This is a genomic window from Pseudoalteromonas sp. C12FD-1, from assembly GCF_037414265.1.
GTDB lineage: Bacteria > Pseudomonadota > Gammaproteobacteria > Enterobacterales > Alteromonadaceae > Pseudoalteromonas.
Genome location: NZ_JBBEVD010000049.1, coordinates 1 through 57,671, shown reverse-complemented (window position 1 = coordinate 57,671; position 57,671 = coordinate 1). Strand labels below are relative to the sequence as shown.

The following is a 57,671-nucleotide window of genomic DNA, read 5'->3' as shown; positions in this document are numbered from 1 at the left end:
TGGATGAAGGGCTTGATACAGGCGATATGCTGCACATTAGCCGCTGCCCTATTGCTGCGGATGAAACCAGTGCCAGTTTATACACTAAACTGGCTGAACTAGGCCCTGAAGCACTTGTTCAAACCATTAATAAGTTAGCCAATGGCGAGCTTATAGCTGAGCCACAAAACGACGAGCTGGCAAATTACGCTAAAAAGCTTTCAAAAGAGGAAGCGAATATTGATTGGACGATGGATGCTGAACAAATTGAGCGTAATATTCGTGCGTTTAATCCATGGCCTGTGTGCTTTACTCAAATGGGTGAGCAAAGCGTAAAAATTTACCAAGCTTCAGTCGTTGAGCAAAAAGGCAATGCCGGCGAAGTTTTATCAAGCGATAAAAACGGCATTGTAGTGGCGTGTGGTACACATGCATTGTGTATTACACAGCTGCAACCACAAGGTAAAAAACCAATGGCAATTAGCGACTTTTTAAATGGTCGTAGTGACTGGGTAACTCCTGGCACCGTATTAGGCGAAAACAATGAGTAATGTTCAAAACGTACGTGCGCTTGCCGCAGAAACTTTATATAACGTGGTTGATAAAGGCGCGTCGCTAAATCAAGAACTGCCATTTGCCAGCCAAGGGCTGCCCCCTAAAGACAAAGCGCTGCTACAGCAAATTTGTTACGGTGTATTGCGCTACCTACCTAGCCTTGAAAACTACTGCCAACATTTAGTAGAGCAGCCACTTAAGGGTAAACGTCGTATTTTTCAGTTTTTGTTGTATGTAGGTATTTATCAGCTGCAGCATATGCGCGTGCCACCGCATGCCGCCATTTCTGAAACCGTTAATGCCTTAGGTCAAATGCGTGCATTAGGTTTAAAAGGCTTAATCAACGCTATTTTGCGTAGTTTTCAGCGCCAACAAAGCGAGCTGGAAGAAAAAGCCAAGCAAATACCGGTGTGTTTATATAACCACCCAAATTGGTTTATCAAGCAAGTGCAAGCTGCCTACCCAGATAACTGGGAAGCGCTTCTTGAAGAAAACCAACAACAAGCTCCTATGTGGTTACGTGTCAATCAAGCTCAATACAGCACGCAAGAATACAGCGAAATGTTAACGGCAAACGATATTGAACACACGTTAAACCCTCAGTTTGTTGATGGTATTAAACTAGCTAAGCCCCGTGATGTTTTCTCACTGCCAGAGTTTGATGTGGGCGCCTGCTCGGTGCAAGATGCCGCAGCGCAACTAGCTGCACGCTTTTTAGCACCGCAAGCTGATGAATACATTTTAGATGCTTGTGCCGCACCTGGCGGAAAAACCTGTCATATACTTGAACTTGCTGATGCAGAAGTATTAGCCCTTGATAGCGATGCCACTCGCCTAGAACGGGTTAAGCAAAATTTAACCCGTATCGGTTTAGGCGCAGACCTCCAATGTGCTGACGCCTCGCAGCCTCATACATGGTGGGATGAGCAGCAGTTTGATCGTATTTTGTTAGATGTGCCGTGTTCAGCAACGGGTGTTATACGTCGCCACCCTGATATCAAATGGCTTCGCCGCGCATCAGACATTGAAGATTTAGCCACACTACAAAGCGATATACTCAATAGTATTTGGCCGCTACTTAAACCTGGCGGCACTATGATATACGCAACCTGTTCGGTACTGCCGCAAGAAAACCAACAGCAAGTCGCTAAATTTTTAGCTAATAATAGTGACGTTGAGCATATACCACTGCACGACAACGACACAGTTACCAACCCTGGTTTACAATTACTACCAGGGGAAAGCGACGGATTTTATTACGCTAAGCTAGTTAAAAAAGCCTAATAGCCGTACACTCAATAGCCATTTATTAAACAGTAAATGGCTATTTTTTTAATTAAACAGTAATTCGGGTAAATAATGAAAATAATCATACTCGGTGCCGGACAAGTCGGTGGTACGCTTGCTGAAAACTTAGTTGGCGAACAAAACGAAATAACCGTTGTTGATATAGACGGCAACCGCTTACGAGAGCTACAAGATAAGTACGACTTACAAGGGGTTGCAGGGCACAGTGCACACCCAGATGTACTGCGACGTGCAGGTGCTGAAGATGCCGACATGATTATTGCGGTAACCAGCTCAGATGAAGTAAATATGGTGGCATGTCAAGTCGCGTATAGTATTTTTAATACGCCAACTAAAATTGCCCGCATCCGATCAGAGCAATATTTAAAATACCGCGAAAAACTATTTCATAACGATGACCTTCCGGTTGATCATTATATTGCCCCCGAAGCACTCGTTACCAAATATATTCGCCGTTTAATAGATTACCCAGGCGCGTTGCAAGTGCTGCAATTTGCCGATGGCATGCTCTCTCTTGTAGCTGTAAAAGCTTATTACGGAGGCTTATTAGTAGGCTATGCGCTTTCTGCTTTAAAAGAGCACATTCCGAATGTAGAAACCCGTGTAGCAGCAATTTATCGCCAAGGTAAAGCTATAAAGCCACTGGGCACCACGGTAATAGAAGCGGACGATGAAGTATTTTTCATTGCTGCCACTAAGCATATACGCGCGGTTATGAACGAGCTACAAAAGCTTGAACGTTCTTACAAAAAAATTATGATCGCTGGTGGGGGTAACATTGGTGCAGGCCTTGCTCGTTCATTGGAAAAAAACCACAGCGTTAAGTTACTAGAGCGCAGTAAAGAGCGCGCTGAGCAACTCTCTGAAATGTTAGATAACACCGTGGTATTTTGTGGTGACGCCTCAGACCAAGAGCTGCTATCTGAAGAACACATAGAGCAAGTTGATGTGTTTATTGCAGTAACTAATGATGATGAAGCAAATATAATGTCGGCCATGCTTGCAAAACGCATGGGCGCACAAAAAACCATGGTGCTTATTCAGCGTGGTGCGTATGTAGATTTAGTACAAGGGGGTGAAATAGATATTGCTATATCACCACAACAAGCAACTATCTCTGCGCTGCTAACACACGTGCGCCGCGGTGATATTGTTAATGTGTACTCGTTACGTAAAGGCGCGGCTGAGGCTATTGAAGCCGTTGCTCATGGCGATGAAAACACATCAAAAGTAGTTGGCCGTGCTATTGCCGATATAAAACTACCTGCAGGTACGACTATTGGCGCTATTGTGCGTAATGATGACGTACTGATTGCCCACGACGATACCGTTATTATGTCTGGTGACCACGTTATTATGTTTTTAATCGATAAAAAGCATATCAACGTAGTAGAAAAGCTATTCCAAGTGAGTGCTATATTTTTATAGCTAAACGCAAAAAAGCCGCTGACTAAGGCGGCTTTAGTGGAGTATGTTTTTACGTTGCTAAGCTTCCTTGCTATGCAAATCAGACCTACTGTACTTTTGAAAACTCTTGCTCAGAAATCTCACCATTACCGTCAGTATCTAACTGGTCAAAAATCTTCACTAGCTGTGAATTTACTTGCGCTTCTTGCTTTGAAATTGCACCATCACCATCGGCATCAAACGAGGCAAAGTCGACTGCTGCGTATGCTGCTGATGAAGAGGCTAATACGATAACGGCAAGTGCTGTATTTAATGTTTTCATAGTTGTATCCTAATTAAGAGGAAGTCCTTTTCTAAGATCCATGGGTTTAAAAAATTATCTAAAAAGTGCTTTTTACTAATGTGCATTATTAAATTTTAATGCACATCAGATTAGAGAAAATAACTCTTTGCTAAGCGAACATGCATAGCTTAGCGCGCTCAATTGGCAAAGATCATCACGTCCTAGTATTTAGAGAACTCTTGCTTTGAAAGCTCACCATTTCCATCAGTATCAAGCTCTACAAACTCAGCCATTAAGTCCGCATCAACCGATGCTTCAGCTTGGCTAATAGCGCCATTGCCATCTACATCTAGCGTGTCAAAATCAGTCCCTGCAAATGCAGTAGAAGAAGAGGCAATAGCCATAAATGCGAGTGCTTTATTTAAATGCTTCATAATTTAATCCTTCAATATAAACAAATTAGTTAAGTTCACTAAGTGGTATACACAATCCTTGTTATCCTTTTTCGTAAGCTCCCTTGCCTACTTAGGTTGTCATTGGCAACTCAGGATAGTTACCACATATTAAGCTTCTGAAAATTCTGCTTTTGATAGCTCACCATCTTGGTCAGCATCTAATTCTGAGAACATACTCATCAGTTTTGCATCAATTGATGCTTCTGATTTGCTAATAGTGCCACTGCCATCTACATCTAACGTATCAAAATCGGTTGCTGCAAATGCAGCTGATGATGAAGCAAGGGCGATAAGTGCTAAAGTTTTATTAATGCTTTTCATAATATAATTCCTTCAAGTATATGTGTGCGATTAAGTGTTTTACTTTAAATCACGTTATTGTTCAGTACAGCCAGACTATTACAACTTGGATGCCAAGTTTTAAAAGTTCAATAATTTCATATGGTTAGAAGAGCGCTTGGCTATTTTTGATAATTTTAAGAGGATGTTTTGTTGCAAACTAGCAACAAGGAAAAATATGAAGTTTATAAATCTAATTAAAACAGTTACTTATATATGGTAAAAAAGCTACAATTTTTAGCGTAAATTGAAAGGGTAAATATTTATCGAAAAAAGAGACTAAATTTTAGCAGTGAGAGGAGCTAACGAATTAAAATAACTCACTTATAAAATAAATCTATACCGCTGATTTTTATAGAAAATAAAAATTATTTTTTAAAGTTATAAAAAATATTACCGCCATTAAAGTAAAAATGGCCATTTGTTGCTATTAAGCGAAAATACTTATTCTAATGGCAACTCAAGCATAGCGGGATCAATAAAGTGCTCTTTCATAAATGCCTTCATTTCATCTTCACTGGCTAAAAGTTTAATGCCACAATTAACCCCCGCTGCGTGTTCTTTCACACTGCATATTTCGCCAGTAAATGCTTTTTTGTTGGTATCAACCGTCACCGTACATTGCATATCTTTAATATTGTCATCGTTTTGATCGCCACGTACATCAAACATCACACCAGTAAGCGAGATGTCTTTAATTACCCCTTCAAGTACTCTATCGTCACTGAGCGTTAACTTTGCAGGTAATAAGGTAGGTATGCGTGTTTGCGCACGCAGTGCAAATAACTGCACTTGCTTAGGGTAGTTAATAAAAATGAGCCTAGTCGGGTGTGAGGCAACCGACATTACCTGCTGCCTAAACGCTATTACTTGCCCACCACTGCCCTCTATCACTGCCCTTACCACAACCATTACACCATCACGCAGGTAATCACTTGCTGCAGGTAAACGCTTTGAATTTGGATAATTTAAGATAATAAACTTATTTTCTAACAAACCAATAAACTCTGTTTTAACGCGTTTGCTACTAGTAGGGGTAACTATTTCTAGGTCAACTAATCGCCCTGTTGTTAGCTGATGTAATTTATCTAAATTAGAATGTGGCATGCCTGTTCCTAAGCATCATTTTTATCTTATTATCCACGCCAAAAGGTCGGCGTAAATAACACGAGTAAGGTAAATATTTCTAAGCGGCCAAATACCATGGCAATAGTTAAAAGCCATTTGGCACCATCGCTCACCGCCCCATAATGTGAGGCAACATCACCTAAGCCTGGGCCTAAGTTATTTAAACACGCCGCCGTAGCAGAGAATGCGGTAATGTTGTCCATACCTGTTCCCATTAGCGCCAGCATTATAATAATAAACACCAGTGCATACGCTGAGAAAAACCCCCAAACAGCTTCAACTACTTTATCTGGCAGAGCTTTACGACCAAGCTTAATTGAGTATATAGCACGTGGGTGCACTAAGCGATTAAGCTCACGTATGCCTTGTAAATAAAGTAAAAACACCCGTACGACTTTCATACCGCCACCGGTTGAACCCGCACAGCCACCAATAAAGCTCGAAAAAATAAGTAATATAGGTAAAAACAGCGGCCAAGCCGAAAAGTTATCAGTAGCAAAACCAGCGGTGGTACTCATAGACACGGCCTGAAATAAAGCCTGATCAAGGGTTTCATCGCCATCAGCAAATATTTCGTTAGATGAAAGCACCGTAAAACAAATAACCACCAGCGCTAACTGAATAAGCAAAAATACTTTAAATTCTGGGTCGCGTATATACACCTGAATATTACGACTCGCTACCGCCGCGTAATGCAAAGAAAAGTTAACCGCCGCAATAATTAAAAAGAATACACATATAAAGTTAATGACAGGGCTATCAAAGTGCCCTATTGAGGCATCGTATGTAGAAAAACCGCCAATCGCTACTGTAGAAAACGCATGACATATAGCATCAAACCACTCCATACCTGCCGCCCAATAGGCCAGCATACATGTCACCGTTAACGATACATATATATACCAAAGGTGTTTTGCGGTATCGGCTATGCGGGGGGTCATTTTAGAATCTTTTACTGGACCTGGGATCTCAGCTCGGTATAACTGCATGCCACCGACCCCAAGCATGGGCAGTATAGCAACGGCAAGTACAATGATACCCATACCGCCAAACCACTGTAATTGCTGGCGATAAAATAAAACTGACTTGGGCAGGTATTCAATTCCGGTAAGTACAGTGGCCCCAGTGGTTGTAAGGCCCGAAAAGGCCTCAAACACTGCATCGGCCATAGACAAATTAGGTTCTTGTAAAAAAATCAGCGGTAACGATGCAAACGCCCCTAGTACCAACCAAAACAGTACAACAATTAAAAAGCCTTCGCGTGCTTTTAAATCCCCGTTTTCATGCCTGTTTGGGTAGTAAGCTGTTAAACCAATTACCACACTAAATATAAACGCTAATACAAAAGGAACACCACCACCATCTTTATAAATTAAAGACACCACCGCAGGTGGCACCATGGTAATACTAAACAGCGCAACAAGTTGGCCAAGGATTTTTATGATGGTACGAAATTGCATGTAGCTTATCGCTTTTATTATTAGTAAATATAAGTGTGTAATACCAATCAGCAATAATATTTAATCATTTTCAGGGGCTAAACGTGTCGCTATCTGCGTTAAAAAATTCTCATTTAGAATAACTAAATAGCGAATTTTTTGCCTTGCTATCAACACGTTTATCCATCCTCAAAATAGATCACTTAATTATGCGGATTGGTATAAGTTATTGTCTTACTCTTTGATCGTTAACTCAACTGCGCCATGGCTTAAATCAAAAATATCTTTAATGGCCTGTTTTGCTTGGCGGCTATCAATAGTAATAACCCATTCAATATTAGCAGTAAATTGTTTTTCTATTTTAAGTACTTGATAATTGGTTTTTAACAACTGCTCTATAGCGCCCTGCATGCTGTATTCACTTTGACCAACTATCTCGATACTCGGTACTTTAGTCACCGTTTTTAGCTGCGCTAGCGCATTATTAAGCGACCCTCCATAAGCCCTTACTAAGCCACCGGTGCCTAGTTTTATACCGCCAAAGTAACGAGTAACAACCGCAGTAATTTCGCCAAGCCCAGAGCCCACCAGCACATTAAGCATGGGTTTTCCTGCGGTACCATTTGGCTCACCATCATCAGAAAAGCCATAAACATGGCTTCCGCCAGGGTTACCCGCTACGTGCGCCCAACAATTATGACGTGCATCGGGGTACTTTTCTTCAATACTTTTAATAAAGGCTTTAGCAGCCTGTAAGTCTGGCGTATGCGCGATATGAACAATAAAGGTGCTTTTTTTAATTTCTTCTTGATGAAATACATCATCGGCAGGGTATTTATATTCAGACATAGTAAACGCTTAATTAAAAATGGGGCCAAAAGGCCCCTTTGCATTCGCGTATTTTAGCGCGGATTGGCGAGCTAGTCTTTATTAGCTTAGTCGAGCGCTAAATCACGAGTCATATTTTCTAGGCTGTCTTCGTGAACAATAATATTATCTTCAATACGAATACCGCCGTATGGTTTTAACGACTCGATTTTTTCCCAGTTAATAAACTGCTTACTGTCGGTTTGCGCTAAATCACCTAATAATGAGTCTATAAAGTAAAGCCCAGGCTCAATAGTAAACACTTGGTTTTTCTCTATTTTACGAGTACAACGCAAGAATGGGTGCCCTTCTGGCGATGGCTGGTGGGTGCCTGTATCATCACGCATAAAGCCGCCCATATCGTGTACTTGTAAACCAAGGTGATGGCCCAAACCATGAGGGAAAAATGTGGAGGTAATTTTACGTTCAACAATTTCTGTTGCGGGTAAGTTTACAATATTGAAGTCGCTAAGAATTTGCGCAATACGGTTATGACAATCAACGTGTAAATCACCATACAACATACCTGGCTTTAATGCGTTGCCTAGCTCAATTTGTATTTGCGTCATTGTTTGTATTAGCTCAGCAAATTCACCCTGCTTTTTAAAATCGTAGGTACGGGTTATGTCTGCGGCATACCCATTAAAGTTTGCGCCAGCATCGATTAAAAACGAATTATGAGTAAGTGGTGCCTTTGGCTCAAAATGCGTGTAATGCAAAATAGCGCAGTTTTCGTTAAGCGCGACTATGTTGCCATACGGCATTTCGTTTTCGCTTTGGCGTGTAGCCATAAGGTAGGCTTGCTGAATATCAAATTCGCTACCACCGTTGTAAAACGTATCGCGCGCAGCTTTGTGGCCATCTACTGCAATACGGTTAGCTTGGCGTAAACATTCAAGCTCGTACTGCGTTTTATAAGCGCGGTTATAATGAAAGTAATTAAGTACTGGCTCTGGGTTCATAATACTAAAGCCAAGCGCTTGTGCTACCTCTAAGTATTCGCCCATGTAAGCGTATTTAGCTTTATCGTACGGTAATAGTTTTTCTACTTGATCAGGCTGTAGCAATAGTTCTATATCAAAATACTCAGCCCAAAAATCGCGTGGCTCGTCGGGTACTTTGTGCCAAAAATCAACTGGGCGGTAAAAAATAAGCTTAGGTTTATCACTACCATTTACCACAATCCAACAATGCGAATTATCAATAACAGGAAGCCATGCTTTAAAGTGCGGATTAACTTTAAATGGGTAATACATGTCGTCTAAAAACTGGCGCTTAGCTTGGCCTGAGTGAATAACTAAACCCTCGAGCCCTTCACGGTCACAAATTGTACGCGTACGTTGTTGTAATGTGGCAATATGCTCTGCATATAAAACGGCTAATTTATCCATTGTTAATCCATCTGTTAAATTTAACTTGCTTTGAGTCTACCACTTAAACGTAAAGCGCTCAAAAAAGGGGGATATTTAACATGTAAATATCCCCCTATGCTAATACCCGTTGTGCTAAGTTATTAGCCCTTTATTTAGCATGCTAAGATAACTAAATATTTAAGCCGATTGATATTATCCGCCCATTTTCATTTTGAGTAACGGCGCAAGTACATTTCCTTCTCGGCCCATTCGGGTGTGGTAAACCTGCCTGTAAGCAAACACATTTTTTACGTAATCTCGCGTTTCTCTATAGGGGATCAGCTCAACCCAAAGCTCTGCGGGTATCGCTTCATCTGGTAACCAACGCTTAATACGATGATACCCTGCGTTATAAGATGCCGTAGCGAGTATTTCGTTACCTTTGTTTTTCTTTTTTAAGTACTGTAAGTAGCTAGTACCTAAGCGTATATTGGTTTTAGGTTGATACAAACGCGTACTCGATACTGATGCTTTGTTAACGTATTCTGCCGTGCTAGGTAGCAGCTGCATCAAGCCACGCGCATTTGCATGCGAACGCGCATCGGGTGCAAACGAGCTTTCACGCCGTGCAATGGCAATACTCCACGCGGGATCTATTTTGCTACGCTTACTGTAGCGCTCAAATATATCCTGAAATGCAAACGGAAAACGCAGCTCAACATAATCCCACGCTTTTATTTTAGCTAGCGTGAAAATAACGTTATCGTGCCAATTGTTTTGCGCTGCCACTTTTGAGGCGGCTAGTTTCTCTTCATCGGTAGAGGTGTTCGTTAAGTAATTCCATTCTCGCCGTGCAGAGGTAAAACGCTCGAGTTCGTAAAGTGCTTTTGCCCGTTTAAAGCCCGGCGCATTTATTACTTTATCTACCAATTTTTGATCAACCTCCAAAGGCTGATTATTTAAATCAACCGGCAGCCCTAATCGTGCCGCCGCTAAAAAACCATAGTAGTCGCGGTTAGCGGCCACTTTAGCCCAAATTTCGTCTGCTTTTTGTTGCTCGCCTCGCTTAGCATAGCTATAAGCAAGCCAATATTGCTGCCCTAAACTTAAATCGTCTTTACCCGTAAAAAAGGCCGCTATACCTTCCCAATCTTGGGTTTTGAGCATATTACCAAGTTGCCATTGAATTAACTTTTTATCTTGGCGTGCTTTAGGCACTTTATTGAGCCAAAAACTGGCCTGTTTATGCCCACTTGAGGCAAGCGATAAAGCAAACGAGTAATATAAATCTGCTTTTTCTTCATCGCTGTAATTAAACATTTTTTCAAGCTTTTGCCAGGCTCTTAAAGCCAGCTCTTTATCGCGCCAAATCAAACGCTTAACGCCATAAATAGCTATTTCACTCTCTTTAGCCGATTTATTTTTATAACGGTATAAACCAGCCGCTGCACTTGGGTCGCGTCGTACTTTTAAATATAAGTCAGCTAAGTAACGCTCATTTTTAGGTAGCAGCGTTTTTAAATACGGTAATAGGTTTTGTGTGCCACCTTGCGCTGCAAGCGTTATGCGCTTCCATACCAGCTCGCTGTTTAAATAACCTTTTTTACGCCAAAGCGAAAATAGCGAGTCGCACTCATTCGGTTGCGATTTCCCCACCGCCCATAAGTCGGTAACCTGATTAAAAATGGCTTTTTCTGGCGCCCCTAAATCAAGCTGAAAGTCTAAATAAGTACAGGTAAGCTCAGCATTTGAGGTTTCGCGATAATTACGAATATAGGCCGCTTTTTTATTGTTTTTTTCAAGATACTCTAGCCATGCTCTACGAACCGGCCACTCCAGCGGAGTATGTTCATAAATGGTTAGGTAATCTTCTATCTCGCTTTGGTATTTAAAATTGGGATGGCGTTGCCAGTATGTTTTTTCGACATAGGGCTTTAGCGGATGCTCTAACCCGTTTATTGCTTCTTTAAAGTCTTGGTAGCTTCCATAGCGTACTTTTTTTTCAGCATCTAAAAACGCGTCATTATCTATACTCGCTTGGGCAGAACTAAAAGGAAGAATAAAGGCAGCTGCCAAAGCGCTTAATAAAATTTTTTTCATAATATCCTTTAGGTTTAACGACCTGTCAGGGTTAATAATTTCCAGTTTGAGACACTAAAACAATAATGAGAGTGCCTTTAATAAAGTATGAACAACATTTACTTTACGCACTCATAATAATTAATGAGTACCTTTAGTACATTCCAGTACACCTTAGCACCAAACCAGCTATATTTTAACCAACCGTTTGTAACCGAGTTAAATTTTTCGTTGCATTTTAATTTTAAAGCAAGCACACTGGTCGAAATGCAAACTCATCGTACCAGTCTTAGTTCGTCAACTAGGGAGAATAATAATGTTATATAAAAGCGATTCCTTTGAAGTTAGCTTCCTAAAGGAAAACATCGCCGAGTTTAAGTTTTGTGTTGCAGGCTCTGTAAACACACTATCTCAGCAAACTCTTTCAGATTGTGCAGCCGCATTAAAAGAATTAGCGTCTAATTCTGATATTAAAGGCATGATTTTTACCAGTGATAAAGATCACTTTATTATTGGTGCAGATATCTTCGAATTTTTACCAACATTTACTAAACCAGAAGAAGAATTAGTAACGTGGATTAAAAACGCAACCGACGTTTTTGACGCAATCGAAGATTTACCATTCCCAACCCTTAGCGCTATAAATGGCTTGGCCCTTGGTGGTGGATGTGAGTGGGCACTTGCTACCGATTATCGTGTTGCAAGCGAAACAGCTAAAATGGGCTTACCAGAAGTTAAACTAGGCATTATGCCTGGTTTTGGTGGCACAGTGCGTTTACCACGCATTATCGGCGCAGATAACGCCATGCTTTGGATTACCTCAGGCGCTGAAAACCGCGCAGCCGATGCCCTTAAAGTAGGCGCGTTTGACGCGGTAGTTAGTGCTGACAAACTTTTAGAGTCAAGCCTAGCAACACTTGAATTAGCTATTGCTGGCAAGCTAGATTGGCAAGCAAAACGCAACGTAAAACTACAGCCACTGAAATTAAACCGTGTTGAGCAAGGTATGAGCTTTGCTATGGCTGAAGGTATGGTAATGGGTAAAACCAAAGGCCACTATCCTGCTCCGGTTATGGCAGTACGTACTATTAAAGCAGCGGCAAACTGTGATCGTACCGAAGCAATGGCAATCGAAAATGCTAACTTTGCAAAACTTGCACGCACTAACGAAGCTGCAGCACAAACCGGTATTTTCTTAAATGACCAGTTCATTAAAGGCAAAGCACGTAAACTTGCTAAGCACAGCGATGTTGAAATTAAACAAGCTGCTGTATTAGGCGCAGGTATCATGGGTGGCGGTATTGCATACCAGTCGGCTTATAAAGGTACCCCTATTGTAATGAAAGACATCCAACAGGATGCGCTAGATTTAGGTATGGGTGAAGCGTCTAAACTACTTGGTGCTAAAGTTAAACGCGGCCACATGCCAATGGAAAAAATGTTGGCAACGCTTAGCAAAATTAAGCCAACACTTAACGATGCCGACCTACAAAACGCCAACATTATTGTTGAAGCCGTAGTAGAAAACCCTAAAGTTAAGCAATCAGTATTAGCCGACCTTGAAAAGAACATGCCTGAAGGCACTGTACTTACATCAAACACATCGACTATTTGTATTGATTTGCTTGCAGAAGCACTCGATAAGCCAGAAAATTTCTGTGGTATGCACTTTTTCAACCCAGTGCCAAAAATGCCATTAGTAGAAATTATCCGTGGTGCAAAAACCTCTGATAAAACAATTAACGCAGTCGTTGATTACGCCCTTAAACTTGGCAAGTCACCTATTGTTGTTAACGATTGCCCAGGCTTTTTTGTAAACCGTGTTTTATTCCCTTACTTTGCAGGCTTTAGCAAATTAGTGGTTGAAGGCGCTGATTTTACAAAAGTAGATAAAGTAATGGAAAACGTATTTGGCTGGCCAATGGGCCCAGCTTACCTACTTGATGTTGTAGGTATTGATACGGCTTATCATTGTACTGGCGTAATGGCAGACGGTTTCCCTGAGCGTATGGCACGTGCAGAAAAAGATCCGGTTACTGTTTTTGCTAACGAAAAACGTTTTGGTCAAAAGAACAAAGCAGGCTTTTACAAGTACGAAACAGACCGTCGTGGTCGCCTTAAAAAATCAACCGATGCAACAGCAGTTGAGCTACTAGCGCCAATTACTGATGCACCTAAAGAATTTGATAAACAAGAAATCATTGACCGTTGTATGATCCCAATGATCAACGAAGTACTACTTTGTTTACAAGAAGGCATTGTTGCTTCTCCTCAAGAAGCAGATATGGCCCTTGTATACGGCGTTGGTTTCCCTCCATTTAGAGGCGGCGCGTTCCGTTACTTAGATCAAACGGGTTTAGCTAACTTTGTTGCAGCAGCAGACAAATATGCTCACCTAGGTGCGATTTACCAAGTATCAGAGCAAACTCGCAAATGGGCCGAAGAAGGTCATGTTTTCTATAAGGTGGAAGGTTAATATCATGAATAATCCAGTAATTGTAGATTGTATCCGCACACCAATGGGTCGCTCAAAGGGTGGCGTATTTAAAAACAAGCGTGCGGAAGATTTAAGTGCTCACCTTATGAAAGGGTTATTAGAGCGCAACCCAGCAGTTGATCCTGCATCAATTGACGATATTTATTGGGGCTGTGTACAGCAAACATTAGAGCAAGGCTTTAACGTTGCACGTAACGCATCACTGCTTGCAGGTATTCCACACTCTGTTCCTGCTACAACTGTTAACCGTTTATGTGGCTCGTCAATGCAAGCATTGCATGACGCTGCTCGCGCAATTATGACAGGCGCTGGCGACACTTACCTAATTGGTGGTGTTGAGCACATGGGCCACGTACCTATGACCCACGGTAACGACTTTCACCCAGGCTTAGCTACATCAATTGCACAAGCATCTGGCTCTATGGGTTTAACAGCAGAATACCTTGCTACTATTCACGGAATTAGCCGTCAACAGCAAGACGAGTTTGCTTATCGCTCACATCAACGTGCACATGCTGCAACAGTTGAAGGACGCTTCCGCCGCGAAATTTTAGCAATGGAAGGTCATGCAGCAGATGGTTCACTTATTCTAGTTGAAGATGATGAAGTAATTCGTCCTGAAACAACCGTTGAAGGTTTATCTCAGCTTCGCCCTGTATTTAATCCAGCTTCTGGCTCGGTTACTGCGGGTACATCTTCTGCACTTTCTGATGGCGCATCAGCGATGTTAGTAATGAGCGAAGAAAAAGCAAAAGAGCTAGGTTTACCAATTCGTGCACGTGTTAAAGCAATGGCGGTTGCCGGTTGCGATCCATCAATCATGGGTTACGGCCCAGTACCAGCAAGTAAAAAAGCATTAGCGCAAGCTGGCCTTACTATTGATGACATTGACGTAGCAGAGCTTAACGAAGCCTTTGCAGCACAGTCACTGCCTGTACTTAAAGACTTAGGTTTAGCAGACGTGGTAGACGAAAAAGTGAATTTAAACGGCGGCGCAATCGCACTTGGTCACCCTCTGGGTTGTTCGGGTTCGCGCATTAGCACCTCGCTTATTCACTTAATGGAAGACAAAAACGCAAAATACGGTTTAGCAACTATGTGTATTGGTTTAGGCCAAGGTATAGCGACTGTATTTGAACGTGTTCAAGACTAACTATTAGCTTAAACATGTAAACCATCTTGGTGATTAAAAAGGCGAACTGATGCAAATCAGCTCGCCTTTTTTATTACGCCACCAACTAAATGAATAATGTGATCGGGTGTATTAAATTTAAGCCAGATTGCTTTTTACTTTATTGAGCTGATTCGTTATATGCAAAATAGTTAACCCACAGGTTTATTTGCGCTAAACTACCCGACCTAACCAAGCCGCGACTATTTTTACAGGTAACTTTTTATGAGCTTTGATAACCCCGATCACCAATTAGACGCCATGGGCCTGCGCTGCCCAGAACCTGTAATGATGATTCGCGCAGCTATTCGCAAAATTAATGACGGCGAAACACTGCTTATTATTGCCGACGACCCATCAACCACTCGCGATATTCCGAGCTTTTGTACGTTTATGGATCACACGCTGGTGGCTAAAGATGTTGAAGAAGCACCGTATAGGTATGTGGTGAAGAAAGGGCTTTAAGGTTTGAAAGTTGGTTTTTTTAATATTTAACGCATCGTTAAGAACATAACCCAACTTGTTTTATACCACCGAAATATTATTCATCATACAAAGTGCATGAATCACTATTGCAATGCCAATATTGGCTTAGTTTAGAATTTTTAACGTATTGATGAAAGCTTGAAAATGGCCAATCACTCACTTTAATAACATGGTTATGTTTCACCGGGTTGTAGTGAATATAATTAATATGGTTGTTTAAGTCTTCTTCATCCCTAATTTTATGTTCCCAATAGCGACGCTGCCAAATCCCGCGCTCACCTTTGGCTATTCGACTTTTATTACAAAACTCCGTTGATGGCAGCTCTCGAGAAAAGCCTGATTTAATAAGTCGCCAACGCATTGCGTAATTACTATCTCCTTTAGGTAATTGCCAAATAGCATGAAGGTGATCGGGCATGATAACAATTGCAATCGTCTTTATTGGATGCTTTTTTGCCACCTTTAAATATACACGGCGTAATAACTCTATATTTTCCACAAGCAAAGGCTGAGATCTATCTTCTAAATTTACCGTAAAAAAATAACATGCACCCGCCTCTAACATACGCTTATAACGCATATTTTTATCCATAAAATAAACAAGTAAATAAGAGTATAGATTAGTTTTGTTAATTGTAATCAAGACAAGTTTACGTAACTCAACGAATTTGATAACCACTAGCACAGTTCTATTCGCCGCATATGTTGGGTTTCGTTTCACTCTACCCAACCTACTTTAAATCTACTTATCCTTTATCACGCTTTTGATTTACGACTGTAATTAGACTAACTAAGCTCATAAATTTGATTGATTGCTTATAGTAATCAATCAAAATTATTCTTGATGTAGGTTGGGTTGAGTTTTACGAAACCCAACGTATTTGATAACCATCGAACAGCTTTATTCGCCGCACATGTTGGGTTTCGTTTCACTCTACCCAACCTACAACATCCTTGTCACAAATCTATAAACCCACTCGGGCAGCTAAAAGCTGACAGCTCTCAACTAACAGCTATTTCTTAGTAATCGTCACTTTCGGCTCATCATAATCACTGTAATCAATGCTTACTATGTACGTGCCTTTTATTGCTGGCGAGTAGCTAAAATAATTATAAATGGTATTACAGTCGGCAAGCACTGCTTGGCCAAGTGTTAGTTTTTGCCCTGCAGGTTGTGCATCGCTGTAGCCACAGTTGTAGCCTTCGCTAAAATCGGCGTCGGCTATTTTAAATTCGTACACTTTACCTGGCGTACTAAATTTAACTTCGGCTTGGTAAAGTGCGCCGCCCACTGGCATAAACTGATACTGAGGCTCGGCATCCCACAGTGTAAAGTCGCCTCTTAGGTAAATTGTTTTATCTAGCTCTTGTTGTGGTAATACATCGTTAATCGACACTTGGCTAGTACACGCGGTAAGTAGGCCGGCAATAGCCAGAGTTAAAATTCGTTTCATTGGCATCATTAATGGGTGTCCTTGGTTCTGTTAAAACTAAAAAGCCAGCAGTACGCTGGCTTTTTATTGGCTTAAGCTATGTTATTTTTGTAGTACAGATATATCTGCAATATCTAAAAATAAGCGGCTTAACTGGCTTAATAGCGCAAGACGATTTTGCTTTACAGCTTCATCGTCGGCCATAACCATAACGTTGTCAAAAAAGTTATCAACACTTTGGCGAATACCTGCCAATTGGCTTAATGCTTCTTGGTAGTTTCCATCTGCGTAAAGTGGTGCAAGTTCAGTGGCAAACTTAGCAACTTGTGAGGCAAGTGCTATTTCAGCGTCATCACTTAATAAGCTCTCATTCACATCACCTGCGGTGGTAATGTTATTTTTAGCTAATATATTACCTACACGCTTATTAGCTGCTGCAAGTGCCTCTGCGGCTTCTAACGTACGGAAGTGACTTACCGCTTTAACTCGGCGATCAAAATCAACAGGTTTAGTAGGACGACGTGCAAGCACAGCTTGAATTACGTCTACTTCAATGCCTTCGTCTTGATACCATGCGCGGAAACGCCCTAGCATAAAGTCAAATACGTCGGTTGATACATTTAGGTTAGTTAGTTTTTCGCCAAACAGTGTTTGTGCTTTTGCTACTAGGTCTAAAATATCCAGCGGAAGTTCTTTTTCTACCATGATGCGCAGTGCACCAATAGCGGCACGACGAAGTGCAAATGGGTCTTTGTCGCCTTTTGGTGCTTGGCCTATACCAAAAATACCCACCAGCGTATCAAACTTATCAGCAATGGCTACTGCACAGCTGATTAGATTTGTAGGTAAATTGTCGCCCGCAAAACGCGGCATATATTGCTCGTTTTGTGCAATAGCTACGTCTTCTGCTTCACCGTCAAAGCGCGCGTAATGCATACCCATTACACCTTGTACGTCGGTAAATTCCATTACCATTTCGGTCATTAAGTCTGTTTTACTTAATAGGCCAGCACGTTTTGCTAGATCTTTATCCGCACCTAGTTGCTCAGCAATGTATCCGGCAAGTTCGCTAATACGTACAGATTTATCTTTAAGCGTACCTAACTGCTTTTGGAATAAAACGGTATCTAGCGACTCTAAGCGGCTTTCTAGAGTTTTCTTTTTATCAGTCTCAAAGAAGAACTGCGCATCAGCTAAACGTGGGCGCACTACTTTTTCGTTACCTGAAATTACCACGCTTGGATCTTTACTTTCGATGTTAGATACAAACAAAAACTTATTTAAAAGTTTGCCGTTTTGATCTAATAACGGGAAGTATTTTTGATCGTCCTTCATGGTGTAAATTAGCGCTTCGGCTGGTACATCTAAAAATGCTTCTTCAAATGTTGCCGTTAACGTTACTGGCCACTCTACCAGTGAAGTAACTTCTTCTAATAAGTCTTCATCCATTGCAACAACCGCATTCACTGCGCTTGCAGCGTCTTCTATTTGTGCACGGATTTGCGCTTTACGCTGTTCGTAATCAGCAATAACGTAGGCAGATTTTAATACGTCAAAAACGTCGTCTGCATGGTTAATGGCGACTTTTTCTGGATGATGAAAACGGTGCCCTTGTAACTGATTAGTTACTTGCTTACCTAATATTTCACCTTCAATTAGTTCATCGCCAAATAAAATAGTTACGGTATGAACAGGACGAATAAATTGTGTTTTATTCGCACCCCAACGCATTGGCTTTGGTATTGGCAGCTTTGCTAACGACTTTGCAATGGCATCGCTCATTAGCGTTTTGGTTTCTTGTCCTGCTACTTTAGCAATATGTAGTAACCAAGCACCTTTATCGGTTTCAAGTGTTTGTGCTTCACTTACGTCAATACCACAACCACGTGCCCAACCCATAGCTGCTTTAGTTGGGTTACCTTCGCTATCGAATGCTGCTTTTGTTGCAGGGCCTCGTTTTTCAACTTCTTTATCTTGCTGCTTTGCTTCTAATGCTTTTACTTGCAAGCCTAAACGACGAGGCGATGCATACCAGCTTACGCCTTCATGCCCAAGTTCTAGTGTTTCAAGCTCTGCTGTTAAGTTAGCGGCAAAGGCCTCTGCTAATTTGCGCAGTGCTTTTGGTGGCAGCTCTTCGGTGCCAATTTCTACTAATAAATTTTGTGCTGTCATGCTTACTTATCCTTACACAGCGGGAAACCAAGCGCTTCACGTGCATCGTAATAACTTTGTGCACATGCTTTTGATAACGCTCTTACACGTAAAATATAACGTTGACGCTCAGTAACCGAAATTGCATGGCGCGCATCGAGTAAGTTAAATGCATGCGATGCTTTCATTACTTGCTCGTACGCAGGTAGTGGTAAGTTAGCTTCAATTAGCTTTTGGCTCTCAGCTTCACACTTATCAAACTGTGCAAATAAGTCATCTACGTTTGCGTGTTCAAAGTTGTAAGTAGATTGCTCTACTTCATTTTGATGGAATACATCACCGTATGTAACACGCCCTAATGGACCGTCTGCCCATACTAGGTCGTAAATACTGTCTACGCCTTGAATGTACATTGCTAAACGTTCTAGGCCGTAGGTAATTTCACCGGTTACAGGAGAGCACTCTAAGCCCCCTACTTGCTGAAAGTAAGTAAACTGCGTTACTTCCATGCCGTTTAACCAAATTTCCCAACCTAAGCCCCATGCACCTAATGTTGGCGATTCCCAGTTATCTTCTACAAAGCGCACTTCGTGCGTTAGGGTATCAATGCCCATCGCTTCTAAAGAGCCTAAGTAAAGCTCTTGAATGTTATCTGGTGATGGCTTTAGTACCACCTGAAATTGGTAGTAATGTTGTAAGCGGTTTGGGTTTTCACCATAGCGGCCATCGGTAGGACGGCGACACGGTTGTACGTATGCGCTCGACATTGGCTCTGGGCCAATAGATTTTAAGAATGTTTGCGGGTGAAATGTCCCTGCGCCCACTTCCATATCAAGTGGTTGAATAATGACACAGCCTTGCTGCGCCCAATAATCCTGTAAAGCCAGGATCAAACCTTGAAAGGTTTTAACGTCATATTTTTGCATATTTGGCTTTTTACTATCTGAAAGTAGCGTGAAAATTACCCTCAGTATACCTTGTGCACACGCAGGTTTTAAGCAGTTTGTGCGGTTGTTAAAATAAAAAAGGAGCCTTTAGGCTCCTTTTAAGATGTAAGTATAATTTTTTACACGTCTAAGTTAACTACGCGAAGAGCGTTCGTTTCGATAAAGTCTCGACGAGGCTCAACTTGATCGCCCATTAACGTTGCAAACAATTGATCTGCCGCTACAGCATCTTCAATTGTTACTTGTAACATACGACGAGCGCTAGGATCCATTGTGGTTTCCCACAGTTGGCTAGGGTTCATTTCACCTAATCCTTTATAGCGCTGAATATAGATCCCGCGCTTAGATTCTGCGATCAACCATTCCAAAGCATCCACAAAGTTATCAACAGGTTTTGTTTTCTCACCACGTTGAACATATGCGCCTTCTTTTAAGATGTTAGCGATCTTCGTACCAGTAACGGCAATGCGTTGGTAGTCGCGCGAGGCGATAAAGTCGTAATGTAATACGTGTGCTTTATCCACACCGTGCTGACGAATATTCACAACCGGGAAGTACAAGTTACGCTCTGCATCATGCTCTGTTCCAGCGTGGAAAATTGTTGCATCTTCATCACGTGCTACTAAGTCGTCAACTAACTCTTTAGTCCACTCAATTACTTTAGCTTCGTTAGATAAGTCTTCAACTTTTAACTCGCTTTGGTAAATTAAACGCTCCATTACCGTATTAGGATATTTACGTTTTAAGCGCTCAATTACTTTAACTGTGTTTTGGTAATCTTGTACTATTTGCTCAAGCGCTTCACCTTCAATTGCACTTGCATATTCGCTTGTGTAAAGCGCTGCATTGTTTAGTGCAAGTGATGTTAGGTAATCTACAAGTGCAGGATCATCTTTAATATAACGCTCTTGCTTACCTTTTTTCACTTTGTAAAGTGGTGGCTGTGCAATGTAAATGTAACCACGCTCAACAATTTCTGGCATTTGACGGTAGAAGAATGTTAGTAGCAATGTACGAATGTGAGAACCATCCACGTCCGCATCGGTCATGATAATGATGCTGTGGTAACGTAGTTTTTCTGGATCATATTCATCACGGCCAATACCACAACCTAGTGCTGTAATTAGCGTTGCTACTTCTTGTGAAGAAAGCATTTTATCAAAGCGTGCTTTCTCTACGTTTAAGATTTTACCTTTAAGTGGCAAAATTGCTTGGTTTTTACGATTACGACCCTGCTTGGCTGAACCGCCAGCTGAGTCACCCTCCACTATGTATAGTTCAGATAATGATGGGTCTTTTTCTTGGCAGTCTGCTAATTTACCAGGTAAACCAGCTAAATCCATAGCGCCTTTACGACGAGTCATTTCACGGGCTTTACGCGCCGCTTCACGAGCTCGTGCTGCATCAATAATTTTACCAACTACAATTTTGGCATCCATTGGGTTCTCTAGTAAGAAATCAGAGAACTTTTCAGCCATTGCTTGCTCAACCGCAGACTTAACTTCGCTTGATACTAGCTTGTCTTTAGTTTGTGATGAGAACTTAGGATCAGGTACTTTAACACTAACAACTGCAGTTAAGCCTTCACGTGCATCATCGCCCGTTGCGTTACTGGTTGTTTTAGCTTTTTTGTTAAAGCCTTCTTTTTCCATGTAGTTATTAAGCGTACGTGTTAGCGCAGATCTAAAGCCGGCTAAGTGAGTACCACCATCACGTTGTGGAATGTTGTTTGTAAAACAGTAAATGTTTTCTTGGAAACCATCGTTCCACTGCATTGAAACTTCAACGCTAATACCATCTTCCTCACGCTCGTGAGTAAAGTGGAATACACCTTTATGTACAGGTGTTTTATTGCGGTTTAAGTACTCAACAAACGCTTGAATACCGCCATCATACTTAAAGTGGTCGGTTTTATTTTCTTCGCGTTCATCAGTTAAGATGATACTTACACCAGAGTTCAAGAACGATAGCTCACGTAAACGCTTAGCTAAAATATCATAATGAAAATCTAGGTTTGTGAATGTTTCGCCACTTGGCCAAAAACGTAGTTCAGTACCCGTTGTGTCAGCGTCGCCAATAATAGCTAATGGAGCGTTTGGTACGCCCATACTGTAAGTTTGTTCGTGTAATTTGCCTTCACGACGAATAGTAAGTGTTAGTTTTTCTGATAATGCATTTACTACCGATACACCAACACCGTGTAAGCCACCTGATACTTTATAAGAGTTATCATCAAACTTACCACCAGCATGCAGTACCGTCATAATAACTTCGGCAGCAGACACACCTTCTTCTTCATGAATAGAAGTTGGAATACCACGACCGTTATCTCTTACAGAGACTGAACCGTCTAAGTGAATCGTTACATAAATATCATCACAATGACCTGCTAAGGCTTCATCGATAGAGTTATCAACGACCTCAAACACCATGTGGTGTAAGCCTGTGCCATCATCGGTGTCCCCTATATACATTCCAGGACGCTTTCTTACTGCGTCTAATCCTTTAAGTACTTTAATACTCGACGAATCGTAATTCTCAGACATGGTTAATCCCACTTATCTTGTTATTAGGTTGCCATGTTTCACGTGGAACATTTGTAGTTCTCGTTGCATGGGTTCCACCACAGCAGAAATACTTTCAGACAAAATTGAAGAAATAAAAATTTGAGAACTGCAATGAGCCAATAATTGTCCCACTTTCTCTTTTGTATCTTCGCCTAACTCTGAAGGTAAATCATCTATTAGCAATATAGATTGCTTATCTGTCTCTGACTCAATTAAACTATTTTGCGTTACTTTTAACGCATAAAGCAATAACTTCAATTGACCGCGCGAGAGCGTATTCTCTACACTATTGCCAGCGACACTAAAACTAAAGTCAGCCTTATGAGGGCCTTTACTTGTAAAACCTTGGCGAGCGTCTCGCTCAAAGTTTTGCTCTAATGCATCACTTAAAGACTCACTGTCTTTCCAGCCTGCATTAAAGTTGATTTCTAAATCGCGTATAAGCGTTAATTCTGCACACATTTTATCAAAAAACTGCTGCTTAAACCTACTTATATACGCCATTCTTAATTTATTTATTTGTTCTGCCAGTCTAACAAATTCTTTGTCCCAAAACCTAATTTGGTCAAAATAATTCTTTGGCTTGCTTTTTAATAATGCATTGCGTTGTTTAAGCACTTTATTAAACGATTGCCATAAATAAAAAAACTCATGTTCCACGTGGAACAAACCCAAATCTAAAAACTTACGTCGCTCTTTTGGGCCACCAAAAAACAATGAATAGCTTTCAGGTGTAATAATCTGCACAGGCATTAACTGTGCAAGTTCAGAGATTTTTCTACTGGCCTTGCCTTGTATTTTTAAATTAGTTTCACCACTTTGGGTTTTACTAATTCCAATAGGGATAGACAAGTCGTGTAGCGCTTTGCGGCCATGTATTACAAACTGATCTTGCTGATGTTGAATAATACTTTTATGTTTAGGTGTTCGAAAAGATTTGCCGTGAGAAAGGTAATAAATAGCCTCTAAAAGGCTGGTTTTTCCGCTGCCGTTTTCACCATAAATTATATTAACGCCGTTGACTGGTTCTAGCGTCAGTGCCTCAATATTACGAAAATACTTGAGGCTCAAGTGACTTAAACTCATTTATAATGGGTATCTTATAATCGCATAGGCATAACCACGTACATTGCTTCTTCATCACCCGCACCTTCAATAAGTGCGCTGCTATTTGAATCTGCTAATGTAAATAGTACATCTTCTGTTTTTAATGTATTTAGTACATCTAATACATACGATACGTTAAAACCAATTTCTAACTCATCACCCTCATACATTACTTCTACTATTTCCTCAGCCTCTTCTTGCTCAGGGTTATTAGCCGTAATTTTAAGTAAGCCATTGGCAAGGTTTAAACGCACACCTCTAAATTTTTCGTTAGATAAAATAGACACACGTTGAAACGCATTACGTAACCATTCACGGTTAGCGGTAATTACTTTATCTCCACCACGCGGTAATACTCGGCGGTAATCCGGGAAACGGCCATCCACTAGCTTGCTGGTAAAAGTAAATTCCACATCAATAATACGAATATGATTAGCGCCAAATTGAATAGTAACTAATTCTTCATCGGCAACCATAAGGCGCATAATTTCTTGCACACCTTTACGCGGTATTATTAGTTGGCGCTGCGTATTTAACGATTGGCTTAATTCTTTTTGTGCGATTGCTAAACGGTGACCATCAGTGGCGACTGTTTTAATATCCGCGTTATCAACTTCAAACGACATACCATTTAAGTAGTAACGTACATCTTGGTTAGCCATTGAAAAATGCGTGCTTTCGAGCAACTTACGTAACTCTAAACGCGTTAGTTGAAACTCAACCTCGCCATCCCACTGCTCTAAATTAGGAAAATCTTCCGCGGCAAGTGTAGTCAGTGAAAAGCGGCTTTTACCACTTGTTAATAGCAGTTGATGCTCTTGCAAGCTCAACGTAAGCTCAGAGCCATCTGGTAGGCTTTTACAAATATCGAGTAATTTTTTAGCAGGTAGTGTTAACTTTGTATCGGCAATATCATCACCAACAAAAACACCTGCAACGAGTTCAATTTCAAGGTCTGTGCCTGTCATTGAAAGTTGCCCATTTTCTACCACTAACAGTACATTAGATAATATAGGTAACGTATGTTTACGCTCAATGGCACCCGATACTTGCACTAATGGCTTTAAAAATTGTTCTCTTGAAATGGTTATTTGCATAATAAAGTCAGCCCTAAGATGACAACGTTCTTATTAAATTTTGATAATCTTCTTTTATTTCGTGGCTCTCATCACGGAGTGATTTAACCTTACGACACGCATGTAATACAGTGGTGTGGTCACGTCCACCAAATGCGTCACCAATCTCAGGTAAACTGTGATTAGTTAATTCTTTAGATAATGCCATAGCTACTTGCCGCGGCCTTGCGATAGAGCGGCTACGACGCTTTGATAACAGATCTGACACACGAATTCTGTAATACTCGGCCACGGTGCGCTGTATGTTGTCTATAGTGACAAGTTTATCTTGTAGTGCCAATAAATCGCGCAGCGCTTCTTTTACAAAGTCGATAGAAATTGGACGCCCGGTAAAATTAGCATTGGCTATTACACGGTTAAGCGCGCCTTCTAATTCACGTACGTTTGAGCGCAGTTTTTTAGCGATAAAAAAGGCAACTTCGTGCGGTAAATTAATTTTACTTTGCTGCGCTTTTTTCATCAAAATAGCTACGCGCGTTTCAAGCTCTGGCGGCTCTATAGCAATTGTTAAACCCCAACCAAAACGTGACTTAAGTCTGTCTTCTACACCTTCTATTTCTTTTGGGTAGCGGTCAGAGGTTAAAATAATTTGCTGATTACCTTCTAATAATGCATTAAAAGTATGAAAAAATTCTTCTTGTGAGCGCTCTTTATTAGCAAAAAATTGAATATCATCAATCATTAGCGCATCTACACTACGGTAATAACGTTTGAATTCTTCAATGGCATTATTTTGTAGTGCTTTTACCATGTCTTGCACAAAGCGCTCAGAATGCATGTAAACAATTTTAGCATCGGGCTTGTTAGCCATAATGCCATTACCTACTGCATGTAATAAGTGAGTTTTACCTAAGCCTGTGCCACCGTAAATAAATACCGGGTTAAAGGCAGAGCCAGGGTTATCTGCAACTTGTGTTGCAGCCGCTTTTGCTAGCTGGTTAGATTTACCCTCAACAAAGCTGTCAAAGGTATAGTTATCTTTTATATTAGATTTATACCCTGATTTAGGCGCAGGTTCTACTGCTGCTTTTTGTTCTACAGGTTGCTGTTTAGCAGGAGCCTGTGAACTAGGTGATGCAGGGGCTTCAACACTTGGCGCCGCCGCTTGAGTATTTAGTAGTGGTTTACTACCAACATCAAAACGTAACTCGGGCGCTTCATCACCACAAATTTCTACCAGTAACTCATTAATACGGTTTAAATACTTTTCTCTTACCCAATCAAGAACAAAGCGATTAGGTGCGTAAATCGTTAAGGTATCTTCGGTACTTTCTGCTTGTAGTGGTCTTACCCACATACTGAATTGTTGCGAAGGCAACTCATCTTGCAATACATATAAACAACTTTGCCAAACCGACAGATACACAGTTAAACTCCCAGAGGTATAATTTTTATTCCCGCACATCAATAATGATTAAAAATCATGCATTTATTGCGTTCAATTGGCCAGCTACCCGACCCAAGACCGGGTATTATGAAGGCACTTTATCCACAAGTAAAAGATTGATTTTTATAAAATTGTTGATATCAGTGTATAAATATCTTAACAGACTGATTTATAGCGACTTTTATTTTAAAGCCTGATAACAGATCATAACAAAAACACACTGAGATCGCGAACCAATTTTACGATCTAAATGAGTTTTCCCATGCTTTTATTCACTTTTTAAACATCAGCTGTGGAAAACTTCTTAATTTTGATGATCCTAGTTGATCACCCTACTTTATTACGATCCACATTCTTTTGGTCGCTCTCGGCCATTAATTCGCCTTTTTGCGCAAAAGCAGACCATTTTGCATTAAATTTAATCTATAAATATCAAGCCAGCGTACAAAATATGTAATAAACACGGTGTTTACAGCGCAATTATGATTGACTTTAAAGTGCTTAATCTATAATATCTCGCGCTCGCAATGGCACCTGTGCCAGGATCGCGACCTGCATAGGATGTTTTAACTTTAACCGATCGGATGAGATTGTTATGAAAAGAACTTTTCAACCTAGCGTTTTAAAACGCAAACGTGCACACGGCTTCCGTGCTCGCATGGCAACTGTAAATGGCCGTAAAGTATTAGCACGTCGCCGCGCTAAAGGCCGCAAAGTTCTTTCTGCTTAATATATAAGTGGAAGACTTTAGCTTTGGCAGGGAGTTACGTCTGTTAACTCCCTCGCATTACTCTCGCATATTTAATGAACCCGCTCGGGCTGCAACTCCTTTATTTACTCTTTTAGCAAAACCCAATGACCAAGATAAACCTAGGTTAGGACTCACTGTTGCTAAAAAACGTGTAAAAAAGGCATGCCAACGTAACCGTATTAAACGACTCGCTCGCGAAAGTTTTCGTTTAAATCAACACACCATCGATAATATTGATATTGTGCTTATGGTAAAAAGTGGCATTGATGAGCAGTCTAATGAAGAAATAACCAAACAACTTACAAAATTGTGGCGCAAAATTAATGAACGCTGCAAACCGGGTGCACCTAAGCCACCACCCTTTAAAAAACGCCCAAACAAATCAGCTAAATCTAATAAACAAACCCGATAGCAATAGAATTGCAGGGTTAATTAGGGTATCTTTAGCTCACCTTTTAATCATGCGTTTAAAATCTTTAATTGAGCTTTTAAATACATGGTATCTATTCACTAAATATTCGCAGGGGCATAAACACCATGAGGTTACTTAAACCACTTGTTGCTATTCCAAAGCGTTGTTTAGTGTTATTTATCCGCGGTTATCAAATGTGGATAAGCCCATTACTAGGCCCGCATTGTCGTTTTAATCCAAGCTGCTCTCATTACGCTATTCAGGCAATTAATTTGCATGGATTTGTAAAAGGGAGTTGGTTAGCACTTAAACGCATATTAAAATGCCATCCTTTACATTCAGGCGGAGAAGACCCCGTTCCTGAAAAATTAACCCGTATTAACCACCAACACGAGAAATAAGAGCTGTTATGGAATCGCAACGCACGTTTTTATTAATCGGTTTAATGTTAGTGTCGTTTTTATTATTTCAAGAATGGAATAATGACTACAACACACCTAAAGCCGATCCTAGTGCCACTACACAAACACTAAACACAACGTCACCAGAGTCAGATGATTATATACCGTCATCGTCAGATTCAGGTTTACCAGCTTCGGCTACCGCTGCTAAGCGTTCAGTTATTGACATTACGACTGACGTTTTCAAAGTAAAAATAGACACCAAAGGCGGTGACATTGTTGAAGCAGACTTACTCCAATACGAAGAAGTAAAAGGTGAAGAAACACCATTTATGCTTTTAGGTGAGTTTGATGGCAATCAATACTTCTCACAAAGTGGTTTAATTGGTTTAAATGGGCCTGACGCATCAGCGAATGGTCGCCCTACTTACCAAGCAACGCAAAAAGCCTACACGCTAAGCGGTGATGAGCTACGTGTCCCACTTACCTATGTTGATAGTAATGGCGTTAGCTTCACTAAAACATACGTATTTAAAAAAGGCCAATACGATGTAGGCCTAGAATACACAGTAAATAATGCTACAAGTGCGCCAGTACAAGTACAGCTATATACGCAAATTAAGCGTACCGTACAGGAAAAAGGCAGCTTAGTAGATCAAAACTATTTAGGTGCAGCTTACGGTACTGATGAAGAGTCGTACGAAAAATACAGCTTTTCAGATATGGCTGATAAAAACCTAAATAAAAACACCCAAGGCGGTTACGTTGCATTTATTCAGCATTACTTTGTAAGTGCATGGGTACCTAAGCAAGACGAAGCACACACGCTTTACAGCTTAATTACTAAAAGTAATGCCGCTATTATTGGTACAAAAGCAGCGCCTGTAAATGTACAAGCCGGCAGTGAGCAAACACTTAATGCGACTTACTACATGGGCCCTAAAGAGTCAGATATTCTTGAAGCGATTCACCCAGATTTAGACCTTACTGTAGATTACGGTTGGTTATGGTTTATTTCGCAGCCTTTATTTGTGCTTCTTAAATGGTTACACAGTATTTTAGGTAACTGGGGTGTGGCTATTATTGCCATCACTATTATTGTCAAAACGTTAATGTACCCGCTTACTAAAGCGCAATACACGTCAATGGCTAAAATGCGTGCCCTTCAGCCTAAAATGGCTGCCCTTAAAGAAAAATATGGTGATGACCGTCAAAAGTTCGGCCAAGCCACTATGGAAATGTACCGCAAAGAAAAAGTTAACCCAATGGGTGGCTGTTTCCCTATTTTGTTACAAATGCCAATTTTCTTAGCGCTATTTTACGTATTCTTAGAATCGACAGAGCTACGCCATGCTGAATTTGTACTTTGGCTAACAGACCTTTCAACAAAAGATCCATACTACGTATTACCAATATTATTTGGTGCAAGTATGTTTGTTACACAAAAGCTACAGCCAATGACGGTTACCGATCCAATGCAGCAAAAAATGATGACCTTTATGCCGGTTATCTTCTCTGTATTCTTCTTATGGTTCCCATCTGGTTTAGTACTTTACTGGTTAGTGTCTAACCTTATTTCTATTGTCCAGATGCTTATCATCTACCGTGGCATGGAAAAGCAAGGCATTAAAGTAAGAGGCTAGCGCTATACTCAAGCCAAATCGAGATACAGAATTCAGCGTTTCACAGGGGCTTAAGATCAAGGCGTTACTTTCCAAGAATGGCAGTCCCTTTTAAAAAGTAACAACGATGAAATTAAGTTCCTGTGAAATGCCCAAAGGGTTGGTTTAAAAGCGATTTATACTGCGTTATTAATTTTAACAATAGAACCACTATTATTCTTAATTAATGCCTTGCCTAAATCGCTTTTAACTCCAACTGAAACTCGTATCTTGATATGGTTTGGGTATATTACTTATATAAAGGCGACTTAGGTCGCCTTTTTTATTGTCTATTTTTTACCACAGCTATTCGCTACCAATAAATGCATAGGTTACAATAGCGCCATTAAAGTTACTCTCGTTGGCAAATAAATAGCATGATCAATCAAGACACAATTGCAGCACAAGCGACCGCCCCTGGGCGTGGTGGCGTAGGTATAATTCGGGTTTCTGGCAGCCTTGCTAAAAGCGTGGCCGAAAAAATAATAGGCAAAGTACCTAAGCTTCGCTATGCCGACTATGTGCCTTTTAAAAGTTTAAACGGCGAGCAGCTCGATCAAGGCATCGCTATTTATTTTGCAGGTCCAAACTCATTTACCGGCGAAGATGTACTTGAACTACAAGGTCACGGCGGCCCCGTTGTACTAGACATGCTATTAAAAGAAATTAGCCAAATAGAAGGCGTTCGCTTAGCTAAGCCTGGTGAGTTTTCTGAGCGCGCTTTTATGAACGACAAGCTTGATTTAACCCAAGCAGAGGCTATTAGCGATTTAATTAATGCAACCTCAGAGCAAGCAGCTAAAAGCGCCCTACAATCGCTACAAGGTGAGTTTTCTAAACACATTGAAACTCTAGTAGAAAAAGTTATTCATTTACGTATGTATGTAGAGGCAGCCATTGACTTCCCTGATGAGGAAATTGATTTTTTATCCGATGGCAAAGTATCAGGCGATTTAGATGCCATTATCACCCAATTAAACACAGTAACGAGCCAAGCTAAGCAAGGCAGTATTATGCGAGAAGGTATGCGCGTTGTGATCGCAGGGCGCCCTAATGCGGGTAAATCAAGCCTACTTAATGCCCTAGCAGGACGCGAAGCTGCCATAGTAACCGAAATAGCGGGTACTACTCGTGACGTACTACGTGAGCACATTCATATTGATGGCATGCCACTGCATATTATCGATACCGCAGGCCTACGTGAAAGCCCAGACCGCGTTGAACAAATAGGTATAGAGCGCGCGTGGGATGAAATAAACCAAGCTGACCGCGTGTTGTTTATGCTTGACGGCACCGACACCACCGACACCGACCCACACGCAATTTGGCCTGAGTTTATGGCAAAATTACCGCAAGGTATGGGTGTTACCGTAATAAGGAATAAAGCCGATTTATCGGGTGATGCAGTAGGTATGGATGAAAGCCAACAATACCCAGTAATTAGTTTAAGCGCTAAAAATGCACAAGGTATTGAGCTTGTTCGCGACCACCTAAAGGCCTGTATTGGTTTTCAAGGCGCAACAGAAGGTGGATTTATGGCACGCCGCCGCCATTTAGATGCGCTTGAGCACGCGGCCTATCACTTAGACACGGGTAGAACGCAATTAGAAATGCACATAGCTGGTGAAATATTAGCTGAAGAGCTACGTCTAACGCAGCAATACTTAAACGAAATAACCGGTGAATTTACCTCAGACGACCTACTAGGCAAAATATTTAGCTCGTTCTGTATTGGTAAATAACAAGGTAAACCAAAGGAAAGAAACATCCAAGTAAAGTTAAAATATCTAATACATTCATACATTTAATAACTTTTTTATCTTTCTCTAGCTTCCTTTAGTTTCATAATATGGGCCTCGAATGGCCCACCTACTTCTTTGTTGTGGGCCACTATTGGTCCACCAAAGAGGAAGTTATTATGAAACTAACCATCGAGAAAAAATCAGCTGATAGCACAGGCCGCCAACAACTACTGTTAACCAGAAATTATGGTTCTTACCTAAATGAAAATGGCAAACGAGTAAAACGCCGTAAAAGACAATCATTAGACTTGTTTATTTACGCCACTCCTAAAGACAAGTTTGAACGAGATCACAATAAAAAGACCCTAGATATTTCAGAAAAGATAAGAGCGCAAGCAGTTGTCGATTTAGCTAACAACAAGCATCATTTTGAAGACTCAGAAAAACAGCAAGAAAGCTTTTATAGCTACATGCAGCAAATAATTAATGACAAAGAGCACACAGACAGCAAATCAAATGTATCGCTATGGGAATCAGCATTAATCCATTTGCAAAAATACTGTGAGGGTAACCCTTTATCCTTTGCTGACTTCGATGCTGATGTGTTATTAGGGTTCAGAACATACTTAATAAAACATGCACGAACAAAATCAGATAAGCTACTTTCTTCAAATACTACATCATGCTATTTCAACAAAGTGAGAGCAGCTTTAAACAAAGCATTTCATGAAGGCATTATTCGTCGAAATCCTGTAAACGAAGTAAAAAGCATCAAGATCGAACAAAATCCTCGTAATTACTTAGAAGAGGAAGAATTGACAGCTCTCTACAGAACAGAGTGCCGATATGATGTACTCAAAAGAGCATTCTTATTCAGTTGCCTCACCGGTATGCGCTGGTGCGATATTCACAAGCTAACGTGGAATCAAATAGCTTTAAAAGAGCAACGTACGACGTTCAAACATAAGAAAACAAAAAACCTTCAGTACCTTGATTTGCCCGATGATGCGATCAGCTTATTAGGTTCGCAAGGAGAAGCCCATGAACGTGTTTTTAAAGGCTTAAGATACTCAAGCTATACAAACGTAGCCCTAACCCAATGGATGCTCAGAGCAGGGATTACAAAGCACATAACCTTTCACTGTGGAAGGCACTCGTTCGCAGTCCGTATGTTAACTAATGATATCGATATCTATACGGTATCAAAGCTACTAGGCCACTCAGAGTTAAAAACAACACAAATTTACTCTGATATAGTTGAGCGTAAGCGAAAAGAGGCGATGACCACCCTACCTAGTCTATTTCAATAAAGGATATTAGGTTGGGAAATATGGGAAACTGGGAAAGTTTAATAAAAACAGTTAAATATAATTTTATTTACCTTCCCTCTTTCCCGTTTTTATTTGAAAAGCCAGTTGTATCCAGGAGGTGTGAAAGCGTCGAGTGCTTGCCACTCAGAGCGCCGCATACCTCTTGGATAACCTTCACTACGCAGAGAAAATCCAGTCAAGCTAGAAATCGCCCGCAGGGTTGCGAAGCAAGGGGGCCCCGCTTGCGGGGTTCCGATTTATGGCTTTACAGGGTTTGAAAGGAGTGGTTTTGTATAAGATAAGTAAAAAAAAGTGTAAAAGATGAACTATTATCTATTTTTAAGTGTCAAAAAAAGTGTAAAATCCACATCCAATAAATTTTATTAACAATCTGGGTAAATCAAATGAAAAAAGTTTTAGAACAAGCACCACTCGTGCATACTCTTATTCATCTAAAGTTTGCTGATTTGCCGACTCTTCAGCCAATAACTGAAGAGCTACAACAAACTCTTCATCTGAGAATGATGGAAGAAGGCTTTGCGGAAAAAATAGTGAGTAAAGCGGATATCGCTGAATGGCACTATGACAACGCAACGCAACAAATGCGACACAAAAAGCTTTCTAAGGAACGTTTGCTTTTTCGTGCATCAGGGGAGAAGGAGATAGTTGAAATCTCAGAATCCTCTATTATCTTAAAATCCACAGCATATACAACTTTTTCTGAGTTTTATGACAAGTTCCATAGAGTCTTAAAAGGGTGTATTGAACTAATTCCTAGACTGGATAGTACGTTACTTAAATCTGTTGGACTAAGGTATATTGATGTTATTGCACCAGTAGGACATTCTTCGCTTGAAGACTTTGTAAGCAGCGAGATTCAACCCCCTAAGCTTGCAAATCTTGGAAAACACTTACAAGGTCATTCATTAAAAGCAATGAAAGTTTCAGAGAATCAAGTTCTTGTGCTAAATTTTGAAGAGTTACCAACAGTTTCAAAACGAATTCATAAAGTATTACCTGATAACCTAATGGAGCCAGATGAGAAATGTGGGCTAATTATTGATGGACAAAAAGAATGGCTAGAGGTTGAATCTGAAACATATGGTATTCTAGATATAGATCACACTTATCACTTTGAAAGAAGCCCTAAGTTTGATTTATTAGAAATAAAAACTGCTACGAATATGCTGTATCAATTGGCAAGTGATGTTTTTTGGCAAACAATTACTGAAAAAGCAAAAAAAGCTTGGGGATATAAGGAAGTATAAAAATGTCGTATACATCATTAAGAAACTCTACAACAATGACTTCAATGCTTGTTGTAGGAGCAATAAGCTTCAATACTTACGGAGCTGTTGATATTGATAAAATTATTGAGTCTCAACACCAAGAGGTTTATGAATCTAATGATAAGGGCTCAGCATGGTCTTCAGTAGGCAAAAAGCTCTCAACTGTAGAAAAGCATGATTTAGTCAGCCTATCTGACATTATAAAACAAATAAAAATTGGTATCGGTTTACCAAATAAGGATGTTGCAAGAATTTTTGATGTTTCAAGACAGACTTTGCACTCATATCAAAACCAATCTTTGGAGCAAAGAGTTGCAAATACAGCAACGAGAGAAAGAGCAAAAGAGCTTCATGACATTATGTTACAGTTACAATCTAAATTTGAGTACAGCCCAGGAGCAGTTGCTAAAAACTATACGATGAATGGAAAATCATTAGTAGATTTGCTATCTGAACAAAAATTAGATCATAACAGCATATATAAATTTGCGGATAAAATTGCTGAAATATTAGTTTCTCAAAACACAAACTTATCTGAAACTAATGAAGTATCACTACGCCAATTAACAAAATCAGCATGAGAAAGTTAAATGAGTGATATGCATTCATCTGGACAAATTTTACTTCATGACAAGAGGCTTGTACAAGCCTCTTGCTTTTCTGCAAGTTTGATCTCTGATGAAACTAAGAAAAATTGGTCTAAGTCTTTCCACAAACCGGAATATAGAGATTCCTTAAAAAAAATAAAAAATAGCTCTATTTTTTTAATTCTCTCTCAAAACTGTGACATAGCGTGTAGAAATGATTCGCTTGACTCTACAGTTGAAATTGCCGTTTGCAAAAAAATTAAAGAATCTGATGTATTTCCTGGAAACTCATTTGTTAAAAGTGTTAGAAAGCTACACTTTAAAGCTGGCTCAAATTGGTATGAAGCGAATATAGAATACATATTAAGTGTTAATAAAAAAGAGCTACTAAGCACTATAGAGTCTATAGATGAGTTTGAATTAATAAAATTAACCGATGAATACTCAAAATCAGTACCTGTATGGCGTTCAAATCGTTACATGCGTAGTGCTTTACCCGATAACTTTAATGATAATTTCGGGCACATTTTAGATAAACACATTGGTGAATTAGAGAAGCGAGCAATTCCGCTACATAATGAGGATTTTTCAAGCTACATTTGGGCTATTTATATACATTTAGACTCTGATGAAGAGAAAGCTAATTACAATTTTAGGCTTTTTGCCTTACTAAGGGATGAAACACCTGATAATGTCATTCCTGACATCCAAGATATACTTGAAAGTATAGCTGAAGAATTGGAAGAACAAGCTGGGTATACTGATGATAGTGATATTTATGCTGGTAGAGCAAAATCAACCTATGTTTCCTACCTTACTCAATTCGTTCGTCTAAATTTAGATAATCATTCACTGTCAAATGGTGACAATAAAATAAAGCCTACAGAATAAGTCGTCCCTACTCGAAAGAGGTAGGGACGACTCGCAGAGTCGCCCGTCGAGGCCACTGCTCATGATGCCTCGATACCCAATCCGCCTTGAAAAATTGCAGGGCCAGAAGAGGGATGGAGATTTGAGCGCGTCAAAAAGGTGTTGCAATCTCTGATCACTGTGATAATTTTATTTATGAACTAGCTCGAAATGAGCACAAAGAAAAAGGGCGTATTCACTGCCCGCAACACGTTCCTGAGGATCTGCATTCGCAGCATTATGGGTCACACGACCACCCCACTATAAACAACACAAATATAAACCACGGTAGTTCGCGCTGTATTTCAACAGAAATCACACGGCTCAGCTTTGTTGCTTTAGACCAGTTAGCCTTTATGTCTTTCGACAATATGCTCGGTTACGCACCGTTCATATGGCTTTAAAACTTACCTATTTTGGCATTTCGCCCCCTGGTCTTCGGTTTGGTGTTTTTCTCAATACTTTCAAAATTACTTTTTAAATTTATGAGGAACATGAAATGAGCCAATTAGGATATCGACTTCACCAAATGGTAAACGACACACACCGCGAAAGTAGCTTTAGCACTAGAGCTACCCGTAGCAAAGTATTAAACCTTGCTGCAGCACAACTACTTAGCCATGGTTATAGATTAAGAGATCCATCAGGTCTTAAAACCAAACATATCAATCACCTTGTAACGCGTTGGCAAGATGAAGGTTTAGCACCAAAAACGATTAAAAACAGAATGGCCGCCTTACGTTGGATTGCCGAAAAAATAGGTAAACCTAATATCTGTTCACGCAGCAATGATGATTACGGCATTCCCAGAGTTCGCAACAACCCCATTGGCAAGTCAAAAACGTTAGACATGGATAAGCATGCCAAGATCAAAAGTGACTTGATCAAGCTTTCCCTGCGTTTGCAGCAAGAGTTTGGGCTTAGAAAAGAGGAGTGTATGAAATTCAGCTTATCCTATGCTTTGATAAATGCTAACACTCTACAAATAAAAGGCTCATGGGCTAAAGGTGGCAAATACCGCAAAATTCCGATCTTAAAAGAATCTCAACGACAGCTCATTCGTGATATTGGTGCCGTTACTAAAGGCGCACTTATCGAACCTGACAAAAACTATAAGTCACAAATGGAACAGTACGACCGCGAAACAATTCGAGTTGGATTAAATAAAAATCACGGACTGCGTCATCATTACGCAAGGGAGCGTTATTTAGAGCTTACAGGTTGGAAATGCCCTGCCGATGGTGGCCCGCATAGAAAAGAGCTGTCGCCCACTGATTATGAGCACGATACCAAAGTCCGTGAGCAAATTAGCCAAGAATTAGGTCATGAACGATTGAAGATAACCTATGCTTACTTGGGCAGTTAATATAAGATATTGATTTAAATTATTTTAATTATGAGAGACTAAGATTTGAGCATTTTACTAAGACCAATACATCGATTAGCTTCTATATTGAGACTTATTAAGAAAAGTCATTATTATTTGTGTGTATTTATGCTCTTCATGTTGATCACACCAATTAGTTATTTTGGATTTTCAATCGCCGTAGAGGCTGATCTATTTTATATATATGACAAGTTAGATGAGCCTTTGAAGGACTACCTTTCACTTGAAACATGGTGGATAGAAACAATAATACGCTTATGTGTTCCTGTTTTTCTCTCAGTAGCCTTATCAATACAGCTTGGAAGGCTCCATGAAAAAGATGCCCAGACAATTAAGAGTATTGTTCCTTGGATTCCAATTGTAAGAGACTTTTTCAGTGTGAAAATGCCTATATTTTTTGTTTTAACAGCCTCAGTAATGTTAGGTGCTATATTATTGCTAGTGTTTGGTGGTAAAACTGTAGATTGGGCTAGGCTATTAATGACAACTTTCCCAGCAGCTATTTTTACGCTAAGTGAATTCATGCGAAATGCGCTTTCATCAAACCCAGGAATAGGGCGATTAAGTGGGCTAACAATGAAATACCATAAAGGGCTTACCAAAATATCCATATTTTTAGCTAGTATTGCGTGGATATTTAGTGATTTATTTACGCCTATAAAAAGTCGATGGGATATTTTCGAGTACGCCAAAAGCTTGGTTTAAAGTGTTAGTCGAGTTCTATCCAATTTAGTATCTTTTCAGCCAACTCGTCTTCAATACAGAACAAGAAGGCAGTTGGCACCTTTAGAACACCACTCAACGCAACTACCGTTTTGAAATCAGGGGTGTGAACACCACGCTCATATTGGTTCATACGAGCAGACGCAACAAACCTATCCATCCCTGCCATTATTCCTAATTGCTTTTGGGACAGACCAAGTCTTGTTCTTGCTTGCTTTAGCCGTGTTGGAAACGGCGAACCATCATTAGTTTTCAATTGGTGTAAGACATTCGCTCTTGAAAACTAAGATTTTCTTAGCTTTAATTAAATCTAGATACTAAGGAATACTTAGCAAACAATTAGGCATGCCTAATTATTTGGAGGTTAATATGGGATTTGAAGGCTTTTTGGGTATATTAGTTGTTGTAGTTTTTTTCGTAGCAAGTGCTTTTTTTAGTTGTAGCGAAACAGTTGAAAATGAAAACGAACAACTAGATGAATTGGATGATGGTATGGGTAACATTATTGCTGATGGTGAAGAAATGACTAGCGCAGAAGCTGAAGACGTTAAAGCCCGTGGAGAGCTCTACGATACTTATCTGTAAATTAGGCATGCCTAATTTGAAAGGGGAAATGATGACAAATAAAGAGCTTTGCAATTGGGAAGGTAATATCTACTTGGGTAATACAAGACATTAAGGTGTTCTTATGACTGACTATGAATGGTTTCAGATGTGGGTGTTAATGGTGCTGGCTATTCGCGCTACTCGGCACTACGACAAATTGAAGCATGATTTATTTGAAGCAATTAAAGAGGGGAAAATATAGCAATGGCTCCTTTACTTACAGGATGCGCCATGGTTCTGGCGTTGGTGATATTTTTTGCTTTGCTATTTCATTTTAATCGCGACAACCTCAATAAATTCGACTGATATCCAATATTTCTAGCGAAAAAATTAGGCATGCCTAATTTTTTACGTTCAAAAACGTCATTTTTACGCCAATTTTATGTAAAAAAGTTGTACCCGTAATGTCTACACCGCATTTTTAAAGGGCTGAAAAACCCACTGAAACTTCCCCTAGTTTTTCCCAGCATCCCATGAAATTTCCTGCTCAAATAACTCCAAACGAAACTAAAAGAAATCAAAGTAAAGGAGCTTTATTATGTTTGAGCTTAGAGAAACAGGTTTATTTTACACCCCTACAGCCGATTCAGAACCAAGGTTCTTGTGTGGCCCAATTAAAGTGCTTGGCATTTCAAGAGGAGGTAATAGTACTCGAGACTACGGCTTGCTTGTTGAGTGGAAAAACTTAGACGGTATTTGCATACGCAAGCTAATACCACGACGCCACATTATTAATGATCAAGGTAAGGTGTTAAAAGAATTGCTTGTAGATACAGGCCTTGCACTTTCAAGTCGTAAAGGTATATGGGACCCAATAACATCTTACCTGATTCAAGCAAGGCCAGAAAAACGATATAAAAGCGCGACTCAAACAGGCTGGCTTAATAATAGCTTTGTTACACCCAGTTGGTGCGTAAGTAATGGAGCAGAGCAAGTTATTTACTCAGGCACAAAAGAAGCTGATTTTTTAAGTTCCGCAGGTACCTTATCTAGTTGGCAGAAAGAGGTTGGTAGTCTTTGTATAAACAACCCATTACTTGCATTTACTGTCTGTACAGGGTTATGTGCCCCTCTACTCCACTGGTTAAACTGGCCCAGCTGTGGTGTTCACTTATTTGGCAAGTCCAAAGCGTCTAAAACAACGACCTTAATAATGGCTGCAAGCTTGTACTCAGGTACTGACTTCTATTATGCATGGAGAAGCACGGCTAATGGATTAGAAGCAATAGCAGTGGAACATAATAACTTACTACTTTGCTTAGATGAACTGCATCAGGTAGACCCTGAGGTCGTCGATCAGTCCATTTATACAATAGCTAATGGTATGTCGAAATCGCGTAGTAATAAAGATGGCTCTCAAATCCAGCGAAAAAAGTGGCGACTTATCTTCTTAAGTACTGGTGAAATGGGGCTAGAAGAAAAGCTTTCATCAATACATAAAGGCGTAAAAGCAGGACAAGAAATCCGCTTTTTAGAAGTTCCAATCCAAAGGCAACATGGTGCTTATGACGATCTTTATGGTCATAACAACATGAATGACTTTTCTGAATCTATTTGGAAAGCTGTTAACGAAAATCATGGCACTGTTATGCCACAATGGGTTGAACACTTAAGTACTATTGATGATCTCCCTACTCTTTTAAATCGCAATATCAAAACGATGTTAGCCCATTGGGAAATAACAAAAGAAAATAATGGCAATCAGGTTATTGAAGCAGCAAAAAGATTTGCGTTACATGGAGTGAGCGGTGAATTAGCAACTTTAGCTGGGCTTATGCCTTGGCCTAAAGGCCTTGCTGAAAAAAGCGCAAAAGAAGCATTTGATGCTTGGCTCGAAATACGTGGCTCTTCTAGTGATTCAGAAGATGACAAGTTAATAAAACAATTACCCTATGCATTAAAACTTTGGCGTCGAAAATTATTACCTGAAGGTAAGTTTTTAGGTGATAACTACGGCTACGCAATAGAAAAAGACGGCCAGTTTGCTTGGTTCGTAACTCGTGATGCATTTATGGAAGGCTTAAAGGTTAGTTATAGAAATGATATTTCTCATACGATTAAACTAATGTGTAAAAATCATTGGTTGGAAAGCCGTGAAGGTCGAGGAACATTCAAGAAAGTAATCGCAGGTGGGCCGCCTGGTGGTCGCTACTTTAAAGTGCTACCACAACAAATTGTGGCTGATTTAGCTTTAGATGAAGCACTTTCCCAAGTTTATTTCCCAACTTAACGTCATGAATTAATTTGATTTTCCCAAAATTCCCGTTTTCCCAAGAGATTTAAGAGAGTAGACCATGAAAAATGATATAAGTGATGCACTACGTAAGAATGACGAATTACCAGATATCCGAAATACAATTGAAGAGATGATCTTGAAAAGTCACTTATGCAACAAAGCCGCATTAACAGTTGACGAATGCGCACTTTATACAGGTATGGCAAAAAGCTACATCTATAAACTAACCCATGAAGGCATTATTCCTCATGCAAAACCTAATGGTAAAAAGATCTTCTTCGATAGGTTAGAGCTTGATCAATGGCTTCTTGGTAACAAGATAAAAGGTGATATAAGCGAAAGTGATTTCATCAAAAAAAAGGCTGAATCACTCAACAAGAAAGCATCTATAAACTATCGATGATTAAACTTGGTGATCGGGCTTACTTTCCTTTAGTTTACTTGCACGATATTTTCTAATGCGAAAGTGGGCCACCACAGACCCACCTAAAAATATAAACCTACTGTTTTTATTGGTTTTTTCACTTATTGTATTGGTAAGTAACTCGCTAAAACAGCATAAAATAACACTTACTTTAGGGCACAATAGTGCCTTTTTTATGCTCGGTATAAAATTTAAAAAGCTAAAATGGGGTTAAAATTAAATAAAAACGCGCCTGATTTTAGCGTATTCAACCCACCTATTTAATCTCTCACAGTATAAAAAAACACCATATTAAGCGCAAAAATGGCGCTCTATATTGCTGAAAAAGGTACTAATATGGCGCTAAACGCTTAGCTTAAGTAGATCATTTTAGCTAAGGTTTATAAGTTTATTAGTAAAAGTAATCGGTAATATTAGTGCCTACGCCTTCGTTTTTAACCAATCCACCAGCAAAATTCCTCACTGAACTGAAAAAATAATAAGACTAATTAAAAAAGGTTATCCACAATAGCCTACTTTATGGCTAATAAATCAAAAACAGCGGCGTATTTATAAGCTTAAACAGTCACGATCTATAAAAAGCGTGGTTTATTGCGCTTATTTTCACTTTTTTTAAGTAGATCATCTTTAATAGATCGTTTTTAAAAATTATTTTTGATCGCCTTTTTAAGTTATCAACAAGATTACTATCCACATTATGATCAACAACAGGTTAGCTATATGAAAACGCGAGCTGGTGGCCTCACTTATAATAAAAAATCAACGACTTAGCTTTATTTAGATCTACAAAACATACCAGTTAAGCAGAGCTTTCCCCAATCTTATCAACAACTTGATCAGAAGATTACATTTAAATAGTTTTTGTTAATTCATTTATATTCAATAACTTATATAAGAAATTACAATAAAGGGTAAAAACAACTCAAAAATAGTTATACAAAATTACAAAGGTTTTCTTTACTGCAAGCCTAACTCAGTTATCATAACGGGCAAATAAGTAATGTGTGATCAGTTTAAATATGAGTTCTGTAAATATAATCGTGGGTAGTCAAATGGGATCTGCAGAATATGTAGCAGAACAACTATGTGATGAGTTAAATAACCAAGGTATAACTGCTGAACTACATGATCAACCTAATTTATCTGATATTGATCAACACAATACAATCTGGCTTATATGCACATCGACCTATGGCGCGGGCGATTATCCCGACAACCTTTTACCCTTTATTGAGCAATTAAAACAACAAAGCGATCTATCATCTGTTAAATATTCAGTCATTGGTTTAGGCGACACTAGCTACGACACCTACAACCTTGCTGGGCGTAATATAAATAGTTTAATGGCCAGTAAAGGCGCAACATGTATAGCCCCAAGGCTCGAATTGAATATTCTTGATGAAGCATTACCCGAAGATACCGCGCTAGAGTGGTTAGACTCATGGATAGAGAAAACACAATTAAAGTAATGTGATCAATTAAAATGTATAAACAAAGTTACCCACAATTTACTAATAATTTAATAGGTTTTGTGGATAACCGCTGATCAAACTGCGTTTTTAAGCATGCTTATCCATGGGATAAGATCCAATTGATATTGGGCTGTGTATAAATCCCCTTTTTGATCAGAGCTTATTTGCCTGATGATCCGATCATATTAACACCTTTAGATCTGATCTAATTTTATGTTTTAAATGAATAAATAGAGCTTATCAACAGAAAACCCGATCACTAGTAGTAATAGTATTAAAAGATCTCTTTAAAAGATCCTTTATATTATAAGTGATCAGTGACTTAGATCTTGCCCACTGTTTAATCATTTATCTTCTGCTAATTTCTAGGTAGAATACGCTCCCTTTTGAAGTTTACTGGTTTGATTAAGTAGGATCCCATTAATGATTTTTCACGAAAAGTTTGACGTTATTGTAGTAGGTGGTGGACATGCAGGCACTGAAGCCTCATTGGCTGCTGCACGTATGGGGATGAATACCCTGCTGCTAACTCATAATATGGATACACTTGGTCAAATGTCTTGCAACCCAGCTATTGGTGGCATAGGCAAAGGCCATCTGGTTAAAGAAATTGATGCGCTAGGCGGTGCTATGGCACAAGCTATTGATAAAGGCGGTATCCAATTTCGTACCTTAAATTCTTCAAAAGGACCTGCTGTTCGTGCTACTCGAGCACAAGCTGATCGTGCTTTGTATAAAGCTGCAATTCAAAGCACATTACAAAACCAAGAAAACCTAAAAATATTTCAACAATCGTGTGATGATCTTATCGTTGAAAACAACAAAGTTGTTGGCGTAGTAACCCAAATGGGATTACGTTTTAGCGCACCGAGTGTTGTATTAACCGTAGGTACTTTTTTAGGTGGCCAAATACATATTGGTTTAGAGAATTTTAAAGGTGGACGTGCAGGCGATCCCCCTTCAATTGCACTTGCTGATCGTTTACGTGAATTACCTTTTAGAGTAGACCGTTTAAAAACAGGTACTCCACCACGTATTGATGCCCGTACAGTTGATTTTAGCAAAATGCAAGAACAACCAGGTGATGCGCCTACACCGGTATTTTCGTTTATTGGTAAACAAAGCGATCACCCACAGCAAATACCCTGTTATATAACCTACACAAACGAAAAAACTCATGAGGTTATTCGTAACAATTTACATAGCTCGCCTATGTACTCTGGCGTAATTGAAGGCATAGGGCCACGTTACTGCCCTTCAATAGAAGATAAAATTGTGCGCTTTGCTGATAAAGACAAGCACCAAATATTTGTAGAGCCAGAAGGGTTAACATCGTACGAGCTTTACCCTAACGGCATTTCAACCAGCTTACCTTTTGATGTGCAGTTACAAATTGTGCAATCGATAGATGGTTTTGAAAACGCACATATTTGTCGTCCTGGTTATGCTATTGAATACGACTTTTTTGACCCACGTGATTTAAAACAGTCATTAGAAACCAAGTTTATAGACGGATTATTTTTTGCAGGCCAAATAAACGGCACTACGGGTTACGAAGAAGCCGGTGCGCAAGGTTTAATTGCCGGTATGAACGCTGCGTTACAAGTACAAGGTAAAGACGCGTGGACACCACGCCGTGATGAAGCGTATGTGGGCGTACTGATTGATGACTTAGCAACGCTTGGTACAAAAGAACCGTACCGTATGTTTACTAGCCGTGCGGAATATCGTTTATTACTGCGTGAAGATAACGCTGATATTCGCTTAACAGAAAAAGGTCGTGAACTTGGTTTAGTTAACGATGAGCGCTGGCAGGCATTTAACGAAAAAATGGAAGTGATCGAAAAAGAGAAACAGCGTATTAAAGAAACCTGGATCCATAAAGATCATGCTGTAGTTGATCAAGTAAATGCGTTATTAAAAACACCGCTTACTCGTGAAGCAAGTTTAGAGGATCTACTTCGTCGTCCAGAAATTCGTTACGACGATTTAATGGCTATTGATGGGCTTGGATCTGAGTTTACAAACCAAGCTGCACTTGAACAAGTTGAGATCCATACTAAGTACGCTGGCTACATTGCACGTCAGCAAGATGAGATCAATAAGCAGCTTCGCCATGAAGAAACCATCTTACCTAAAGAGTTCGATTACTCAACGGTATCGGGTTTATCAAACGAGGTAGTTGCAAAGCTTACAGATGCGCGTCCAGACACTATTGGCCAAGCTTCTCGTATTTCTGGTATCACCCCAGCGGCGATTTCGCTATTATTAGTGTATCTGAAGAAGCAAGGCTTATTACGCAAAACTGCGTAACAGTAAAGGTAAACTGTGTTACAGCAACAATTAACAACATTGTTAGCGCAAACTGATATTGCGCTAACCGAAAAACAACAACAGCAATTAGTTAAATACGTTGAGTTACTAAATAAATGGAACAAAGCGTATAATTTAACCTCTGTGCGCTTACCAGAAGAAATGATGATTAAGCACATTATGGATAGCTTAGTTGTTGCACCTCATTTACCCGGTCATCATTATATTGATGTAGGCACTGGTCCTGGTTTGCCAGGTATTGTGTTAGCTATTGCATTACCTGATACACAATTTGTGCTACTTGATAGTTTAGGTAAACGTGTTCGCTTTTTAATGCAAGTTAAACATGAGCTTGGGCTAAATAATGTAACCCCAGTGCAGTCAAGAGTTGAAGAATATCAACCAAGTGTTAAATTAGATGGCGTACTAAGTCGTGCGTTTGCTTCATTGCAAGATATGGTTGATTGGTGTTCACACTTAATTGATCACTCAGGCAAATTTATCGCGCTTAAAGGTGTGTTTCCTAGTGAAGAGCTAGAGTCACTTCCTGAAGGTGTAAAATTTGAAGAAAAAATCTCGCTAGTAGTGCCTGAGCTTGATGCACAACGACATTTAATTATTCTTTCTAAAGACTAGGGATCAGAGACATAGTGGCAAAAGTCATCGCATTAGCAAATCAAAAAGGCGGCGTTGGTAAAACAACAACGGCTGTTAATCTCGCTGCATCTATGGCTGCAACGAAGCGTAAAGTGCTGTTAATAGATCTCGACCCCCAAGGCAACGCTACTATGGGTAGCGGTGTAGACAAGTATGGCGATGTCGCCACCATTTACGATTTACTCATTGAAGAAAAGCCAATGGATGAGGTGATAATCACTGAAACCTCGGGCGAGTATCATATGATAGCGGCCAACGGTGATGTAACCGCAGCTGAAGTAAAATTAATGGAGTTGTTTGCACGCGAAGTACGTCTTCGTAATGCGCTTGAAAAAATACAAGATAAATACGAATTTATTTTTATCGACTGCCCGCCTTCACTAAATATGTTAACAGTAAACGCCATGGCTGCTGCTGATTCTATTTTAGTCCCTATGCAATGTGAATATTATGCGCTTGAAGGGTTAACCGCATTAATGGACACTATTACACAGCTTGCAAAGTTAGTTAACCCTAACTTACAAATTGAAGGCATTCTTCGTACTATGTACGATCCACGCAATCGATTAGCAAATGATGTATCAGAACAATTAAAACAACATTTTGGCGATAAAGTCTACCGCACCGTGATCCCACGTAATGTGCGTCTTGCCGAGGCACCTAGTTTTGGTGCACCAGCAATGTACTACGACCGCGCATCAAGTGGCGCAAAAGCCTACTTAGCACTTGCGGGCGAAATGCTACGCAGAAAAGAAAAAACAGCGCCGGTAGTCGCCTAACTTTAAGGTAAAAAAATAACATGTCTGCTAAAAAACGAGGTTTAGGCCGAGGACTCGATGCCCTTTTAAGTTCATCAAAACCAGCGCCGAGCTCAAGCAAGGAACAAGACACAGTAAATGTGACTGAAGCTGTACAAACTGCAGCTCAGCCCGTTGCGAATGAATTGCAAAAGCTGCCTATTGAGTTTTTACACTCAGGAAAATACCAGCCTCGTAAAGATATGTCTGAAGAAGCGCTTGAAGAACTTGCAAGCTCTATCCGCTCACAAGGCATTATTCAGCCAATTGTGGTGCGCCCTGTTGCAGAAAATAGCTTTGAAATAATTGCCGGTGAACGTCGTTGGCGTGCTGCACAAATTGCTAAGCTTGAGAGCGTACCTTGTATTGTAAAAGATGTACCTGATGAAGCCGCCGTTGCTATTGCGCTGATAGAAAATATTCAGCGTGAAGATTTAAACGCAATGGAAGAAGCGATTGCGTTAAACAGATTATTAAATGAATTTGAATTAACACACCAGCAAGTTGCCGATGCGGTGGGTAAATCGCGCACTACCGTGACCAATTTACTGCGATTAAACAATTTAAATAGCGATGTTAAAATTTTGTTAGAACATGGCGACATAGAAATGGGCCACGCACGCTGTTTATTAGCACTTGAAGGTGAAGCGCAATCTGACGCTGCAAGATTAGCTGTAGCTAAAGCATTAACTGTTCGTGAAACAGAAAAGTTAGTGCGCTCAATTTTAGAGCCGGTTGCAGCGAAAGAAACGCCAGAAAAAGACCCAGATGTTAAGCGCTTAGAGCAAAAATTAGCCGACAATTTAGGGGCTAAAGTAGAAATAAATTATAATGCGAAAGGCAAAGGTAAGCTGGTTATTTCTTACACCAATTTAGATGAGCTTGATGGCATTTTAAATCGTATAAATCACAGCAATACCGACCATTAAAATTTTACATGTCCAATAAGAGACATTTGTAGCTATTTTGTGTTACAAAGCGTCTACTCAAGTTGCAAAACTGGTAGGATTAAGTATAATTTCGCCAGTTTTCACACCCTAACAATTAGAACGCCATAAAGGTTAACTAAACGTGACTAATAAGTTAGCAAGACCTTATAGGCTTGCCGCATTTAAATTAATTTGTCTTCAGGGTATCGTAGCACTAGTAGCTGCAGTAATTATTTTTGTTGGTTGGGGAGTAAACGCCAGCGTATCAGCACTTGCCGGTAGCAGTGTTGCAATACTTCCTCACCTAGTATTTGCGCTTTATGCATTCAGATATATGGGTGCAAGCAAAGCAAATCAAGCGTATACCTCGTTAAAACGCGGTAACGGATTAAAATTTATGCTAACAATCGTATTGTTTGCACTGATACTCAAGTCAACCACGGTCGTTTTAGTGCCGTTTTTTTGTGTTTACGTATTGGTGCTTTTCACTGGATTGTTCGCGCCCGTTTTTTTTAAACATTAACTTTGGGATATAACATGGCTGCAGAAGAAGTTACTATATCAAGCCATATCCAGCATCACTTAACAAACGCTAAGATGTGTATGACCGACTCAGGTCTTGCCTTCAACAATGCGTGTAAAGACAGTGGTTTCTGGACATGGAATATAGATACCCTCGCATGGTCAATCGGACTAGGTCTAATATTTTTATGGACTTTCCGTAGCGCCGCAAAAAAAGCACACACAGGAGTACCTGGTAAATTTCAATGTTTTATTGAAATGATAGTTGAGTTCGTTGGCGACAACGTACGTGATACTTACCACGGTAAAAGCAAATTAATTGCTCCATTAGCCTTAACAATTTTTGTTTGGGTGTTCTTAATGAACCTAATGGATTTAATCCCGGTTGATTTCTTACCTGCATTTGCCGGTTTCGTAGGTGAACAAGCCTTTGGCATGGACCCACACGACGTTTACATGAAAATTGTACCTACCACAGACATAAACTTAACCGCTGCATTAGCACTGGGTGTGTTTATTCTGATGATTGGTTACTCTATTAAAATTAAAGGGGTTGGTGGCTTTATTAAAGAGCTTACACTTCACCCGTTTAGCTCTAATAGCAAAGTGGCTATGATTTTCTTAATTCCTTGTAATTTATTACTAGAAACAATCGCTTTAGTGTCTAAGCCTTTCTCGTTAGCACTGCGTTTATTTGGTAACTTATACGCTGGTGAATTGATATTCATACTTATCGGCGCAGTTGGTTTAATGCAACTTCCGTTGCACTTTGTTTGGGCTGTATTCCATATCTTAGTAATCGTGTTACAAGCATTCGTATTTATGATGCTAACCATTGTTTACCTAAGCATGGCAAGTTCTGACAATCACTAATTTATACACTTTTTATATTTAACTTTAACAATTGAAACTTTGGAGAAAAAAATGGAACTAGTATTAGGTCTTAAGTACATCGCAGTTGCTTTACTTATCGGCTTCGGTGCAATCGGTACAGCTATCGGCTTCGGTAACATGGGTGGTAAATTCCTAGAAGCATGTGCGCGTCAGCCTGAGCTTGCACCTTCATTACAAGTTAAGATGTTCATCCTAGCTGGTCTAATCGATGCGGTAGCAATGATCGGTGTTGGTATCGCAATGGTAATCCTGTTCGTACTTTAATTTTATTTTTTGAACAGCTTACTATTTTAAGGAGGAGCGGTCGTGAACATAACAGCCACTCTTATCGGTGAATTAATTGCGTTTACGGTGTTTGTACTATTTTGTATGAAATATGTATGGCCACCACTTAATGATGCAATTGAGTCTCGCCAGAAGAAAATTGAAGATGGTTTAGCTGCCTCTGATAGAGCCGAAAAAGACTTAGAACTTGCGCAACAAAAAGCTGCAGAGCAGCTTAAAGATGCAAAAGCTCAAGCGGCAGATATCATTGAACAAGCTAAAAAGCGTGCCGTGCTGATTGTTGACGAAGAAACTGTTCGTGGACAAGAAGAGCGTGAAAAAATTATTGCTCAAGGGCACTCTGAAATTGAATCAGAGCGTAACCGTGTAACAGAAGAGCTACGTAAGCAAGTAGCAACTCTGGCAGTGGTTGGCGCAGAAAGAATTTTAGAGCGTGAAATCAATCAAGCCGCACATAGTGACATCGTTGAAAAACTTGTCGCTGAGCTGTAATTAGGAGGGTATGAGCATGTCTGAATTGACTACTATCGCTCGCCCATACGCTAAAGCGGCTTTTGAACTTGCCGTTGAAAAAGGCACAATTGAAAGCTGGAATGACATGTTGTTTTTTGCAGGCGAAGTTGCCAGCAATGAACAAGCATCAGCCATTTTAGCTGGATTGCCTACTGCTACTGCACAAGCTGAGTTATTTATTAACTTATGTGCTGAGCAGCTCAACGAACAAGGTCAGAACCTAGTGAAGGTGATGGCTGAAAATGGACGTTTGATTGCACTGCCTGAGGTTGCTCAGTTATTCGCTGCGTTTAAAGCAGAGTATGACAAAGAAATCGACGTAGATGTGATTTCGGCAACCCCTCTTGCTGCAGCGCAGCAAGAGTCATTGGTAGCGACACTTGAAAAACGTTTCGCACGCAAAGTTAAGCTGAATTGTAGTGAAGACGCTGCAGTTGTTGGCGGCCTTATTATTAAGGCGGGTGACACTGTAATCGACGGCTCAGTACGCGGTAAATTAAACCGCTTAGCCACAACACTACAATCGTAATTGGGAAAAAGAGCATGCAACTTAATTCCACTGAAATTTCAGATCTGATCAAACAACGTATTGAGCAGTTCGAAGTTGTAAGTGAAGCTCGTAACGAAGGTACTATCGTATCTGTTACTGACGGTATCATCCGCATCCACGGTCTAGCTGACTGTATGCAAGGTGAGATGATTGAGCTTCCAGGCAACCGTTATGCTATCGCACTAAACCTTGAGCGTGACTCAATTGGTGCAGTAGTTATGGGTCCATACGCTGACCTTACTGAAGGCGTAAAAGTATACACAACTGGTCGTATCTTAGAAGTTCCTGTTGGTGCTGGCTTACTTGGTCGTGTTGTAAACACACTAGGTGCTCCTATCGACGGTAAAGGCGCTTTAGATAACGATGGTTTTGAACCTGTAGAAAAAATTGCACCAGGTGTAATCGAGCGTCAATCTGTAGATGAGCCAGTTCAAACTGGTTATAAATCTATTGATGCGATGATTCCAGTTGGTCGTGGTCAGCGTGAGCTTGTAATCGGTGACCGCCAAACAGGTAAAACTGCACTAGCAATCGATGCAATCATCAACCAAAAGAACACAGGCGTTAAGTGTGTGTACGTAGCGGTTGGTCAAAAAGCATCTACTATTGCTAACGTAGTACGTAAATTAGAAGAGCACGGTGCACTTGCAAATACTATCGTAGTTGTAGCATCTGCTTCTGAGTCTGCGGCACTTCAGTACTTAGCACCGTTCTCGGGCTGTACTATGGGTGAATATTTCCGTGACCGTGGTGAAAACGCATTAATCGTATATGATGATTTATCTAAGCAAGCTGTTGCTTACCGTCAAATCTCATTACTACTTAAACGTCCACCAGGTCGTGAAGCATACCCAGGTGACGTATTCTACCTTCACTCGCGTCTTTTAGAGCGTGCTTCGCGTGTAAACGCTGATTACGTTGAAAAGTTCACTAATGGTGAAGTGAAAGGACAAACTGGTTCATTGACGGCATTGCCAATCATTGAAACTCAAGGCGGCGACGTTTCTGCGTTCGTACCGACAAACGTTATCTCTATCACCGATGGTCAGATCTTCTTAGAAACTGACTTATTCAACTCAGGTATCCGTCCGGCTGTAAATGCTGGTATCTCGGTATCGCGTGTTGGTGGTGCTGCACAAACTAAAATCGTTAAGAAACTAGGTGGCGGTATCCGTCTAGCCCTAGCTCAGTACCGTGAATTAGCTGCGTTCTCGCAGTTCGCGTCTGACCTTGATGATGCTACTCGTGCTCAACTTGAGCATGGTGAGCGTGTAACAGAGCTAATGAAGCAGAAACAGTACGCACCAATGTCTGTTGCTGAAATGTCTTTGTCGTTATTTGCAGCTGAGAAAGGTTACTTACAAGACATCGAAATCTCTAAAATCATGGATTTCGAAGCGGCTTTACTTTCTTATGCAAGTAGCACATACGCAGAGCTTGTGGCTCAAATCAATGAAACTGGTAACTACAACGCCGAGATCGAAGCGCAACTTAAAGAACTTCTTGAGAAGTTCAAGTCTACGCAAACTTGGTAATTTAGTTATTAATGGTGCGCTTTAGTTTACTAAAGCACACCTTGATTCGGAGAGAGAGTCATGGCCAGCGGAAAAGAGATTAAAAGCAAGATCGGGAGTATTAAAAATACTCAAAAGATCACTAGCGCAATGGAAATGGTTGCTGCGTCTAAAATGAAAAAGGCGCAAGAACGAGTGGCTTCAAGCCGTCCATACGCTGACAAATTACGCAAAGTAATTGGTCGTGTTGCTCAAGCAAATCTTGATTTTACTCACCCGTTCTTAGAAGAGCGAGAAGTAAAACGAGTTGGTTATATTGTTATCTCTACTGACCGTGGTCTATGTGGCGGCTTAAACTCAAACGAGTTTAAAAAAGTTGCATTAGACATTAAAGCGTGGAAAGAAAAAGGCGTAGACGCTGATTTTGCAACTTTAGGTAGCAAAGCGGCTAGCTTCTTTCAACGTTTTGGCGGTCAAGTGCTTGCTAAAAAAGCAGGCCTTGGAGATAAGCCTTCAGTACAAGACGTAATTGGTCCTGTAAAAATTATGCTAGATGCATTCTCTGAAGGTAAAATTGACCGTTTATTCCTGGTATATAACAACTTTGTTAATACCATGAAGCAAGAGCCAACAATAGATCAGTTACTCCCTTTGCCAAAAGCTGAAGAAGAAGTATCTGCCCACACATGGGACTACTTATACGAGCCAGGCCCAGACGCTATATTAGAGTCTTTGCTTGTACGCTTCGTTGAGTCTCAGGTATACCAAGGTGTGGTTGAGAACGCTGCCTCTGAACAGGCTGCCCGTATGGTTGCAATGAAAGCTGCAACAGATAATGCCGGCGACCTTATGGATGAGTTACAGCTTGTTTATAACAAGGCCCGCCAAGCGGCAATCACACAAGAAATTAGTGAGATTGTTTCAGGCTCAGCCGCAGTTTAATGCTTCAGGCAAAGATTAACGAGAGGAATAGACATGAGTTTAGGTAAGGTCGTCCAAATTATCGGTGCCGTTGTAGATATTGAGTTTTCTCAAGACAACGTGCCAGCCGTATATGACGCACTAAAAGTAACAGATGGCGATTTAGCTGGTTTGACTTTAGAAGTTCAACAACAGCTAGGTGGCGGTGTTGTTCGTACTATCGCACTAGGTACTACTGACGGTTTACGTCGTGGCGCAGCGGTAGAAAATACAGGTGAAGCGATTCAAGTTCCAGTTGGTAAAGCAACGCTTGGTCGTATCATGAACGTACTTGGTGAGCCAATTGATGAAGCTGGCCCAATCGGCGAAGAAGACCGTATGTCTATTCACCGTGCAGCGCCTTCATACGAAGAGCAATCAAGTTCAGTTGAGCTTTTAGAAACTGGTATCAAGGTAATCGACCTTGTATGTCCGTTTGCTAAAGGTGGTAAAGTTGGTTTATTCGGTGGTGCCGGTGTAGGTAAAACCGTAAACATGATGGAACTTATCCGTAACATCGCAATCGAGCATAGCGGCTACTCAGTATTCGCAGGTGTTGGTGAGCGTACTCGTGAGGGTAACGATTTCTACCATGAGATGAACGATTCAAACGTACTTGATAAAGTATCGCTTGTATACGGTCAGATGAACGAGCCTCCAGGTAACCGTTTACGCGTAGCGTTAACAGGTCTTACTATGGCTGAAAAGTTCCGTGACGAAGGTCGCGATGTACTTTTCTTCGTAGATAACATCTACCGTTACACACTAGCTGGTACAGAAGTATCTGCACTACTTGGTCGTATGCCATCAGCGGTAGGTTACCAGCCTACACTTGCTGAAGAAATGGGTGTACTTCAAGAGCGTATCGCTTCAACGAAGACTGGTTCAATTACATCAATCCAAGCGGTATACGTACCTGCGGATGATTTAACGGATCCATCTCCAGCAACTACCTTTGCTCACTTAGATGCAACAGTAGTACTTTCACGTGATATCGCATCACTTGGTATTTACCCAGCGGTAGACCCACTTGATTCATCTTCACGTCAACTTGACCCATTAGTAATTGGCCAAGATCACTACGATACAGCACGTGGCGTTCAAACAGTTCTTCAGCGTTACAAAGAACTTAAAGACATCATTGCTATTCTAGGTATGGACGAGCTTTCTGACGAAGATAAGCAACTTGTATCTCGTGCACGTAAAATCCAGCGTTTCCTATCTCAGCCATTCTTCGTGGCAGAGGTATTTACAGGTGCGCCAGGTAAATACGTTTCACTAAAAGACACAATTGCTGGCTTTAAAGGCATTCTAAGCGGTGAGTTCGATGACCTTCCAGAGCAAGCGTTCTACATGGTTGGCTCTATCGAAGAAGCTCAAGAAAAAGCTAAAAGCATGTAATTAGGAGGGTAGTATGGCAGCTATGACTGTACATCTTGACGTAGTAAGCGCAGAGCAGAGTTTGTTCTCTGGTCTAGTTGAATCGATTCAAGTATCTGGTAGTGAAGGTGAGCTTGGTGTTAATGCCGGCCACGCCCCACTACTAACTGCCCTTAAACCTGGTATGGTACGTTTAGTTAAGCAATTTGGTGAAGAAGAACTGATCTACATTGCTGGCGGTACACTAGAAGTTCAACCGAACATAGTAACCGTACTTGCTGATACAGCTGTTCGTGGTGAAGACCTTGACGAGCAAGCTGCAGAGCAAGCTAAGCGTGACGCAGAAAGCCAAATGGCTAATGCGTCAGCTGCTGAATTTGATTATCAAAAAGCAGCTATGCAACTAGCAGAAGCTATTGCACAACTTCGCGTAATTCAGCAATTACGTAAAAAGTAAGCCTATCCGGTTTTTAAAAGCCCACATTATGTGGGCTTTTTTATGCTTGTAATTTGGCTATACACTTATATCCATCTGCAAAGCTGGTTACAATAAGTGTAATTATTATGAATAGTTTGTTTATCATAGATTCAGTCATTATTTTTTATAATACGGCTGAGTATGTACACATGGAGTGACATGCGTAATCTAGTTAAGCTACTTTCATTAACTCCTCACTAAAACAACGGAAAAAGGAAATTGTTTTAATGGCTCTAACAACAGTAATTCTTGCTGCGGGTAAAGGTACCCGTATGCGTTCTGCTCTACCAAAAGTACTGCATAAAGTAGCAGGTAAACCTATGGTGCAGCACGTTATAGATAATGCAAAGGCATTGGGTGCAACCACCACTAACTTAGTTTACGGGCACGGCGGCGAACTATTACAACAACAACTTGTCGATAATAACGTAAACTGGGTACTGCAAGCAGATCAACTTGGTACAGGCCACGCAGTAGCCCAAGCTAATCCGCACATTAATGATGACGACACCGTACTTGTTTTATACGGCGATGTACCTCTTACAAAGCAATCAACACTTGAGCGCTTATTAGCTGCAACACCTAAAAATGGTTTAGCGGTATTAACCGTTAACTTGGTTAACCCAAATGGCTATGGCCGTATGCTACGTGAAAATGGCAAGCTTGTAGGTATTATTGAGCAAAAAGATGCAAGCGCCGAGCAGTTACTTATTAGTGAAGTAAACACCGGCATTATGGCGGTTAACGGCAAGCTTTTAAAAACATGGTTAGGCAACTTATCTAATAATAATGCGCAGGGTGAATACTACCTTACAGATATCGTTGCTATGGCGCACAGTGAAGGTGTAGAAATCACGTCAGCGCAGCCAGATCATGCAATGGAAGTTGAAGGCGCAAACAACCGCGTACAACTTGCAGGCCTTGAGCGTGCTTATCAAGCATGGCAAGCAGAAGAATTAATGCTAAATGGTGCCACCCTAGCCGACCCTGCTCGTATAGATGTACGTGGCGACGTTAAAACAGGCGAAGACGTATTAATTGATATAAACGTTATTTTTGAAGGTAATGTAACTCTAGGGAATAACGTACAAATTGGCCCTAACTGTGTACTTAAAAACTGTACTATTGGCGATAACGTAGTTATAAAAGCAAATACCTTGATTGAAGATGCAAGCGTAGCGGCTAAATGTACGCTGGGCCCATATGCTCGCCTACGCCCAGGTGCGGTAATGGAAGAAGACTCGCACATTGGTAACTTTGTAGAGATGAAAAAAACCCGACTAGGCAAAGGTTCTAAAGCAAACCACTTAAGTTACTTAGGCGATGCTGAAATTGGTGAAAAAGTGAATATTGGCGCAGGTACTATTACCTGTAACTACGATGGGGTTAATAAAGCAAAAACCATTATTGGTGATAACGCCTTTATTGGTTCTAACTCATCGCTCGTTGCGCCAGTAAACATTGGTGCAACCGCAACGGTAGGTGCAGGCTCTGTGATCACCAGTACCGTTGAAGATGAACAGCTTGCAATAGCACGCTCTAAACAGCGCAATTTAACCGGCTGGAAACGACCAGTTAAAAAATAATAATGACCATTCATCATTAGATAATTAAAGCGAGTTTAACACTCGCTTTTTTATTGCCGAAATCTAATGAAAATAAAAATGCCATAACTTTGTCATACCTGTGTGTTGATATTTACCCAATACAACACGAAGGAAAATAACAATGTTTAAAAGGTCACTTATCGCACTTTCACTCATATCAATATTAACGGGTTGCTCACTAGATGGAGATGACGGCCAAGACGGCACGCAAGGTATTCAGGGAGAACAAGGTACAGCGGGTCAAAATGGTACTAACGGCACCAATGCAAATTCGGCGTTAAATATAAGCTTAGTCGGCAGAGCCGTACTTAATACCCAAAGCCCCGAAGGTGCAGCCGAAATCGTCGCTTATCAAGCATCTAAAAAGTGGATTTACGCTATTAATAGCTCTGGTGATGAAGCAGTAGTGAATATTATACCCGCCGACACCTTTGATACGGCGGCCCTTGTTCAAGATAACGAAGGGATAGTGAGTGCAACTAACCTAACATCAACCATTACCCTTACCTTAAACGACAACACCTCAGGCGATGCCAACAGCATAGCAATAGATGAAACTAACCAATTACTAGCTGTGGCTATGGCTGCTAAAAATGTGGGCGAAGCGGGTCAAATTGCATTTTACGACATAAGCGGCGATGCACCCGCATTCATAAAAAATGTACCAGCGGGCTTTTTACCTGACATGGTGACTTTTAACCACGACGGTACAAAGGTGGTTGTAGCCAATGAAGGTGAGCCTAATGGCGATTACAGTATCGACCCTGAGGGCTCTATCAGTGTTATTAATATAGAAAGTGGCGTAATTGCCGATACGGCCACCAATATTGATTTTACTGCATATAACAATCAACAAACTGAGCTTGAAGAGAAAGGGCTAGTTTTTGCAAATCCCACAGGGCGAACAATTAATGGAAATGAAATAAATACAACAGTTGCTATGGACCTAGAGCCTGAGTACGTCAGCATTTCTAAAGATAATAAATATGCCTATATATCAATTCAAGAAAATAACGGTCTCGCTATTATTAACCTAGAAGATAATAGCGTAGAGCTAAAAGGGTTAGGATTTAAAGATTGGTCTAACTTGCAAATAGACGCATCAGATAAAGACGGCGGTGTTAATTTTAAATCGTACCCAGGGCTTTATGGTATGTATCAGCCAGATACAATCTCAAGCTTTAGCTGGAAAGGTGCAAACTTTATAGTGTCGGCAAATGAAGGTGATGCACGTGAATATTTCTTTGATACAACAGACGAAGCAGACTGCACAGCAAAGGGCGGCCTAGATTACGATGAAGATGACGGCTGTCTTGCCTATATAGATGAAAGCCGCGTTGAAGATTTAACGCTTGCTGCTAATTTTGACTACTTAAATAACGACGATGACGATATAGGCCGTTTAAAAGTAAGTACTGTTAAGGGGGATACGAATGACGACGGTCAGTACGAATCGCTTTATGCCTATGGTGCACGCTCGTTTACCATCTGGGACAGTAATGGGCTGGTGGTGTTTGACTCAGGCGACGACATAGGTCGCATTACGGCATCGGTTCATGGTGAAGCCTTTAATAATAATGAAGATGAAAACGAAGGCGATACACGCTCAGATGATAAAGGCGCAGAACCCGAAGCGCTAACAATAGGTACTATTGGCGAACGCACCTTTGCTTTTATAGGTCTTGAGCGTATGGGTGGGATTATGGTTTACGATATTACCAACCCTTACGATGTGCAATTTGAAGATTACTTTTATAACCGAGGTGTAATAGAGGGAGCTGATATAACCGGCGACCTTGCACCCGAAGGCATGGTATTTGTACCGGCTGAGCAAAGTGCCACCGAAAAACCACTCCTTATAATAGGTAATGAGATCTCAGGTTCTATAGCTGTATGGCAAATTGCAGTAAATTAAAACCAATAAAGCAGTACAGCGATTACTAAATGTACTGCTTATTATAACGCGCAAATACTAGCTGTAAAATAGCGACTTAATATGCGCGTTTTTTAATCTAAAATCAGCCCGCAGGCCTTTATTTGTATGCGTTTCATACTAAATTCATTTATTTGTCAAAAAGCTGAAATAAAACATTGACCCCCGCTCGAATCTCCCTATAATGCGACCCCACTGAGACGGGAAACGCTGAAGCATAGCAAGGCACAACGGCTCAGAGAGTTAAATAAAACTTCGGTTTTAAATATTCTAAAAAGAAAGTTTAAAATTAAGTATTGACTCGAAAAATAAAGGATGTATTATACGCATCCCTAGCGACAACGTCGCAACGTTCT

53 protein-coding genes (1 of these 53 running past the window's edge) are annotated in these 57,671 nt (G+C 40.4%); 36 read left to right on the top strand and 17 right to left on the bottom strand.

The window, feature by feature from the left end; genetic code table 11:
• The 3 genes from fmt to trkA all read left to right on the top strand — a co-directional run.
• Nucleotides 1-530 carry the 3' portion of a methionyl-tRNA formyltransferase gene (fmt, locus tag WDB87_RS06275; RefSeq protein WP_337849376.1) on the top strand. Its footprint begins 424 nt before the window's first position, so only the last 530 of its 954 coding nucleotides appear in the window; the start codon falls outside the window, past its left edge; it ends in the stop codon at nucleotides 528-530.
• Complete coding sequence (gene rsmB / locus WDB87_RS06270; RefSeq protein ID WP_337849375.1) at nucleotides 523-1,818, top strand: 16S rRNA (cytosine(967)-C(5))-methyltransferase RsmB; 1,296 nt, start codon at nucleotides 523-525, stop codon at nucleotides 1,816-1,818. Before fmt ends, rsmB begins: the two co-directional genes overlap by 8 nt.
• Nucleotides 1,819-1,893: 75 nt before the next feature.
• The gene (trkA, locus tag WDB87_RS06265) at nucleotides 1,894-3,270 is read left to right on the top strand and encodes a Trk system potassium transporter TrkA (protein ID WP_286245697.1); all 1,377 of its coding nucleotides are present in this window, start codon (nucleotides 1,894-1,896) and stop codon (nucleotides 3,268-3,270) included.
• A gap of 85 nt (nucleotides 3,271-3,355) precedes the next feature.
• On the opposite strand, the gene WDB87_RS06260 is transcribed toward trkA, so the two are convergent.
• From WDB87_RS06260 to WDB87_RS06225, 8 genes are all read right to left on the bottom strand, one after another.
• The gene (locus WDB87_RS06260; protein ID WP_004588041.1) at nucleotides 3,356-3,571 is read right to left on the bottom strand and encodes an EF-hand domain-containing protein; all 216 of its coding nucleotides are present in this window, start codon (nucleotides 3,569-3,571) and stop codon (nucleotides 3,356-3,358) included.
• Nucleotides 3,572-3,753: 182 nt separating this feature from the next.
• Entirely contained in the window at nucleotides 3,754-3,966 is a 213-nt protein-coding gene (locus WDB87_RS06255) for a calmodulin (protein WP_337849374.1), read from the bottom strand.
• A 129-nt stretch (nucleotides 3,967-4,095) separates the two neighbouring features.
• On the bottom strand, nucleotides 4,096-4,308 hold the full coding sequence (locus WDB87_RS06250) for an EF-hand domain-containing protein (protein WP_286245696.1): 213 nt from the start codon (nucleotides 4,306-4,308) through the stop codon (nucleotides 4,096-4,098).
• Between the two features lie 462 nt (nucleotides 4,309-4,770).
• Complete coding sequence (locus tag WDB87_RS06245; protein ID WP_337849373.1) at nucleotides 4,771-5,433, bottom strand: flagellar brake protein; 663 nt, start codon at nucleotides 5,431-5,433, stop codon at nucleotides 4,771-4,773.
• Nucleotides 5,434-5,462: 29 nt separating this feature from the next.
• On the bottom strand, nucleotides 5,463-6,914 hold the full coding sequence (locus tag WDB87_RS06240; RefSeq protein ID WP_286245694.1) for a TrkH family potassium uptake protein: 1,452 nt from the start codon (nucleotides 6,912-6,914) through the stop codon (nucleotides 5,463-5,465).
• A gap of 213 nt (nucleotides 6,915-7,127) precedes the next feature.
• The gene (locus WDB87_RS06235; protein ID WP_337849372.1) at nucleotides 7,128-7,742 is read right to left on the bottom strand and encodes a YigZ family protein; all 615 of its coding nucleotides are present in this window, start codon (nucleotides 7,740-7,742) and stop codon (nucleotides 7,128-7,130) included.
• 86 nt (nucleotides 7,743-7,828) lie between these two features.
• Complete coding sequence (gene pepQ / locus WDB87_RS06230) at nucleotides 7,829-9,151, bottom strand: Xaa-Pro dipeptidase (RefSeq protein WP_286245692.1); 1,323 nt, start codon at nucleotides 9,149-9,151, stop codon at nucleotides 7,829-7,831.
• A 174-nt stretch (nucleotides 9,152-9,325) separates the two neighbouring features.
• The gene (locus tag WDB87_RS06225; RefSeq protein ID WP_337849371.1) at nucleotides 9,326-11,212 is read right to left on the bottom strand and encodes a transglycosylase SLT domain-containing protein; all 1,887 of its coding nucleotides are present in this window, start codon (nucleotides 11,210-11,212) and stop codon (nucleotides 9,326-9,328) included.
• 295 nt (nucleotides 11,213-11,507) lie between these two features.
• On the opposite strand from WDB87_RS06225, the gene fadB reads away from it, so the two are divergent.
• The 3 genes from fadB to tusA all read left to right on the top strand — a co-directional run bounded on the left by fadB (nucleotide 11,508) and on the right by tusA (nucleotide 15,324).
• On the top strand, nucleotides 11,508-13,667 hold the full coding sequence (gene fadB / locus WDB87_RS06220; RefSeq protein ID WP_286245690.1) for a fatty acid oxidation complex subunit alpha FadB: 2,160 nt from the start codon (nucleotides 11,508-11,510) through the stop codon (nucleotides 13,665-13,667).
• 4 nt (nucleotides 13,668-13,671) lie between these two features.
• Nucleotides 13,672-14,841 carry an acetyl-CoA C-acyltransferase FadA gene (gene fadA / locus WDB87_RS06215; protein ID WP_055016201.1) on the top strand — a complete coding sequence of 390 codons (1,170 nt, stop codon included), beginning with the start codon at nucleotides 13,672-13,674 and terminating at the stop codon, nucleotides 14,839-14,841.
• Nucleotides 14,842-15,084: 243 nt separating this feature from the next.
• Entirely contained in the window at nucleotides 15,085-15,324 is a 240-nt protein-coding gene (tusA, locus tag WDB87_RS06210) for a sulfurtransferase TusA (protein WP_055016202.1), read from the top strand.
• 76 nt (nucleotides 15,325-15,400) lie between these two features.
• On the opposite strand, the gene WDB87_RS06205 is transcribed toward tusA, so the two are convergent.
• The 8 genes from WDB87_RS06205 to dnaA all read right to left on the bottom strand — a co-directional run bounded on the left by WDB87_RS06205 (nucleotide 15,401) and on the right by dnaA (nucleotide 26,052).
• Nucleotides 15,401-15,925 (bottom strand): REP-associated tyrosine transposase, encoded by a 525-nt coding sequence (locus tag WDB87_RS06205; protein ID WP_286245688.1) that lies wholly within the window; start codon nucleotides 15,923-15,925, stop codon nucleotides 15,401-15,403.
• Nucleotides 15,926-16,358: 433 nt separating this feature from the next.
• A complete protein-coding gene (locus tag WDB87_RS06200) occupies nucleotides 16,359-16,808 on the bottom strand; it encodes a hypothetical protein (protein ID WP_286245687.1) in 450 nt (149 codons plus the stop codon).
• A 72-nt stretch (nucleotides 16,809-16,880) separates the two neighbouring features.
• Nucleotides 16,881-18,950 carry a glycine--tRNA ligase subunit beta gene (gene glyS, locus WDB87_RS06195; protein ID WP_337849370.1) on the bottom strand — a complete coding sequence of 690 codons (2,070 nt, stop codon included), beginning with the start codon at nucleotides 18,948-18,950 and terminating at the stop codon, nucleotides 16,881-16,883.
• Between the two features lie 2 nt (nucleotides 18,951-18,952).
• Nucleotides 18,953-19,855, bottom strand: a complete 903-nt coding sequence (gene glyQ / locus WDB87_RS06190; protein ID WP_004588055.1) for a glycine--tRNA ligase subunit alpha — start codon at nucleotides 19,853-19,855, stop codon at nucleotides 18,953-18,955.
• A 140-nt stretch (nucleotides 19,856-19,995) separates the two neighbouring features.
• Nucleotides 19,996-22,422, bottom strand: a complete 2,427-nt coding sequence (gyrB, locus tag WDB87_RS06185; RefSeq protein ID WP_286245685.1) for a DNA topoisomerase (ATP-hydrolyzing) subunit B — start codon at nucleotides 22,420-22,422, stop codon at nucleotides 19,996-19,998.
• A gap of 12 nt (nucleotides 22,423-22,434) precedes the next feature.
• Nucleotides 22,435-23,529: a DNA replication/repair protein RecF gene (gene recF, locus WDB87_RS06180; RefSeq protein WP_337849369.1), complete on the bottom strand. Its 1,095-nt coding sequence runs from the start codon at nucleotides 23,527-23,529 to the stop codon at nucleotides 22,435-22,437.
• 14 nt (nucleotides 23,530-23,543) lie between these two features.
• On the bottom strand, nucleotides 23,544-24,647 hold the full coding sequence (dnaN, locus tag WDB87_RS06175; RefSeq protein WP_286245684.1) for a DNA polymerase III subunit beta: 1,104 nt from the start codon (nucleotides 24,645-24,647) through the stop codon (nucleotides 23,544-23,546).
• Nucleotides 24,648-24,660: 13 nt separating this feature from the next.
• Nucleotides 24,661-26,052, bottom strand: a complete 1,392-nt coding sequence (gene dnaA / locus WDB87_RS06170) for a chromosomal replication initiator protein DnaA (protein ID WP_004588059.1) — start codon at nucleotides 26,050-26,052, stop codon at nucleotides 24,661-24,663.
• 616 nt (nucleotides 26,053-26,668) lie between these two features.
• Between dnaA and rpmH the strand changes: the two genes are divergently transcribed.
• The 11 genes from rpmH to WDB87_RS06115 all read left to right on the top strand — a co-directional run bounded on the left by rpmH (nucleotide 26,669) and on the right by WDB87_RS06115 (nucleotide 37,227).
• Complete coding sequence (rpmH, locus tag WDB87_RS06165) at nucleotides 26,669-26,803, top strand: 50S ribosomal protein L34 (protein WP_004335215.1); 135 nt, start codon at nucleotides 26,669-26,671, stop codon at nucleotides 26,801-26,803.
• Nucleotides 26,804-26,810: 7 nt separating this feature from the next.
• Nucleotides 26,811-27,236 carry a ribonuclease P protein component gene (gene rnpA, locus WDB87_RS06160; RefSeq protein WP_029772813.1) on the top strand — a complete coding sequence of 142 codons (426 nt, stop codon included), beginning with the start codon at nucleotides 26,811-26,813 and terminating at the stop codon, nucleotides 27,234-27,236.
• Nucleotides 27,237-27,361: 125 nt separating this feature from the next.
• Entirely contained in the window at nucleotides 27,362-27,637 is a 276-nt protein-coding gene (gene yidD, locus WDB87_RS06155; protein ID WP_004588061.1) for a membrane protein insertion efficiency factor YidD, read from the top strand.
• Between the two features lie 8 nt (nucleotides 27,638-27,645).
• The gene (gene yidC / locus WDB87_RS06150; RefSeq protein WP_286245682.1) at nucleotides 27,646-29,280 is read left to right on the top strand and encodes a membrane protein insertase YidC; all 1,635 of its coding nucleotides are present in this window, start codon (nucleotides 27,646-27,648) and stop codon (nucleotides 29,278-29,280) included.
• A gap of 395 nt (nucleotides 29,281-29,675) precedes the next feature.
• Nucleotides 29,676-31,040: a tRNA uridine-5-carboxymethylaminomethyl(34) synthesis GTPase MnmE gene (mnmE, locus tag WDB87_RS06145; protein WP_337849368.1), complete on the top strand. Its 1,365-nt coding sequence runs from the start codon at nucleotides 29,676-29,678 to the stop codon at nucleotides 31,038-31,040.
• A gap of 176 nt (nucleotides 31,041-31,216) precedes the next feature.
• Nucleotides 31,217-32,350: a site-specific integrase gene (locus WDB87_RS06140; RefSeq protein ID WP_337849367.1), complete on the top strand. Its 1,134-nt coding sequence runs from the start codon at nucleotides 31,217-31,219 to the stop codon at nucleotides 32,348-32,350.
• A gap of 404 nt (nucleotides 32,351-32,754) precedes the next feature.
• Nucleotides 32,755-33,618 carry a TIGR04255 family protein gene (locus WDB87_RS06135; RefSeq protein WP_332394133.1) on the top strand — a complete coding sequence of 288 codons (864 nt, stop codon included), beginning with the start codon at nucleotides 32,755-32,757 and terminating at the stop codon, nucleotides 33,616-33,618.
• Between the two features lie 2 nt (nucleotides 33,619-33,620).
• Nucleotides 33,621-34,220, top strand: a complete 600-nt coding sequence (locus WDB87_RS06130; RefSeq protein ID WP_337849366.1) for a hypothetical protein — start codon at nucleotides 33,621-33,623, stop codon at nucleotides 34,218-34,220.
• A 9-nt stretch (nucleotides 34,221-34,229) separates the two neighbouring features.
• A complete protein-coding gene (locus tag WDB87_RS06125; protein WP_332394136.1) occupies nucleotides 34,230-35,117 on the top strand; it encodes a hypothetical protein in 888 nt (295 codons plus the stop codon).
• 517 nt (nucleotides 35,118-35,634) lie between these two features.
• Nucleotides 35,635-36,501 carry a phage integrase N-terminal domain-containing protein gene (locus WDB87_RS06120; RefSeq protein ID WP_337849365.1) on the top strand — a complete coding sequence of 289 codons (867 nt, stop codon included), beginning with the start codon at nucleotides 35,635-35,637 and terminating at the stop codon, nucleotides 36,499-36,501.
• A gap of 138 nt (nucleotides 36,502-36,639) precedes the next feature.
• Entirely contained in the window at nucleotides 36,640-37,227 is a 588-nt protein-coding gene (locus tag WDB87_RS06115; RefSeq protein WP_337849364.1) for a hypothetical protein, read from the top strand.
• A 4-nt stretch (nucleotides 37,228-37,231) separates the two neighbouring features.
• On the opposite strand, the gene WDB87_RS06110 is transcribed toward WDB87_RS06115, so the two are convergent.
• Entirely contained in the window at nucleotides 37,232-37,501 is a 270-nt protein-coding gene (locus tag WDB87_RS06110) for a helix-turn-helix domain-containing protein (RefSeq protein WP_337849363.1), read from the bottom strand.
• 113 nt (nucleotides 37,502-37,614) lie between these two features.
• On the opposite strand from WDB87_RS06110, the gene WDB87_RS06105 reads away from it, so the two are divergent.
• The 19 genes from WDB87_RS06105 to WDB87_RS06015 all read left to right on the top strand — a co-directional run bounded on the left by WDB87_RS06105 (nucleotide 37,615) and on the right by WDB87_RS06015 (nucleotide 57,297).
• The gene (locus WDB87_RS06105; protein WP_337849362.1) at nucleotides 37,615-37,830 is read left to right on the top strand and encodes a hypothetical protein; all 216 of its coding nucleotides are present in this window, start codon (nucleotides 37,615-37,617) and stop codon (nucleotides 37,828-37,830) included.
• A 559-nt stretch (nucleotides 37,831-38,389) separates the two neighbouring features.
• Nucleotides 38,390-40,081, top strand: a complete 1,692-nt coding sequence (locus tag WDB87_RS06100; protein WP_337849361.1) for a DUF927 domain-containing protein — start codon at nucleotides 38,390-38,392, stop codon at nucleotides 40,079-40,081.
• Between the two features lie 64 nt (nucleotides 40,082-40,145).
• On the top strand, nucleotides 40,146-40,490 hold the full coding sequence (locus WDB87_RS06095; protein ID WP_289098313.1) for an excisionase family DNA-binding protein: 345 nt from the start codon (nucleotides 40,146-40,148) through the stop codon (nucleotides 40,488-40,490).
• A 1,040-nt stretch (nucleotides 40,491-41,530) separates the two neighbouring features.
• On the top strand, nucleotides 41,531-41,980 hold the full coding sequence (gene mioC, locus WDB87_RS06090; RefSeq protein ID WP_286245680.1) for an FMN-binding protein MioC: 450 nt from the start codon (nucleotides 41,531-41,533) through the stop codon (nucleotides 41,978-41,980).
• 426 nt (nucleotides 41,981-42,406) lie between these two features.
• Nucleotides 42,407-44,296 carry a tRNA uridine-5-carboxymethylaminomethyl(34) synthesis enzyme MnmG gene (gene mnmG / locus WDB87_RS06085; RefSeq protein ID WP_337849360.1) on the top strand — a complete coding sequence of 630 codons (1,890 nt, stop codon included), beginning with the start codon at nucleotides 42,407-42,409 and terminating at the stop codon, nucleotides 44,294-44,296.
• Nucleotides 44,297-44,311: 15 nt separating this feature from the next.
• Nucleotides 44,312-44,932, top strand: coding sequence for a 16S rRNA (guanine(527)-N(7))-methyltransferase RsmG (gene rsmG, locus WDB87_RS06080; RefSeq protein WP_273607913.1), 621 nt, complete (start codon nucleotides 44,312-44,314; stop codon nucleotides 44,930-44,932).
• Between the two features lie 14 nt (nucleotides 44,933-44,946).
• On the top strand, nucleotides 44,947-45,732 hold the full coding sequence (locus WDB87_RS06075) for a ParA family protein (protein WP_004588067.1): 786 nt from the start codon (nucleotides 44,947-44,949) through the stop codon (nucleotides 45,730-45,732).
• A 20-nt stretch (nucleotides 45,733-45,752) separates the two neighbouring features.
• Nucleotides 45,753-46,679 (top strand): ParB/RepB/Spo0J family partition protein, encoded by a 927-nt coding sequence (locus WDB87_RS06070; protein WP_286245678.1) that lies wholly within the window; start codon nucleotides 45,753-45,755, stop codon nucleotides 46,677-46,679.
• Between the two features lie 142 nt (nucleotides 46,680-46,821).
• Complete coding sequence (locus tag WDB87_RS06065; RefSeq protein ID WP_286245677.1) at nucleotides 46,822-47,202, top strand: ATP synthase subunit I; 381 nt, start codon at nucleotides 46,822-46,824, stop codon at nucleotides 47,200-47,202.
• 14 nt (nucleotides 47,203-47,216) lie between these two features.
• Complete coding sequence (gene atpB / locus WDB87_RS06060) at nucleotides 47,217-48,074, top strand: F0F1 ATP synthase subunit A (protein ID WP_337849359.1); 858 nt, start codon at nucleotides 47,217-47,219, stop codon at nucleotides 48,072-48,074.
• A gap of 51 nt (nucleotides 48,075-48,125) precedes the next feature.
• Nucleotides 48,126-48,359, top strand: a complete 234-nt coding sequence (gene atpE, locus WDB87_RS06055) for a F0F1 ATP synthase subunit C (protein ID WP_004588071.1) — start codon at nucleotides 48,126-48,128, stop codon at nucleotides 48,357-48,359.
• A gap of 42 nt (nucleotides 48,360-48,401) precedes the next feature.
• Entirely contained in the window at nucleotides 48,402-48,872 is a 471-nt protein-coding gene (gene atpF, locus WDB87_RS06050; RefSeq protein ID WP_004588072.1) for a F0F1 ATP synthase subunit B, read from the top strand.
• A gap of 16 nt (nucleotides 48,873-48,888) precedes the next feature.
• Nucleotides 48,889-49,422, top strand: a complete 534-nt coding sequence (gene atpH / locus WDB87_RS06045; protein WP_004588073.1) for a F0F1 ATP synthase subunit delta — start codon at nucleotides 48,889-48,891, stop codon at nucleotides 49,420-49,422.
• Nucleotides 49,423-49,436: 14 nt separating this feature from the next.
• Entirely contained in the window at nucleotides 49,437-50,978 is a 1,542-nt protein-coding gene (atpA, locus tag WDB87_RS06040) for a F0F1 ATP synthase subunit alpha (protein WP_055016218.1), read from the top strand.
• A 60-nt stretch (nucleotides 50,979-51,038) separates the two neighbouring features.
• Entirely contained in the window at nucleotides 51,039-51,899 is an 861-nt protein-coding gene (atpG, locus tag WDB87_RS06035; RefSeq protein ID WP_286245675.1) for a F0F1 ATP synthase subunit gamma, read from the top strand.
• A 33-nt stretch (nucleotides 51,900-51,932) separates the two neighbouring features.
• Nucleotides 51,933-53,318, top strand: a complete 1,386-nt coding sequence (atpD, locus tag WDB87_RS06030; RefSeq protein WP_055016220.1) for a F0F1 ATP synthase subunit beta — start codon at nucleotides 51,933-51,935, stop codon at nucleotides 53,316-53,318.
• A 13-nt stretch (nucleotides 53,319-53,331) separates the two neighbouring features.
• Nucleotides 53,332-53,754: a F0F1 ATP synthase subunit epsilon gene (locus WDB87_RS06025; protein WP_058548205.1), complete on the top strand. Its 423-nt coding sequence runs from the start codon at nucleotides 53,332-53,334 to the stop codon at nucleotides 53,752-53,754.
• A 248-nt stretch (nucleotides 53,755-54,002) separates the two neighbouring features.
• On the top strand, nucleotides 54,003-55,361 hold the full coding sequence (glmU, locus tag WDB87_RS06020) for a bifunctional UDP-N-acetylglucosamine diphosphorylase/glucosamine-1-phosphate N-acetyltransferase GlmU (protein ID WP_337849358.1): 1,359 nt from the start codon (nucleotides 54,003-54,005) through the stop codon (nucleotides 55,359-55,361).
• 142 nt (nucleotides 55,362-55,503) lie between these two features.
• Nucleotides 55,504-57,297: a choice-of-anchor I family protein gene (locus WDB87_RS06015; protein WP_337849357.1), complete on the top strand. Its 1,794-nt coding sequence runs from the start codon at nucleotides 55,504-55,506 to the stop codon at nucleotides 57,295-57,297.
• Nucleotides 57,298-57,671: the final 374 nt, after the last annotated feature.

Excerpts from the sequence above, each read along its gene's own strand:
- WDB87_RS06200 (WP_286245687.1), bottom strand. The coding sequence starts at position 16,808 with ATGATGCCAATGAAACGAATTTTAACTCTGGCTATTGCCGGCCTACTT.
- WDB87_RS06135 (WP_332394133.1), top strand. The coding sequence starts at position 32,755 with ATGAAAAAAGTTTTAGAACAAGCACCACTCGTGCATACTCTTATTCAT.
- dnaN (WP_286245684.1), bottom strand. The coding sequence starts at position 24,647 with ATGCAAATAACCATTTCAAGAGAACAATTTTTAAAGCCATTAGTGCAA.
- atpA (WP_055016218.1), top strand. The coding sequence starts at position 49,437 with ATGCAACTTAATTCCACTGAAATTTCAGATCTGATCAAACAACGTATT.
- WDB87_RS06245 (WP_337849373.1), bottom strand. The coding sequence starts at position 5,433 with ATGCCACATTCTAATTTAGATAAATTACATCAGCTAACAACAGGGCGA.
- mioC (WP_286245680.1), top strand. The coding sequence starts at position 41,531 with ATGAGTTCTGTAAATATAATCGTGGGTAGTCAAATGGGATCTGCAGAA.
- yidC (WP_286245682.1), top strand. The coding sequence starts at position 27,646 with ATGGAATCGCAACGCACGTTTTTATTAATCGGTTTAATGTTAGTGTCG.
- glyS (WP_337849370.1), bottom strand. The coding sequence starts at position 18,950 with ATGACAGCACAAAATTTATTAGTAGAAATTGGCACCGAAGAGCTGCCA.
- mnmG (WP_337849360.1), top strand. The coding sequence starts at position 42,407 with ATGATTTTTCACGAAAAGTTTGACGTTATTGTAGTAGGTGGTGGACAT.
- atpH (WP_004588073.1), top strand. The coding sequence starts at position 48,889 with ATGTCTGAATTGACTACTATCGCTCGCCCATACGCTAAAGCGGCTTTT.
- mnmE (WP_337849368.1), top strand. The coding sequence starts at position 29,676 with ATGATCAATCAAGACACAATTGCAGCACAAGCGACCGCCCCTGGGCGT.
- rpmH (WP_004335215.1), top strand. The coding sequence starts at position 26,669 with ATGAAAAGAACTTTTCAACCTAGCGTTTTAAAACGCAAACGTGCACAC.
- WDB87_RS06100 (WP_337849361.1), top strand. The coding sequence starts at position 38,390 with ATGTTTGAGCTTAGAGAAACAGGTTTATTTTACACCCCTACAGCCGAT.
- WDB87_RS06225 (WP_337849371.1), bottom strand. The coding sequence starts at position 11,212 with ATGAAAAAAATTTTATTAAGCGCTTTGGCAGCTGCCTTTATTCTTCCT.
- WDB87_RS06120 (WP_337849365.1), top strand. The coding sequence starts at position 35,635 with ATGAGCCAATTAGGATATCGACTTCACCAAATGGTAAACGACACACAC.
- gyrB (WP_286245685.1), bottom strand. The coding sequence starts at position 22,422 with ATGTCTGAGAATTACGATTCGTCGAGTATTAAAGTACTTAAAGGATTA.
- WDB87_RS06130 (WP_337849366.1), top strand. The coding sequence starts at position 33,621 with ATGTCGTATACATCATTAAGAAACTCTACAACAATGACTTCAATGCTT.
- fadA (WP_055016201.1), top strand. The coding sequence starts at position 13,672 with ATGAATAATCCAGTAATTGTAGATTGTATCCGCACACCAATGGGTCGC.
- atpE (WP_004588071.1), top strand. The coding sequence starts at position 48,126 with ATGGAACTAGTATTAGGTCTTAAGTACATCGCAGTTGCTTTACTTATC.
- WDB87_RS06255 (WP_337849374.1), bottom strand. The coding sequence starts at position 3,966 with ATGAAGCATTTAAATAAAGCACTCGCATTTATGGCTATTGCCTCTTCT.
- pepQ (WP_286245692.1), bottom strand. The coding sequence starts at position 9,151 with ATGGATAAATTAGCCGTTTTATATGCAGAGCATATTGCCACATTACAA.
- yidD (WP_004588061.1), top strand. The coding sequence starts at position 27,362 with ATGAGGTTACTTAAACCACTTGTTGCTATTCCAAAGCGTTGTTTAGTG.
- WDB87_RS06125 (WP_332394136.1), top strand. The coding sequence starts at position 34,230 with ATGAGTGATATGCATTCATCTGGACAAATTTTACTTCATGACAAGAGG.
- fadB (WP_286245690.1), top strand. The coding sequence starts at position 11,508 with ATGTTATATAAAAGCGATTCCTTTGAAGTTAGCTTCCTAAAGGAAAAC.
- WDB87_RS06250 (WP_286245696.1), bottom strand. The coding sequence starts at position 4,308 with ATGAAAAGCATTAATAAAACTTTAGCACTTATCGCCCTTGCTTCATCA.
- atpD (WP_055016220.1), top strand. The coding sequence starts at position 51,933 with ATGAGTTTAGGTAAGGTCGTCCAAATTATCGGTGCCGTTGTAGATATT.
- WDB87_RS06140 (WP_337849367.1), top strand. The coding sequence starts at position 31,217 with ATGAAACTAACCATCGAGAAAAAATCAGCTGATAGCACAGGCCGCCAA.
- atpB (WP_337849359.1), top strand. The coding sequence starts at position 47,217 with ATGGCTGCAGAAGAAGTTACTATATCAAGCCATATCCAGCATCACTTA.
- WDB87_RS06025 (WP_058548205.1), top strand. The coding sequence starts at position 53,332 with ATGGCAGCTATGACTGTACATCTTGACGTAGTAAGCGCAGAGCAGAGT.
- glmU (WP_337849358.1), top strand. The coding sequence starts at position 54,003 with ATGGCTCTAACAACAGTAATTCTTGCTGCGGGTAAAGGTACCCGTATG.
- WDB87_RS06015 (WP_337849357.1), top strand. The coding sequence starts at position 55,504 with ATGTTTAAAAGGTCACTTATCGCACTTTCACTCATATCAATATTAACG.
- glyQ (WP_004588055.1), bottom strand. The coding sequence starts at position 19,855 with ATGCAAAAATATGACGTTAAAACCTTTCAAGGTTTGATCCTGGCTTTA.
- recF (WP_337849369.1), bottom strand. The coding sequence starts at position 23,529 with ATGAGTTTAAGTCACTTGAGCCTCAAGTATTTTCGTAATATTGAGGCA.
- atpG (WP_286245675.1), top strand. The coding sequence starts at position 51,039 with ATGGCCAGCGGAAAAGAGATTAAAAGCAAGATCGGGAGTATTAAAAAT.
- WDB87_RS06260 (WP_004588041.1), bottom strand. The coding sequence starts at position 3,571 with ATGAAAACATTAAATACAGCACTTGCCGTTATCGTATTAGCCTCTTCA.
- WDB87_RS06240 (WP_286245694.1), bottom strand. The coding sequence starts at position 6,914 with ATGCAATTTCGTACCATCATAAAAATCCTTGGCCAACTTGTTGCGCTG.
- WDB87_RS06070 (WP_286245678.1), top strand. The coding sequence starts at position 45,753 with ATGTCTGCTAAAAAACGAGGTTTAGGCCGAGGACTCGATGCCCTTTTA.
- trkA (WP_286245697.1), top strand. The coding sequence starts at position 1,894 with ATGAAAATAATCATACTCGGTGCCGGACAAGTCGGTGGTACGCTTGCT.
- rsmB (WP_337849375.1), top strand. The coding sequence starts at position 523 with ATGAGTAATGTTCAAAACGTACGTGCGCTTGCCGCAGAAACTTTATAT.
- tusA (WP_055016202.1), top strand. The coding sequence starts at position 15,085 with ATGAGCTTTGATAACCCCGATCACCAATTAGACGCCATGGGCCTGCGC.
- WDB87_RS06105 (WP_337849362.1), top strand. The coding sequence starts at position 37,615 with ATGGGATTTGAAGGCTTTTTGGGTATATTAGTTGTTGTAGTTTTTTTC.
- WDB87_RS06095 (WP_289098313.1), top strand. The coding sequence starts at position 40,146 with ATGAAAAATGATATAAGTGATGCACTACGTAAGAATGACGAATTACCA.
- WDB87_RS06235 (WP_337849372.1), bottom strand. The coding sequence starts at position 7,742 with ATGTCTGAATATAAATACCCTGCCGATGATGTATTTCATCAAGAAGAA.
- WDB87_RS06205 (WP_286245688.1), bottom strand. The coding sequence starts at position 15,925 with ATGCGTTATAAGCGTATGTTAGAGGCGGGTGCATGTTATTTTTTTACG.
- WDB87_RS06115 (WP_337849364.1), top strand. The coding sequence starts at position 36,640 with ATGTTGATCACACCAATTAGTTATTTTGGATTTTCAATCGCCGTAGAG.